Raw genomic sequence first — 57,671 nt, forward strand, 5'->3', positions numbered from 1 at the left:
ACCTCTCCTACCGCAACCACAATGTATTCATTACTTATTTTAAGGAAGATATGACGAATGGTTTCCGCCAGATGCTCCATACAGTACTGCATACGTACAAGCAGTATGACGCTTCACAGGTGGATCTTTCTCAATGGAATAACGGTCCCGACCTCGCCCATACGCCTTATGTGGAAAAAAAGACCAATGCAAACTACAGTCTTACCGAAAACGGAAGCACCACGATTAAAAACGGTATCGAATTCGGATATACGTCACCGCGTTTCAAAGCCATCAATACCAGGTTTACCCTGAGCGGAGCCTACTTTAAAACACAGTACAGGAACTCAATGCCTGTGACCGAAAGCCCTTCATTATCCATAGGTCCTGACGGATATCCTTACTATGGAATCTATCAGAACGATGAAGGATACGTCAATTCCAATATGAACTACAATCTTTTTGTCGATACCTACATTCCCAAAATGGACCTTACGATTTCCGCGTCGTTCCAGGGCAGCTTCTTCGACTACAGAAGAAAAGACCAGCGTATTGCCGAACCGATGTATTATTATGGGATCGACGGCATCCTGCATCCTTTTACTGACGCAGACAGAACCGACGCCTATAAGCAATGGCTCGTAAGGAATGTATCGGTAACGGATAATATGCCTACTGAACTCACCTTTACGTTTGCCGCCAACCTAAAAGTGACCAAAAGTATCTACAGGGACATTAAAACCTCGATGTTCGTCACCAGGATTTTTAATTACAGCGCCCCGTATTACTTTAATAACCTCCGGATAGATAGAAAAGCAGCCAACAGGCCGTATTTCGGAATGGAGCTTACCTATAATTTTTAATATCAATTACATACAACCCACATGAAAAAAACTGTTTTATTATTGAGTATTGCAGCCGCTCTGGCCACCGGATTTACGGTATCCTCCTGCTCCAGCGATGATGATTTCGGATCTTCTGTTTCTCAGACAGGTGTATTGACCATGAATTTCACCGGAGACCAGATTGCCACCTATCAGACTCTGGATATTTCTATCAAAGAAATCAATACCGGAACGATTACCCAGCTATCCATTAAAAACACCAATGCCCATTCTGTTGAGCTTCCTTTCGGATCTTATATGATTACGGTAAACGGATCTGTGGTAAAAACCGATACAGAAGAGGTAAATGTAGGAGCTTCTGCCAATACGGATATCAAGATGAATGTTACCAACATCACCATCCCTCTTCTGGTAAAACAGTTTGGCAATGATTTTATTATTGAGGAAGTATTCTTTACCGGCGTAAGGACACCGGATGACAAGAACTACAATTCCGGAAGGTATTTTAAAATTACCAACAATACAGACAAGGTGCTGGATGCAGCAAACCTGATCATTGGCCAGTCGAATTTCCTGACGACATCGAATGATAACCCTACCCCTTATGATGCCAATACCTATTTTCCTGTAAAAGGTGTGATGATCCTAACCAGCACAGCACCGAAACTTGTGGAACCTGGAGATTTCATCGTAGTTGCAGATAATGCAATCAATCACACACAGAATACCTCAACAGCTTACAACCTGAAGAATGCGGACTGGGAATTCCCTTCCAACAATCCTACGCTGGGACAGGTAGACAACCCAAGTGTACCGAATGCGGAAGTAATCTATTCTCAGATGGCCTACAATATGTTCTTCCTGCACAACAGAGGCTTTGAAAGCTACGTGATTGCCCGCTTTCCTGCAGGAGAGGATAAAAATACATTCCTGCAGAACCAGAAATACAATTATACATTCGTGAACAGCGCAGGAAATACGGTGGCAAAAAGTGTCTACAAAATTCCGAATTCCTGGATTATAGACGGGGTAAACAACAGCATCCCGACAGATTTCGTACAGACGCTTACTTCAGCGAGCATTGATGCCGGCTGGACTTCCGTAGGCTCCATGAACAACGATGCCACCCGTTACGGGAAATCAGTAAGGCGAAAAGTAATTGGTCAGACTTCCAAAGGTAAAAATATCTACAAAGATACCAACAACTCTACCCTGGATTTTGTTAAAGACTCACAACCGAGTCTCAAAAACGGTATTATCCATTAATTCCGACTGAAAATCATTAAACGATTCCTATGTTCAGTAATACCACTTCTTTCGTTGTACTTTTCATCCTGTCCTGCTCTTTGCTGAAAGCACAGGACAGCCTGGATTTTTTCAACCGGTACCGAAATCAGTATAGTGCAGAAAGAACTTTAAAATCCCGGCTGTACTCTAATCCGGCATCAATGTCGGATTACAGTGTTGCCTCTTTTTCCGAATTCGGGGCCGGATACCACAGTGAGCAGAAAGATATTTACCGTCAGCAGCTCGGTGCAGGAGAACGGGGCCTGGAAATTTATGCCCGTTCATTCCAGAAACTGAACAGCAGAAGAGCAGTCTGGGGTAAAGCCAGCTATGAAAGCCTGAAACAGCTGAAGCTGAAATGGAATGAAAACCTTGATTTCGACCGTATTGCTCCTTATGTTTTAGCAGATTCCGTAGGCGGAGACCTGAAACTTGAACGGTATTCCTTTGCGGGAGGCTATTCTGAAAAAATAAACCGCTTTACCCTTGGGATTGAAGCTAACTATACGGCACAGCTGGGGTACAGGTCCAGAGACCCGAGGATCAATAATTCCACGTCTGATCTTTGGGTAAACCTTGGGGTAAACTATAAAGCATTCAGGGAATATGAAATCGGTGTATTTACCCGGCTCAATAAGTACACACAGAACAGCTCCATATCATTTGTAAGCCTCCTCGGAAACCCTTATGTCTATCAGATGGTGGGTCTGGGATATTCCAATAATTTCTTTAACGGAGGAAAAAATGCAGTGGCTTTTGAAGAACTGGGATATCAGGTTGGTGTCCAGATTATGAATAAAGGCGGAAAGGACTTTTACCTTCATGCCATGGCGGGAAATGCTAAAAACACTAAAAATATCCAGATCAGTAATCCCTTTTATGAATCTTCGGAACTCAGTAACGAGCAGTTTATTTTTGAGGGAGCTAAATTCTTTGATCTGAATATGCATCACAGGTTTGGGGTTTTTGCCGGTTATACGGCTTCCGTAAAAACAGGCACGGAATTCGGATACTCTGTCAACACCCAGTTTACTGAACAGGTTTTCCAGCGGAAAGCCTACCGTAAAGAAGACTACAGTTCCACGGTAAAGTTGATGTATCAATACTCAAAAGACCATCTTACCCTGAATGCAACTCCCTTTTTCAGACGCCAGGAAATCAAGGAGAGAAGATTATATCCGGTATCCGGACAGAAATTCGTATACAACTATTTTGGGATCAGTGCAGATGTACAGCAAAGACTGAATGAAAACCAGGTATTGAGCTTTAGCCCTTATTTTATTAAGCGGATGGTTCACCGTTCCATCTCGGCTCTCTCTTCCACCGCCAATGCAGCCATCAATGACTGGATACAGCAGGACTATTCTTTTCAGGCAAGCGGCATTTCCACCTTCGGGGCATCATTAAGGTATGACGTCAAGCCGCAAAAGCTTCCCGCTTTTTTCATCACCACCCAGTATCAGTCCCAAAAGATGCTGCACAAAAACAACCATTTCATCAGCATCCATTTAGGAATAACATTTTAACATATGAAGCGAGGTATCTATTGGGTTTCAGGATTTTTCCTGGTCATATTATGGAGTTTTGCACCTAAAGTAAGCCGGGATCTTTCATCCATCCAGGACCCGACTGTGCAGGATATTGTAAACAGCTATAAGAAAGCTATTTCCGGATGGCCAAAACCTACCATTGACAAAGGTGTGGAATGGAAAGAATTTATGCCCATCCGGTCAGACTCCGCTTACTTTGCTACCCAAAATCAGCCGAATATACTGTTGGGTAAAATGTTGTTCTTTGATCCCAAACTGTCAAAATCCAACCAGATATCCTGCAGCAGCTGCCATGATCCTGAAATTGGTTGGTCAGACAAAAGAAGGGTTGCCCTGGGCAATGATCATTTACAGGGAGGCAGGAATACTTTATCGCTGTTTAATGTTTCGGAAAGGAAATCCTTTTTCTGGGACGGCAGGGCAAAATCGCTTGAAGAACAGGCTGCCGGGCCGTTGGGCGCGCATCACGAAATGGCCATGGATATCAAAACATTACCGGCAAAGATCCAGGCGATCAAAGGCTATGCCCCACTGTTCAAAAATGCATACGGCAGTGAGAAAGTAACCTATGAAAGAATTGTAAAAGCCATTGCCGATTTCCAGAAGACCATCAAAAGCCAGCCAAGCCGCTTCGACAGGTTCCTGGAAGGAAAATACAATGCGCTGCCCGATGAGGAAATCTACGGTATGCATATCTTCAGGACCAAAGCCCGCTGCATGAACTGCCATTACGGGCAATACCTCACCGATGAATCTTTCCACAACATCGGTTTAACCTATTATAAAAGGAAATATGAAGATCTGGGCCTTTATAACATCACTAAAAACCCTGAAGATGCAGGAAAATTCAAAACGCCCCAACTCAGGGATCTTATGCTGACTCAACCGTGGATGCATAACGGACTGTTTAATGAGCTTGAAGGGATCATCAATATCTACAACAGCGGCATGCACCAGATCGACCCTGCTCCGGAAGTGAAAAAGAATGATCCTCTTTATCCGGTGACAGATCCTCTTCTCAAACCACTCCATCTGACTCCGGATGAAAAGAAAGCTCTGGCCGCCTTCTTAAAATCCATGTCAGGAACCAGATACAAAATGAGAAGGCCGGAAATCCCCGTAGAATAGTTTTTAATTAAGGCACCACCAACTGTTCTGATTATTCAGTAACGAAACGGCTGTGATGTATTTCGATATACCGGCAAATTTTCCATCCCAGAAAAACACCGAAGGTATTGAGGATGATATCATCCACCTCAAAAATGCCCAGACGGGTAAAATACTGAAGGGCTTCCACGATAATAATAGCCGACAGGAAAGTAAATAGAAGGCTTTTAAGCGACCTGAGCCCGGGAAAAGACCATCCTAAAAATCCGAACGGGATAAACATAATGATATTTCCCAGGACAATCTTAACGATATATTCCTTCGGAAGCCCGGAATTCATAAACTGAACGGTTGAAATAACGGGTTCCAGCCTCAATGCAGGATCAGGATACCGAGCATCGATCCTTCCGAAGCCGAAAAGCATAAGGTACAACAGGAACAACGTATAGGGATAAATAATAAACTGATAAAATTTCTTTAACATCAACGGGCAGGAGTATTCGCTTCAAAAATAGTAAATTTGTATCTTAAATCAAGCTCATGAAATACGTTTTACTCACCCTTATTTCGGCAATGCTTCTGTCTGTCTCATGGCCGACGTATGGAGTTCCGTTCTTTATATTCTTCGCACTGGTGCCTCTCCTGATGATGGAGCACGGTGTTTCCAAATTTTCAGGGTACGACAGGAAAAGCTGGGTAGTTTTCGGACTGTCTTATCTGTGCTTTGTGATCTGGAATGTGGTAACTACAGGATGGCTGTACGGGTCTAAAAATCCGGATGGCAGCCATTCAATGATGGCGGTCCTGTTTCCGGTACTTGTTAATTCCTTCTTATACGCATTGGTTTTCCAGTGCTACCACTGGTATAAAAATGCCCAGGGGACTTATTGGGGCCTGGCTTTTTTCGTGGCTATCTGGATGAGCTTTGAAAAGTTCCACCTCAGCTGGGAACTTACCTGGCCTTGGCTGAACCTCGGCAATGCATTTTCAGAATATCCGAAACTTATCCAGTGGTATGACACCCTTGGAGCTACAGGCGGAAGTTTCTGGATCCTGATTGTGAATATCATGACTTTTTATACGGTGAGGATATGGGAAGCCGGAAGAAAAAGAAAAGGACTGATCACCAATACCCTTATAGTGACAGCCTTAATTGCAGTACCTATGATTATTTCCGTTATCAGATACAATACATTTGATCAGAAGCCCGTGGGACAGGTGAACGTACTGATGCTCCAACCCGATCTTGATCCGTACGCGGAAAAATATTCCAAAGACAGCCTGACCATAGAAAATGACCTTTTGAATCTGGCCGAAAAGAATTCTACCGGGAAAATAGATTATTACATTGCCCCGGAAACCGCTATTCCCGGCAGAGGTTCCATTTCAGAAACGGCATTTGACAAAAGCCTGATGCTGAATAATCTTAAAGACTTTCTTGTGAAGCACCCCGGTTCCGTATTCGCAACAGGAATTTCTTCCCACCGCTTTTATTCGAATACAGACTTGCTTCCAAAAGATGCGTATCAGCTGAATCCGAGGCTTTGGGTGGAAAGTTACAATTCCGCTGTCCAGGTAATCCCGGGCCGGAAAGTAGAGGTTTACCATAAAGGTAAGCTGGTTCCGGGCGTTGAGATTTTCCCGTATATGAATGTCCTGAAGCCGTTATTAGGCGATGCCATGCTTAACCTCGGCGGAACTGTCGCTTCACTGGGCACCGATAAAGAACGGGTTGCTTTTTCAAATCCTTACAATAAAGGCAAACTGGCTCCGATCATCTGCTATGAAAGCATCTATGGTGAATTTGTGGGAGATTATGTAAAAAAAGGAGCCAATTTCCTGGCTATCATGACCAATGATTCATGGTGGGGCGTTACGGAAGGCCACAAACAGCTTTTATCGTATGCAAGGTTAAGAGCCATTGAAACCAGAAGGGAAATTGCTAGGGCTGCTAACAGTGGGATATCCGCCCATATCAATGCCAAAGGAGACGTTACTGCCGATACTTTTTACGGCGACCAGACGGCTCTGTTTGCTAAGGTAAACCTATACGAAGGAGAAACCTTTTACGTAAGGTCCGGAGATTTTCTTTCAAGGCTGGGTATTTTTGCTTTAGGCTTTTTACTTTTTTATTATCTGATCAAGCGGTTTCAGAAAAAGTTCATGAAATAAACTAAAACAATTTTGCAATCAATATTTTAATATAAAGAAAAACCAGCCATTGCGCTGGTTTTCTCAGTTTAATTGAGTTTAAAAATCAAAACTCTAACCATTTACCCGAAAAAGTCTGAGACTGAAAGATCACAGGAACAAAAAAGAATGGACAGATGATTTTTTTATTTTGTTTTTGTTTAGATTGATTAAAATAAAGATAATATCAAATAAAATATTACTGATCAACTTAAGACCGATATTTGTCACCTGGTCTATTGTGACGGGCATCATAAGGTATTTTTGAAAAAAATACACTGTAAATCTGTATAATAATTATCAGAAAAAAATATTCAAAACTTGTCTAACTGAAAAAAACTTCGTAATTTTGCACTCTCAAATATTATAGTACAAATAAGAACATCGAGATATGTCAAGAATTTGCCAAATAACAGGAAAGCGTGCAATGGTTGGTAACAACGTTTCTCACGCTAATAACAAAACGAAGCGTCGTTTTGAAATTAACTTATTAGAGAAGAAATTTTACCTTCCGGAGCAAGATAAGCACGTAACACTGAAAGTATCAGCTCATGGATTGAGAGTGATTAACAAAATTGGAATCGAGGAAGCTATTGAAAGAGCTACTAGAAACGGATTGATTAAAAAGAACTAAATCATGGCAAAAAAAGGAAATAGAGTTCAAGTAATCCTTGAATGTACAGAGCACAAAGAGAGCGGAATGGCAGGAATGTCAAGATACATTTCTACAAAAAATAAAAAGAACACTACAGAGAGATTAGAGCTTAAAAAGTACAATCCGGTTCTTAAGAAATATACGCTTCACAAAGAAATCAAGTAATTTATAAATATAATTTACCATGGCAAAAAAAGTAGTAGCAACCCTACAGAGCGGTCAATCTAAGAAGATGACCAAAGTGGTGAAAATGGTGAAGTCTTCCAAATCCGGAGCTTACGTTTTCGAAGAAAAAGTAATGAATGCAGACGAAGTAGACGGTTATTTGAAGAAATAATCCCTGCTTTATTTACAATATAAAAACTACTCATCTTTTGGGTAGTTTTTTTGTTATCTTTGTTAAGACAACACGACATCTTATAAAATCAGAATTCGGATATGAGTTGGTTTAAAAACATTTTTAAGAAAGAAGAAAAAGAAACTTTAGACAAAGGCCTTGAAAAATCCAGCCAGGGTTTCTTTGAAAAAATGACTAAAGCGGTAGTTGGTAAAAGCAAGGTAGACGATGAAGTCCTGGACAACCTGGAGGAGATCCTTATTGCATCCGATGTAGGCGCATCCACTACCATCAAAATTATCCAGAGAATAGAAGAACGTGTTGCCAGAGACAAATATGTAAGCGTTAGTGAGCTTGATAAGATCCTTCGTGAAGAAATTTCAGGGCTTCTCCTTGAAAATCCTCATGCAGGAACCGGAAATATCGATACTTCAAAAAAACCCTACGTCATCATGGTTGTTGGGGTAAACGGCGTTGGTAAAACCACCACCATCGGAAAGCTGGCCCACCAGTTTACGACAGAAGGAAAAAAGGTTGTTCTGGGCGCTGCCGATACCTTCAGAGCAGCAGCAGTGGACCAATTGGTGATCTGGAGCCAGAGAGTGGGCGTACCGATCGTCAAACAGGAGATGGGGTCAGATCCAGCCTCTGTTGCTTTTGACACGGTACAGAGTGCGGTTGCACAGGATGCTGATGTAGTCATCATCGACACCGCCGGAAGACTCCATAATAAAGTCAACCTGATGAACGAGCTTTCCAAGATCAAACGGGTGATGCAGAAAGTTATTCCTGATGCTCCCCATGAAATCCTTCTGGTGCTTGACGGCTCTACCGGACAGAATGCTTTTGAGCAGGCCAAACAGTTTACCGCCGCTACAGAAGTGAACGCACTGGCGGTAACCAAACTAGACGGAACCGCCAAAGGAGGCGTAGTAATAGGCATTTCCGACCAGTTCCAGATCCCGGTAAAATACATAGGTGTAGGCGAGAAGATGCAGGACCTGCAATTGTTTAATGGTATAGAATTTGTTGACTCATTTTTCAAGAAAAGATAATACAATCTTCTTCTTGATCAACAACCAATTCAAATATTAACAATTAAAAAAATTTACGATTATGGGATTTTTAACATGGATTTTATTCGGCCTTATTGCAGGTGCAATTGCTAAAATGATTATGCCGGGCAACCAGGGAGGCGGATGGCTTTTGACCATTATTCTGGGAATCGTTGGAGCATTCGTAGGAGGAGCCATCGGAGTTTATGTACTTCACTGGGGTGATGTGGAAAGTTTCTGGAACCCAAGAAGCTGGATCCTGGCCATAGGAGGTGCGCTGATTGTCCTCTGGATTTACGGAATGGCTACACGGAGGAGTTAGAATGAAAAAATAAAAAATTAAAGCCCCGGATCTGATTTCAGATCCGGGGCTTTGTTTACAATATAATTTAGTTTAGTTGATTTTAATCTGATAAGGCATCTGCATCTTGATTTCAGATTGCAGTTTCTCTTCAGTAATCTGCTGCAGGATTTCATAATTGGCTTTTCCTATCTTGCTCTTGATAACCCTTGCTTCAATATCCTCTTTATTCAGGTCCTGGAAAATCTGTTCAAAGGTGCTCATCTTTTTAGGATAAGACGTTACATTGTAAGATTTAAGGCCTGCCTTCTGTGCAGCAAAACGTACAGCATCTTTCAGGGTACCCAGCTCATCTACCAGGCCGATCTGTTTGGCCCGTACTCCGCTCCATACTCTTCCGCCGCCTACCTGATCAATCTGCTCAAAAGTCTGTTTCCTGTTTTGGGTCACGAAATGAACGAATCTTTTATAAGTCCCTTCCACGCTTCGGGTAATCATATTGACCCCATAAGGAGTTACGCCATTTAAAGTCGAAAAATACTGTGAATTGGCATTGGTCGACACAATATCAGAACGTACCCCGTTTTTATTGGCCAGCTCTTTAAAATAAGGAATAACACCAAAAACACCAATGGAACCAGTGAGCGTATTAGGTTCCGAATAAATCTTATCTGCTGCCATCGCTATGTAATATCCGCCGGAAGCTGCATAATCTCCAAAGGAAACAATAAGCGGCTTCTTCTTTTTCAGTTGCTGGAGCTGGAAAAGGATTTCATCAGAGGCATTGGCACTCCCACCCGGAGAGTTGATCCTGAAAACGACAGCTTTCACTTTATCATTCTCCTGAAGATCCTTAATGTACTCAATGTATTTCTCAGAGTAGATTTCATTATATTCATCACCGCTGTTGATTGAGCCTGCAGCATAGAGTACGGCCACCTTATCACCGGATTTCTCGTCATCAGAATAGGAGTTAATATATTTCGCTAAAGAAATTTTATTCAGCTTATCATCCTCTTTCAGATTAAGCTTGGTTTTGATCATCTGGTCATACTCCCCTTTCTGGATCAGCTGATCTGCCAGTTTGTACTTGAGGCTCAGTTCCGGGATCATTCCATACAGGCTATCCACTACTGTTCTGAACTGCGTTGTATCCATCTTTCTTGAAACGGCTATTTTTGAAGAAGTATTTTTCCAGATGTCATTCAACAGTGTACTTAGCTGCTCCCTGTTTTCTGGCGAGATATCATTTCTTAAAAACGGCTCAACGGCAGATTTGAATTTTCCGTGACGGATAACCTCTATTCCGATACCGTATTTATCAGCGAAATCCTTAAAGAAAGCTACTTCTGTAGCCAATCCTTTCAACTCGATCATCCCGGCAGGATTCAGGTAATACTTATCGGCAACAGAACCTAAATAATAGGATGCCTGCGATACCGTATTTCCATAAGCATAGACAAATTTCCCACTTTTTTTGAAGTCCTCGATAGCACTTCTTAGGTCATCAATCTGTGTAATACCCGCATTCAGATTGTCTACTTCAATACTGATTCCTTTGATATTATCATCTGCTTTCGCTTTATCAATGGCTTCGAGCGCTTCGTAGATCAGAATATTCTGATTTTTTTTATCAACGTTGAATAGCCCGGTACGCTCTTCCGTAGGACTATCGATAATATTGGTTTTAAGATTAATGGTAAGTATAGAGTTCTTCTTTACTGTCACTGATTTGTCGCCACTCGTTGATCCGACCACCAGTATAATAATAAAAAAGAAAAAAAACACGACACATAATAGGACAATTGCCACTATATTTGCCAGCACATTCTTAAAGAAGCTTTTCATAAATATCAATCATTTTCCGATATGTCGCAGCATAAGGTCATTTTGTTACTGGGAAGTAACCTGGGAGACCAAAAAAAAAATTTAAATACCGCTCTCGATAAAATCAGAGAAGGGGAAAATGAAATATTAAATATAAGTGAATTCCTGACATCTGAACCTGTAGAATTTGCTAGTTCTAATATTTTTTGTAATATTGCAGTAGTAATATCTACCAGCCATTCGCCAATTCAACTGCTTGATTTTGTTAAAAGTATTGAATCGGAGATGGGCAGAACAACGGATTCAAGAGCATCCGGAGCGTATAGCGACAGGATTATTGACATTGATATCGTTAAGTTCAACGAGTTGAAATTTTCATCAGAAAGGCTTGAGATCCCTCATCAGAAAAACCTTTATGAAAGAGATTTTTCCAGGATATTATTAAAAGCATTTATCTAACACATAAAACATATTGTATGAAATTAGGTTTATTAATTTTGGCGGTCCTGCCAATAGCTGCTTATGCTCAGGACAGTATTGCAGTACATTCCACTGAATACCCTAATACTTTTTCGTCCGGCTCCGCCAACGTTCAACCATTTACCAACAGTGCCAGAAAATTCAATGACTGGTCTATATCCATCGGTGGTGGTGCAGCCTTTATGGCTCATGCAGATCTTGTTTCATTTTATGACAAGAAAATCAACTGGGGCTATAATGCTTATGCAAGTATTGACAAACAGATTACCCACACCTTCGGGTTAAGTCTTGCGTACCAGAGAGGGGAAACGAACCAGAGAGCTCAGTTAGGCGGTATACCGGGTCAACTGGCCGGTATAGCAGAAGCAAATACAAAATACAACCAATTGGTATTGCTTGGAGATATTAATTTTTCCAACCTTTTAAGAAGAGTTGATAATCACTCTCCTTACAGATGGGCTTTCCACGGGTATGGGGGTGTAGGTCTTATGAGCTACAAGACTTCTCTGCATGATAATAATGAATTCAGATGGAGCACAAATCCTCCGAGAATTCCGTTATTCATCAATCAGGATTTTGATTTTAACTCTACGTTCTTCCAATTCGGTTTCGGTCTTAAATATAATGTTTCCAAACTTATAGATATTGAAGCCAGGACCATGTATATCATGAGTGGGGATGATGAGTTTGACGGCGGCGGATGGGCTGGCCCGGCTGATTATGATGTCAATTCAAAAGTTTCAAAATACAATATGATTAAATCAAGCAGATCTGACAATATGTGGACAGTGAATCTTGGTCTTTCATTCAAACTTGGTAAACATGATACACATCTTGCTTGGCATGATCCTTTGCAGGAAGCGTATTACAGAGCTCAGGTTCTGGATGAAAAATCCACTGATCTTGTGGTTTGCGAAAAAGGAGATAATGATAATGACGGTGTTTGCGATGACTGGGACAGAGAGCTTAACACACCTGCCGGAGCACGGGTGGATGGTGCAGGAGTAGCTTTGGACATGGATCTTGACGGAGTAATAGACTTATATGATAAGTGTGTTACTGTACCCGGTCCTGTAGAAAATAACGGATGTCCTACGAATAAATAATTCTTATTTCAGTATTTGGCCCGGTTATTGTAAGTAACAGAGCATGTAAAATTGAGATTGAATTTTACTATTACTAGGATCAAATAATAAAATAATTAACTAAATAAAAAAATACACTATGAAATTAAGTTTAGCGATTGTTGCATTGGCAATGGCTGTACCAACAGCAAGCTTCGCGCAAGACTCAACAGCAGTTTCAAATGGACAGTACCCTAATACTTTTACATCTGGTTCTGCCAACGTTTCGCCATTTACTAATGAATCTAAAAGATTTAATGACTGGGCAATTTCCTTTGGTGCAGGTGTACCAATGATGCAAAGTGCTGATTTAACATCTTTCAAAAATGGTGATGGTAAAACTCTTTTCGGATATTCCGCATATGTTAGTATCGACAAAGCCATTACTCATGCTTTTGGTTTGAAGTTACAGTATGACAGAGGGGAAACAAGACAGGGATGGTTCTATACAAAAGATCCTGTACCAACTAACCTTCCTGCTTTTCAACAGGTTGCAGGTAGGACACAGTATGATGCGATCTCTATCTTGGGAGATGTAAACTTCTCTAACCTTTTAAGGAGAGTTGATAATCATTCTCCATACAGATGGGCACTACACGGGTATGCTGGTATTGGAACACTCGCTTATAGAGCTTATCAAAAAGACATCACAGGTCAGAGACTGGCTACAGAAGTAAAACCTTTTAAATTTAATTCTTTATTTGGTCAGGCAGGTGCTGGTCTTAAGTTTAAAGTAAACAGAAGATTAGATATCGAAGGTAGACTAATGTATGTGGTAACCGGGGATGATAATTTTGATGGTGGTGGTTATAACAATGTTAACAGCCGTTCAGAGAATACTTCAGATAACTTCTTTAATGCTACTTTAGGGCTTTCATTAAAGCTAGGGAAGCATGAATCTCACCTGATGTGGCATGACCCATTACAGGAAATCTATTACAAACTTGACGTTTTGGCTAATAAAAACCAGGATATTGAAGTTTGTAAGAAAGGAGATGCTGATAATGACGGAGTATGCGACGATTGGGACAGACAGCTTGATACTCCTGCAGGAGCAAGAGTTGACGGTGCTGGTGTAGCATTAGATACCGACTTAGATGGTGTAATCGACCTTTACGATAAGTGTGTAACAGTTCCGGGACCTGTTGAAAACAACGGATGCCCTACTACAGCTGCCAACAACGGTCCTGTTGTTGAAACTGAGACAAAACTTGAAGGAATTGAATTTGATCTGAACTCAGACAGAATCTTACCTTCAAATACTCCAATCCTGAATAACGCTGTAAACTACATCAATTCTTCAGCTGGAGCATACAATGTAATCGGAGCTACTGATACAAGAGCTTCACAAGCTTACAACCAAAAACTTTCTGAAAGAAGAGCCAGCAACGTAAAAGATTATCTAATCAAGAACGGAGTTGAATCTACTAAACTTAACGCTATAGGTAGAGGTAAAAAAGACCTTAAATATCCTGAGTGCGACCCAGCTACTAAATGTCCTGAATGGAAAAACAGAGCTAATAGAAGAGTTTATTTCGAAGCAAAATAATTTAAATTTGTTAATAAATTGAAGCCACGCCCCGCGTGGCTTTTTTTGTTGTGATACTTTCCTTATTTTTACCCTATGATTTCCCAGCAAGATTTTCAAAAATTAAAATCCGAAACCCTGAAGTATTTTTGGGGCCATGATGGCTTTAGGGATTCACAGGAAGAAATCATAGATTCAATCATCAATGAACAAGATACGCTGGTTCTTCTCCCCACAGGAGCCGGAAAATCACTTTGTTATCAGTTGCCTGCATTATTGAAAGAAGGTACATGCCTTGTCGTTTCACCACTGCTTGCGCTGATGAAAGATCAGGTAAGCCAGCTCAAATCCCGTGGCATAGAAGCGGAATACCTATCTTCGGAACTGGATGAATATGATGCTGAAGCCATTTATAACCGTTGCAAGGAAGGCCTAACCAAACTGCTGTATGTTTCACCGGAAAGATTGACCAATACTCAGTTTTTGCAGAATATAGACATAATAGACCTTTCATTCATTGCCGTAGACGAAGCCCACTGTATTTCAGAATGGGGGCAGGATTTCAGACCAAGTTATCAGAATATTAAAAACTTCAGGAAAAACAATCCGGATATTCCCTGTATTGCACTAACGGCCACAGCGACCCCGAAAGTTTTAGAAGAAATTAAGATCAAGCTGGAACTTAAAAACCCGAAGATATTCCAGAAAAGTTTCAGGCGGGAAAATATAAAGATTTTCACTGAAGAAGTTTCAGACAAGTTCCAGAGGATTTTTGACATTCTGAAATATACTCAGGAATCCGGAATTATCTATGTACGAACCAGAAAAGAAGCAGAACTGCTGACAGAATTCCTTCACAAAAACCAGATGACCCATGTTGATTTTTTTCATGCCGGTCTTACCGCAAAAGAAAAAAACAGCAAGCAGAGTGAATGGAATACCAGCAACCGGAATGTCCTGATCTCAACCAACGCTTTCGGAATGGGGATCGACAAAGATAACGTACGTTTTGTGATCCATTACTCTCCTTCGCCCTCTATTGAAAATTATTACCAGGAAATCGGGAGGTCCGGAAGGGACGGGAAAAACAGTTTTGCCTTCCTGTTATGGAATGAACAGGAACTATCTAACTTTGATCAGATCCTTAAAAATCAGATACCGGGAAAAGATGAATTTATCCGGATTGTTACCTACCTCTACTCTATCTTCCAGGTGGCAGAATATGAATTACCGGAAAAATCTTTCCAGCTGAATATCAGAGGTATTCAGAATTTCACCCGGCTTTCTTCGGCAAAGATCAAAAATGTACTGAATTTCCTGCATAACCAGGAGTTGATTTATCATAATGATCACAAAAGCCTTTCTTCACTGCAACTACTTATAAAACCGGAGGAAATTGAATTGTTGCCCAGAAAAGATGCCTATTTTGTCGAACTGATGCTCCGCACGGTATCCGGAATTACTACCCATAAAGTATTGTTCAGTGAACAGCAGGTCAGCAATAAGATCGGAGTGGGAATCCCACTGATTAAAGATCGGCTGAAGGAACTCCAGCAAAAAAATTATCTGGAATATGTGGACGGCGCTTTATCCAGTATAAAATTCCTTAAAGCGCGTGACGACAGGGCTGTAAAAGGTATATACTGGAATCTTTTCCAGCACATCCAGAAAAACAAGGTCCAGAAATGGGAAGAGGTGAAATTTTACCTGGGAAACAAAAAGCATTGTAAGATGAAACTGATTCTGGCCTATTTTGGAGAAAAAGACACAAAAAGCTGTGGACGGTGCTCAGTGTGTCAAAAAAACAAGCAATCGGTGTTTGGTAAAAACATTGGTGCTCAGATTGTCAATATTCTTTCAAAGCAACCCTGTACTATAGAAGAACTTTCAATCAGGCTGAACTTTCATCCGAAAGAAAACATTCTGGAAAACCTGATTTTCCTGCTTGACTCAGGTAAAATCAAAATGCTGAATTTCAGAACCTACACAATAGCCTGATAAAATTAATAATGGAATTGATCTTTCTCTTTCTTTCACCTATTTAAACCTTACTGTTTGAATCATAAATTTTATTATTTATAACCCAGAACTCATAATTTACAACTCACCACTGAAAATCTTATCTTTGCACCATGAAATCATTAAAAGTAGTTTTCCTGGGTACTCCGGAGTTTGCTAAAACTTCTCTGGAAGCCATTCATCAATCCCGTCATGAGGTAGTAGGCGTAGTCACTGTAGCAGATAAAGCGAGTGGGCGCGGCCAGAAGGTCAATCAGTCACCTGTGAAAATATTTGCTGTGGAACATAACATTCCTGTTTTTCAGCCTGAGAAACTGAGAAACCCGGAATTCCTGGAAGAGCTCAGAAAACTTAATGCCGATGTTTTTGTTGTGGTAGCATTCAGAATGATGCCTAAAGTGCTTTTTGAAATGCCGACAATGGGTACTTTTAACCTCCATGCCTCACTACTTCCTGATTACAGAGGAGCTGCCCCGATCAATTATGCAGTGATCAACGGAGAGCAAAAGACAGGGGCAACCACCTTCTTTATCAACGAGAAAATTGACGAGGGAAACATCCTGTTACAGGAAGAACTTGATATTTTACCTGATGAAAACGCAGGCAGCCTTCATGACAGGCTTATGGAAATGGGAGCCAAGCTGGTGGTTAAGACTCTGGACGGACTGGCAGATGACAGCATTCAGGAAAGACCTCAGCCACAGGTTGAACATCCGAAAAATGCCTATAAGATCTTCAAGGAAGACACCAAAATCCAATGGGATGCCCCATCCGGAACAGTCCACCAGTTTATTCTGGGTATGTCACCTTATCCTGCTGCATTTACGACGTTGAAAATCGGCGATGAGGAGAAGGGGCTTAAAATGTTCAGCGGAAAATATGAACTTGCAGATCATGGTAAAAAAGCCGGTACCCTGGATATTTCAAAAAACGGATTAAGTATTTATACACAGGATGGCATCTATTATCCGCAGGAACTTCAGCTTGAGGGAAAGAAAAGAATGGGAGTAAAAGATTTCCTGAACGGATTCAGAAGCTTTGAACATATAACAATGGCTTGAGAAATTCTCAAGCCATTGTTATATGTTATCAATAAGAAATTTGCTTTGTAAGTGATTGGTCAGTTTTAAAAATTAAACTGTAACACCGTTAGAATTAATATTCCGTACATACAAATGTTGCTTTAAAAGCCATATTTTAATTTTAAGCCAATTGATAAACGGAGCAAATTGACAATTCACTATGCACCATTAAAGCTGTACCATTTCAGTTACTTCCACATCGTATCCCCCTACCTGAGGCTTGATATTCGGATTTTGGGTAATGACCTTGAATTTATTGATCCCAAGATTTTTCAGAATCTGTGTCCCAATGCCATAATCCCTGTAATTATAAGCCAGAGTAGGATGCTGAACCTGCCCGTCCTGATAGTTCAGGAACTGCTGTAATTTCCTCAGTGTATTTTCTGAATTGGAAACGTTATTGATGAAAATAATGGCTCCCTTTCCTGCTTCATTAACCATACCTGTTACTTTTTCAAGCAAAGGCTTTTCTCCGTTATTCAGCCTTGTCAAAACATCAAAATAAGAATCAGAAGACTGAACGCGTACCAATACCGGTTCATCAACAGTCCATGTTCCTTTTGTAAGGGCAAAATGGATCTGATCATTGGAGGTTTCCCTGAATGCGAAGAAATCATACTCTCCGTAAGCCGTATTCACTTTTCTCTCTTCAATTCTTTCAATCAGGTTGCCTTTCTTAAGCTGATAATGGATCAGGTCTTCAATAGAGACGATTTTCATATTGTGTTTCTGGGCAAAAGCATAGAGATCCGGCAGCCTGGACATGCTTCCGTCTTCATTCATGATCTCACAGATGACACCGCCTTCTTTCAATCCGGCAAGACAGGTAAGGTCGATAGCAGCTTCCGTATGCCCGGCTCTTTTCAGGACGCCGCCTTTTCTTGCCCTGAGCGGGAAGATATGACCCGGACGCATGAAATCGGTCGGCTTGGATTTTTCATCCATCAGCGCCAAAATGGTTTTAGCCCTGTCACCGGCAGAAATCCCTGTAGATGTTCCATTACCCAGAAGGTCTACAGAAACAGTGAAGGCAGTCTCCTTCGGGTCACTGCTGCGGCTTACCATGACATCAAGCCCAAGCTCGTCACATCTTTTCTCCGGTAGTGGCATACAGATCAGCCCTCTTCCGTGAACAGCCATAAAATTGATCAACTCTGGAGTAGTGAGTTCGGCAGCACAAAGGAAGTCACCTTCATTTTCCCTGTCTTCATCATCTACTACAATGATTATTTTACCGTTTTTAAGATCTTCTATAGCCTCCGGAATCGTATTTAATTTGATATCTGACATTTTTACTTTTAATTTTCGCAAAGATACTTATAAAAAAAGGCATCTCCCAATTAATATAAACGGTTTATTATACGCCCAATACAGAGTTTTTTGCCTCACTGAAAATATGATAAGACTCAAGCCTTTTCTGATGGTCATAAATATGGGCATTCACCATCAGCTCATCTGCTTCAAACCTTTCCTGAAAGCTTCGGAGCTGGTCCTCAATTTCAGTTTGATTGCCAATGAGCGTATATTTCAGTTTCTGCAGGACCATGGATTTTTCCATCGGTGACCAGATATCATCCATATCTTCTACCGGCGGGGCAAATGGTTTTCTATCATTTCTGATGATATTGATAAATGCCTGATACAGTGTTGTAGAAATCGTACGCGCTTCTTCCGAAGTGGATGCGGCAACTCCGTTAACACAGGCAATTATATACGGTTGTTTCAACTGGCGCGACGGCTGGAAGTGCTGCCTGTAAATTTTAAATGCCATTTCCATCTGCTCCGGGGCAAAATGTCCGGCAAAAGCGTATGGCAGTCCGAGCTCAGCTGCAAGCCATGCACTGTCTGTACTGGAGCCCAAAATATACAATGGGATATCCAGGCCTTCCCCGGGAATAGCCCTGACCATTGCCCCTGAGTTCTCCTTCGAAAAGTAAGTCTGCAATTCAAGGATCTGTCTTGGAAATTGTTCATTGATCGTCATAGGATTTCTTCCCAGAGCCTGGGCTGTCAAACCGTCTGTTCCCGGAGCTCTCCCCAGTCCCAGGTCAATCCTTCCCGGAAAAAGAGATTCCAGAGTACCGAATTGTTCAGCAATAACCAGTGAACTGTGGTTCGGGAGCATAATGCCGCCGGAACCGACTCTTATTTTTTTTGTCCCGTTGGCAATAAAGCCAATGAGCACCGAAGTGGCAGAACTGGCAATGCTTTCCATATTATGGTGTTCGGCAAGCCAGAATCTTTTATAGTTAAGGTTTTCCGCATAGTTGGCCAGCGATAAACTGTCCTGAAAAGTATCATGGATGGTTTTTCCCTGTTTGACAGGGGCAAGGTCCAGCACGGATAATTCAAAATTTTTCATATTGCACTCAATTTTCTTTTAGAGAAAATATAATGCAAAGCTAAAGCTTATAATCTGCATTAGTTACTTTTTGTAATTGATAGGATTAATAGTGTGTTTTAGCGAAAAACTATTGACTGGTCAACAATAAAAATTAAGCGATTAACCCCTGTGTAGATCATTTAAATTTATATCTGCATGGGATAAAATTGTATATTTAATCTCATTCACTGAGATAACAATTAAGATCCATGAACCTTATCAAAGATTTTCAGGAACAGACCGTTGAAATATTGGATTTCCAGACCACCTATCTGGTTGTACAACTTAATAATGTATCCTCACGTTTTGATTTTAAAAATAAAAAGGAAGCATTTCTAAAATATAAGACCAAAGGCACATTCAGATATTATACCCATCATCCTTTGCTGATAAACCATAACGAGAGCTCCCACGAAGTTTTTATCAATTCAAAACCTGAAGATGCAGAAACATTTATTGCAGACCTTCGAACGTCTTTTCATGAAATTACCAAGGGCTGGAGAAACTTTGAAGATTATATTGAGTCTAAGTCAGAAATTTTTGATTCTGTATTTAATAAAAACATCAGGAAGGGATCCGGTAAGATTTTAACAGTGCCTTCATCACTTTTAGCTGAAACCGAAAGAATATGCCAAAAGCATCACATCAAGATGACAACCTTTGGAGGTAATAAAATAACTCAGAATGAACTCATTATGATTGATCATCAATTTGTAATTGCTGAGCAGTTTGTTCCTAGTTCAATGTAGACATCAATTATCCCTTCTTGCTCTTCTCTTTAAAATAATTGAAATGATTGATCAGAATTCTGATTTCATTGAATTCAAAGTGGCTGGGAAGCGCATTTTTCCATTCTGTCAAGGTTTCTTTCGGATCCGTTTTAAAGATTTCTTCAAAAGCTTTGATCTTATCCGAGGTAATTACTCTTGAAATATCCAGTAACCCCTGTTCTGCAAACTTCGCCAGATGCCCGATCACTGTTTCTTTCACCAATCCTCTTTCCAGCGCAATTTCCGAAATGGTTTTGCCTTCCTCGAATAGCTGGAACGTGAGTACCTGCGACGGGACCTTTGCGATTTTCATACTGACTTCCTTGTCATTTTTCTCATCCAGCAGCCGGGTTTCCAGCAGATGGATATCTTTCAGGCTGTTCAGGTATTCTTCAGTATCTTCAAGCCAGCTTTTAAAATCTTCATTATATTGTTTCAGGCCTTTTACCCCTTTTATTTCCGCGTAGAAGTCTTTCAGAGGGCTGAATATTTTATCTCGGGTTTCCGTAAAGAAAAAATTTACGGCACCTTTAGCCTTGCTTTCAATTTCTGCCCATTCTTCCTGCTGGCTGATGAAGCTGTCCACTTTTTTGAAAATAATCCTTTCCAGTTTCTCAAAAACCTTTCCAAGGGTTACGATTTCATGTTTGATCTGGGTATACAGCTGGCTGGCCTTTACATGGTCGATGCTTTTGGTCGCTACGGAACGTTTGTTCCATTCTTCGGCTTCCTGTAAGAACCAGAGGCAGTCTAAGGTACGCAGTACTTTCCGGATGCTGTAATCGTATTTTTCTTTATTCAGGATCGACTCTACATGGTCATTGGCATGGGTTTCTCCCTGAAACTGCAGAATCCTGTTGTCCTTAAAAATAACTTCAGGTGTAATTTCAGATTTCAATACAATACCTTCCAGCGTCCTGCAACGGGATAACGCCACATATACCTGGCCGGCCGTAAAGCTTTTTCCAGCATCTATGATGACCCTGTCAAATGTAAGCCCCTGGCTTTTATGAATGGTTACCGCCCAGGCGAGCTTAACCGGGAACTGCTCAAAGCTTCCCAGAACTTCTTCCTTGATGCTTTTGTCCGTATCTAGGAAATATTTTTTCTGCTCCCAGACTTCCCTCTTCACGGTAATTTCGCGTTCACTACCTTCCAGGATGACTTTAATCTCATTGTCGTCCAGTGAGGCAATTTCTCCCAGCTTACCGTTGAAGTACCTTTTATCCGGAGAAACATCGTTGCGGATGAACATGATCTGTGCACCGGGCTTCAGCTCCAGGAACTGGTCATTCGGAAACTGGTTCTCCTTAAATTCACCAAACAGCTTGGCTTCATAAGTAGTAGCATCCACTTTGATCTCCGCCAGTTTTTCCTGGTTGATTTCGTCCGCCATTTTATTATGTGAACAAAGGTATACGTATGAATCTTCCCCTGCTTTGAAACCGGGGTCGTATCTCTGGTTCAAGAGACTGAAATCGATATTGGCCACATCACCGTCCCGGATGGCATTTAGGATATCCAGGAACTGTTCATCGGACTGCCGGTACACTTTGGTGAGTTCGATGGTGATCAGTGGAATATCCTTGATGGCATGGCTGTCAAAAAAGAAAGGGGACTTGTAATATTGCCTCAAAAGATGCTCATCGCGTACTACGGGCGGCAACTGGTACAGGTCGCCGATAAACAGCATCTGTACGCCGCCGAACCGTTGGGTGTTCCTCCTGATGAACCGCAATGAAAAATCCATCATATCCAGTACGTCGGCACGCAGCATCGATACCTCATCAATGATGATCACTTCCACTTCCCTCAGCAGCTTCAGCTTATCTTTCCGGTATTTGAAATGCGGCATAAGGTCTGCAATATTATTGGCCATGCTACCGTCTATACGGTCTGTAGTGGGCAGAAATGTCCTCAGTGGAAGACCGAACATGGAGTGGATGGTGACTCCGCCTGCATTAATGGCTGCAATGCCTGTCGGGGCCACTACAATATGCTTTTTCCGCGTCTTTTTTACAAAATCATTGAGGAAAGTGGTTTTCCCTGTTCCTGCTTTTCCTGTAAGAAAGACACTTCTGTTGGTATGCTCTATTAAGTCGAAAAAATAATTGTTCATTGCCTGCCAAATTTACGGAAATGAATTGGATTTTTGGTCTTGGCATATGTTTTGAAAATTACCATGTGGATAAAAAAATAAACATGAAGAACCCATCAGCCTATCTAAAAACATTGATTCTGTGCGCTGCACTGGCTTTGACGTCTTGTACGGCAACGAAGAATACAGATGCCAATCTGCCTAAAGATATCGCAGAACGTCCTGCGGATGAAAGCAGCCAGAAATATGACCAGGCCCAACTGGATAAACTTAAAGCCTATATTCAGAATGAGATCAATAAGGTGGAATGTACCGGAAGTAATGACTGGACTTTTAGCCCGATAGGAGCCAAAGCATGCGGCGGTCCTCAGTCTTATATCGCTTATCCTAAAAAAATGGAATCTGAAATCTTACCGAAGATCAACGACTATACGGAAAAAGTAAAAGCATTCAACGAAAAATACAAACTGATGTCAGACTGCATGATGATACTGCCCCCTAAAGCGGTAAAATGCGTTGACGGCAAACCTGAATTTGTGCCTTCAACATAATCCGCTATAATCCTATAAACACACGAATTCTTATAGTAAAACAGGCTGTTCCCAATGGAAACAGCCTGTTTTACTTGTATAATGACCGAATATCCCATATGGAAAATGGTCTCACCCTTATCAATTCTATCCTTATATCTCACATATAAAGTCTGATATCTGATATCTAGCACCTGAAGTCTGATTATCACTCCTTATACCACGAAGAATACTTCACATAATTATCAGCAATCCTGTTCACTTCCCCTTCCAGCAATGCTGCAGAGATATCTTTGATTTTCCTGGCCGGAACGCCGCCCCAGACTTCTCCGGATTTAATATGGGTACCCTGGGTGACTACCGAACCGGCTCCCACAATGGAGTTTTCTTCTACCAGGCACTCATCCATTACGATGGCACCCATCCCTATTAGTACGTTATCCTTTATGGTACATCCGTGCACAATGGCATTATGGCCGATGGAAACATTGTTCCCGATATTCAGCGGGTGCTTTTCATAGGTGCAGTGCAGCATGGCATTGTCCTGCACATTGACTTTATCTCCCATCCTGATATAATGTACATCACCCCGTATAACGGCATTGTACCAGATGCTGCATTCTTTGCCCATGGTCACATTTCCGATAACGGTTGCTGTTTCTGCCAGAAAAGTATCTTCCCCGATCTGAGGAATTTTGCCTAAAAGTTCTCTTATAATTGCCATAGTTCAGTTGAAGTTTAATAATGAGCAGATTATGAAACCGGATTTCGTATGTGTGCATTTCAAATGGCAGCGATAGCAAAAATCTAATTTCGAATCTCTGACTCCTAAGTTCTAATTGCGTATTTTTGTATTCAAATTTAACGAAAAAATGCGTACAATAATTATAGAGCCAACCGAAAACCCGAAAGTGATGAAATTCGTTACGGATTACACGTTGATCCCGGGGTCTTTAGAGCTGGACAGAAATTCAGATATATTGGAAATCCCCCTTGCCCAGGAACTGTTCAATTATCCTTTTGTAGAAAGGATTTTTATTACCGCCAATTTTGTGGCTGTAGCCAAACAGGATACGATAGAATGGGAACATGTGGTGGAAAGCCTTAAAAACGTGATTGAGGACGAATTGCTGGCCAATCCGAGAATATACCTCCAGAAGAAAAAGGAAATGTACCAGATCTATGCGGAGATGACGCCTAATCCTAATGTAATGAAGTTTGTCTCTAACAAACTTCTTTTGGACGGTTTTGCTGAAGTAAAATCCAGGCAAGAAGCTGAAGGTGTTCCTTTAGCCCAGGCGATTTACAAAGAATTTGATTTTGTTTCCGAGGTTTTTATTTCCGATAATTTCGTGGCCGTGACGAGAAACAATTCTGTGGAATGGCATGAGGTGATGATGGCTGTCCGTGCCCTGATTGCCGAATACCTTCAGAATGGTGGTGAAATCTCCCGTCTGGAACCTCAGAAACATGAAAACCCGGTAGAAAAAATTATCAACAGGGATTACACTGATGATGAGCAGAAAATATCCGACATCCTGAATGAATATGTTGCTCCCGCAGTAGAAAATGACGGCGGAAAAATCTCCCTGATGGAATATGACCAGGACAGCAAAACAGCAAGGATGCTTTTACAGGGTGCGTGCTCAGGATGCCCGAGTTCTACGGCTACCCTGAAAAACGGTATTGAAAACATCCTGAAACAGTTTGTACCTGATCTGGTAGAAAGAGTGGAAGCAGTTAACGGATAAATATCTGCCCATGTCTTCCGGAACTAAAATCCTTATTATAATTGGAAGTGCTTCTGAAAATTCCAGCAACCAGAGACTGATGGATCAGATACTAGAAAAAACAGGCCATGTAAATTTTCTGATGTATGATAACCTGTCTATCCTTCCTCATTTTGATACAGCATTAACGGATGATCATACTCCGGCAGAAGTCCTGAAAATCAGAGAAGATATCAGGAATTCAGCAGGGGTCATCTTTTCCACACCGGAATATATTTTCAGTATCCCGGGAAGATTAAAAAACGTATTGGAATGGTGTGTATCTACAACGGTTTTTTCAGAAAAACCGGTTGCTGTGATCACTGCTTCTGCCAATGGAGAAAAAGGCCATGAAGAGCTGTTATTGATTTTAAAGACCCTGGGTGCTGTAGCAGATGATAAACATCAGGCATTAATAAAAGGAATAAAAGGCAAATTTGACCACAATGGATTACTGGAAAGTAATACCTTTGCCAAAGTATCAAAATTAGTAACAGACTTCATAACTTCTGTTTCATAATTAAAAATTAAAATGTTGAATAAGAAAGGAATTTTACTGGTCAACCTCGGTTCACCGAAATCCACAGCCGTTGATGACGTAAGGGAATATCTTGATGAATTTCTCATGGATGAAAAGGTGATTGATTACCGTTGGATCTTCCGTGCTTTTCTGGTAAGGGGTATTATCCTGAATACAAGGCCGGCAAAATCTGCTGCTGCCTACAAGACCGTCTGGACAGATCAGGGTTCCCCGTTGATCGTTATTACAGAAAAAATTCAGAAAAAACTGCAGGAACGGTATGATATCCCAGTGGAAATCGGGATGAGGTATGCCCAGCCAAGCATTGAGTCCGGAATCCGCAAGCTTGTGGACCAGGGAGTTTCGGAAATTGTTCTTTTCCCATTATATCCGCAGTATGCAATGAGTACTACGGAAACGGTCATTGAAAAAGCGGAAGAAGTAAGGAAAAAGAATTTTCCGGAGGTGAAAATCAGCTATATACAGCCGTTTTATAACAGAGAGATCTATATCAGCTGTTTGGCAGAAAGTATCCGCGAGAAATTGCCTGAACATTTTGATGCATTACAGTTTTCTTATCACGGAGTTCCAGAAAGGCATATTTATAAGACCGACCCTACCAAGACCTGCAATCTTAACGACTGCTGTTCAAGGGAAAGCAATCCGAGCCACCAGTTCTGCTACCGCCATCAGTGTTATAAAACTACGAATGACGTCATTCAAAAACTTGGGCTGCCGAAAGAAAAAACCATCGTCTCTTTCCAGTCGAGGCTGGGCAAAGACAAATGGATTGAGCCATATACGGATGAAACCCTGGAAACCATTCCTAAAAAAGGAGTGAAAACCTTAGCCGTAGTATGTCCTGCTTTTGTATCCGACTGCCTGGAAACCCTTGAAGAGATTTCCGTTGAGGGTAAAGAACAGTTCATGCATGCGGGCGGAGAAAATTTCCATTATATCCCATGCCTTAATGATGAAGACCGGTGGATTGATGTCATTCAAACCCTATGCGATGAAAAGCTGAATGAATTTTATCTGGTATAAATTCATGACTTCATAATAATAAAAAGGCCACTGGAAAATTTCCTGTGGCCTTTTTTTGGTTTTAATATTATTTCTTAATTAAATTCCCTGCTTTCTGTCCGTTTACGGTAACGATATATATTCCGGGAAGCATATTACCCGGAAGCTGGATTTCCAGCCTGTTCATACCATCCGTTGTTTTAACCTTTTCGGAAATTTCCCTTTTTCCTGTTAAGCTCATCAGTTCAACTATGCCACTTCCTTCCTTACCTTCAAATGACACGGTAAATCTATCCGTGGCAGGATTTGGGCTTATAGTGTAAAGCAGCGCATCCGGAGCTGCCATTTTTCCGGCAGCTGAGGTTCCGCCGCCTACACCTACGGCATTCCAGGCATTGGTAACCTGGGTAACTTCAGTCCCTCCTGCGCCATAGAGATCGGCTGCTGCCTGAAGAGAATAGGTTCTGGCATTCATATATGTGGAAGAAGAAGTAAGATAGGTGGTCAGCGTCCGGTACGCTATAGCAGCCGCTTTGTCCAGTCCGATTCCCGTAACATTGTAGGCAAACCCTTTATCATTTGTTCCGCTTCCTCCGGTTACCAATAAATAATACCAGAAATTAAGTACCCCGGAATTGGTATGAACCCCACAGTAATCATTCGATTGGGTAGGATTTGAGCACCCTGACGTAGTTGTCGCTTTCCAATATTTCCCAAGGTAAGTATCGGGTTGGCCGTATGCATTTGGATCAGCCATATCCCGTATCACATAACTGAAATCTTCTCCCAGTTTCCAACTCGCCTGCGTGGGTCTTGCCCAAAGCTCTATTGAATTCCCGAAAATATCCGAGAAACCTTCATTCAATGCTCCGGATTCTCTCTGGTATGCCAGGTTGGCTGTTTTGGAAGTCATTCCGTGAGCGATTTCATGGCCACAAACATCCAGAGCCGTCAACGGTTTTCCGCCGTTTGTAGAAGAACTTCCGTCACCATATGTCATTCTGGAACCATCCCAGAATGCATTAAAATAATTGGTAGAATAATGTACATAGGACTTTATAGCAAAATGATTGTTATCGATACTTTTCCTTCCGAATTTCGTGTATAGGTAGTCCACGGTCATTTCTGCCCCCCAATGTGCATCAGTAGCATACTGATCCTTATTACTGTTGACGTTATTCCAGCTGTTGTCCGTGTCCGTGAAGTCTACTGCAGAAGAATAGTTGGTTCCTCTTTTCAAATCAAAAGTCTGTACTGCTGTCCCCCCGTTTCTTCCGGTTTCTCTTAAACGGTAGCTTCCGTTGTAAGAATCGGTCATGATGCTTCTGGTTCCGCTATACGCCGTGACAGCCGTTCCCGGAGTATTTACGTCATGGATGATCGCATCAATGCCTAATATTTTTCCATCTTTTGCATCTACAAAAACATATTGCCGGCTTACTGGCTTTTCAGCATAAATGTCAAATTTATAAGCCAGCCTCAGATCATTCATTTTCTCATCGGCAGGATCTGAATAGTAAACGATTTCCCCTTTTGGAGCAAAGCTTGCATTTGTATCATCCGATTCTCTCCTGATGAAATCTTCTTCTTCCTTATTCTGCCATTTGTAGGATTCGGCACCTACAAAGGCCAGAGCATTCTGCAAAGCGATGCTTTCGGAAATTTTAGCACTTTTCTCCAGGTTTTTGGGCATCTTAACAATCCATTTTCCGGATTCTCCCACAATTTTGCCATCTTTGGTCTGTACAGCCATCATTCCGTATTCTACAGGAATATCATTAAGGGTCTGCTGGAACCGGTGGGTTTCATATCCCAGCTGGTCTTTTTCAAATCCCAGCTTCCGGCCCTGAGCTGCAGTAAGCCTCTGAGAAGATTCATCAAATAGTACAGGATTTCCCTGGAAAGCGGGCCGGTCTTTTTCAAACCGCATAAATTCCGCATGAAGGCCATCTTTAGAAGGAACCAGTTTTGACGGAATAGTCTGAGCAAAAACAAATGAAGATACTGCAACACTTGACGCTAAAATAAATTTAATTCTCATAATAGTTGATTTAGTTTTAAAATTAATTAACAAAATAGTCAAACTAAATTAGCAATATAATTATTAAAAAATCAAACAATTACACAAATAAATAAAAATATGATAATTATAACATTCCGTTTAAATGTATTTTAAAAATAAAAAATGATATGATTATTATTTTTACATTAAAATATTAGACATAAAATATCTTTTTTAACATATTAATTTTTCGATATGCTTTGCATTATGATTCAGAATTATTCTCAAATATAAATTGACAAATATTTTTCAGATACTTTTTTTGATAAAATCAGTAATAACCCCATTATTTTTCACTATTTAGATTGAAATAAACATCAATTCCTAAAAACAACCCCATAATTTTAGACTAAAATTTTAAAAATTAAATATTTTTCCTACCTTTACCCCATCAAACTACATAGTCTATCATAAAATATCAGGAAATGATGAATGCAACTGCTGAAATACTCAAAAAGAAAATTGAAAGTTTCCATCCTGACCTATTGGAGACCCTAGCTAAAGTAGTGGAAAAGCTTGAAAACAGAAACCGGCCGACCATTCTGCCTTTTCACCGGGATGAAATTTTATACAGGATTCAATTCCATAATGAGCATCCTCATACTAAGCTGGATTTTTACGAAAATATTTCTGAACTTGAAAAGCTGTATGCCTGAATGAAAGTACTGCTTTCTTCCATTGCAAAAAATGACATAAGACTCCTTATGCGGGTTTTTAATGCGGAAAATAAACATCAGGGATCAGATTTTCTGGAGGAATTGAAAGAGTCGATCAGCTGCCTTGTTCAGAATGCGGCCAGTCATATCCAGGATTATCAGGAAATTTCCACGGTCAGCATGCAAAGATTTCCGGTAACAATCCATTACCTTGTGGAGGATGAAAACCACATGCTGATAACCGCTGTCTTTAAAACATAGAGCTTGGAGAACCTACACTTCCTTAGCCGGATCAGAATACTAATTTCAATTCGAGGCATCAGACATCAGTCAAGCTTAGTTAAACTCCGCACCCTCAGACACTTTACTCTAAAACCCCTAACAACCTACCTCACCGGCGTCCTGAACTCTCCATACCCCATCAGGCCGTCATAGTTCCTGCCGAAAGGAGTGTAATATAAAAATGCCTGGTAAAGATTCTCCGTCTGCCAGAAATTACCGTTTACTTCTCCAAAGTTCAAAGGTCCGTTTGCTTCTTTGGTAGCCAGTATATAATTATAGAAACCTTGTTTAAGATATATCCTGGCAACATATTTTTTAGTCGCGGCATCATACTGCATCATATTTTCTTTGCCGGGCTTAAAATTATTGAACCCACCCAGTACATAAATTTCTTTATCTACAGGATCTGAATCCAGGGAAAAATATACCCACGCATAATCTGCTTCCCGCTCGGCATTCCTCTCAATCCCGAGATCATTCCTCCTGTAATACCAGGCTCCGTTTACATCAGGCTGATACTGGTAGTTCAGCGGAAATGCCCATACCGGATGAAGGTAAGTCTGATTGACACCGTCTTTAATTTCTGTAGCACGGACCATATCCGCTGCCATGTCTATATTTTTATTATCGAAATAATAGAATTCATTATTCCCCGGGAAAACAAGGTTCATCTGCTGGAAGAGCAGCTTATTCCCTAACGTTGAACTGGGCCTCAGGTTTCCGATCATCATATTCGGATTGTTGTTCTGCATGACATTCAGACTTATGGAATTCACATTGGAATTCAGGTCTCCACCCTGCGATACAGCCTGTACTTCTACCCTCTGGTTGACATCCGGATTTCTGGCATCTGCAATACGCGAAACATTGACCCCTAATACTGCATTGTTTTCAACTACATAGAACCTCCTTGTGAATAATGGCCTGTCGGCAGAATCCTTATAGACCACCAGCTCAAAATTCCCTGAAATCTTAGGCTGCATTTTATCATTGGGCATGGTAAGCGTATAATGCGTATAAGACTGCAGAGTGTTGAAGGAATACTGGAACTTATCCAGGAGCCCGTTTAAGCTCCCGTTAGCAAATTCTGTAAAGAAAAGATTATCTTCATTCCAGTTGCGGTCATAATGTTTAAGCGTATACCGGTAAATTTCACTGGCATTGGTAAGATCATCGAAGCTCAGCACCAATTGCTGTCCGAGTTTTACAACCGGGGTTTCATCATTCGTCTGCGGATTGAAAAGCTGTATGCTCTGAATATTCTGCCCGAAGACCAGTCCGCCGAAAGAAAGTAAAAGTAATCGCAAAGTTTTCATTATGACGAAGATAACGAAAAATCGGCATTTCCTTAATAATATCGTATTTTTATCAAAAATTTTAGATCATGTTTCAGATTCAGGGCTTCGTATTTAATTTCGCAAGTGAAAACACCTATATCCTTTATAATGAACAGCAGAATGCATGGCTGATTGATCCGGGCAACAGCAACGAACAGGAAACCAGAGCCATAGAGAATTTCATCAGTGAAAAAGGATTAAAGATCCGGAAAATTCTGCTAACCCACGCTCACATTGACCATGTAATGGGACTGCAATGGGCTTTTGACACGTTCAAAGTTCCCGTGGTCATACATCAGGAAGATAAGGAAGTGCTTGACATGTTCCAGATCAGCGGGATGAGGTTCGGGATGAGTCTTAATCACATCCAAACAGATCTTGAATACATTAACGAAGGCGATGAACTTGACCTCGATGGTGAAACATTTGCTGTTTACCATGTTCCCGGCCATTCGCCCGGAAGTATCGTTTACCACCATAAAAATCAGAAATTCATGATTTCCGGTGATGTTCTTTTTGAAGGCAGCATCGGAAGGACTGACCTGTATAAAGGAAATTATGAACAACTGATCAGCGGGATCAAAAACAAACTTTTCATCCTCGATGATGAAACGCAGGTGTTCTCAGGACACGGAAATCCCACGACCATCGGTTTTGAAAAGCAGCACAATCCGTTTTTAAAATAATATAAACGCCGTGAGATAAAACACCAGGTTTATCATATACATAGTCATCAAAACGCTGTATAGCCTAACCCATCGCGATCGACATAAAACGAAACCGCCGGAAATTTCCGGCGGTTTCGTTTTATAAATTATTTTATTTTAGAAATCCAAAGTAATGGAAGCTCTTACCGCAGCCCCCATAATCGGCCTGGCCATGCGTATATCTCCTGCTCCGGTTAACGGCGATCTCGGATCGCCTTCTGTAATCCCGATTGTGTTGAAGATATTGGTTCCGTCCACCGCAAAGCGGATCTTACCTAACCGATAGGATGTTCCCGCCCCTACTTCAGTAAAAGAAGGAAGCGTATTTTTATCCGAGTTGGCTTCATCCTGGAAGCGTTTTCCGTAATAATTCATACTTACATAGGCCCTCCAGGATTTGGTAATATTCACAGCAGGAGCAATATTGAAATAGAACTTCGGCATTCTCCGCACTGTATTCCCGTCATAATTAAAGGCCGTTCCATCTGCATTTTTTCCTGTAAAATGTTTGTATTTAGGATTCTGAACAGTCCCGTTGAATGTTACTTCAAGTACATTATTGAACAACCTTGCATACCCTTCCAGCTCCACTCCTATATTGGTGGTATTGGCAAATTTATTTTCAGACGTCCCGTCCGAGAATACATCGGTAAATGATAAATTCTTGAGGGTAGAATAAAATGGAATCACAGCAACATCAAAAGTCCTGGAATAATATTTATATCCTACTTCCACCTGATTGGTCGTAACCGGTTTGATTGCAGATAAGCTGTTCATATTGTTATAGTAAGCTTCTTCATTCGGAGACCTGAATCCGTTTGAAAATCTTGCATAAACGGCATTTTCCGTATTGATTTTATAGTTCAGCGCCGTAGTAAAGGAAACCTTGTTCACATCGTAATTCCAGTAGGTATATTTATTTCCTAATACGGACATATTATCATCCGCTGTGGTAGTAGCAAAGCTATGCGTCCCGTCGGTAGTCAGGCCGGAGTTATTCAGGTTACCCGTTGTTGTATTGACACCATAGCCTTTATAAAAATCGCGGCTGTAGCGGATTCCTCCATTAAAACTTAAATCTTCGGTGATGTTATAGTCCAGATTCAGGTACAGGTCATTCAGGCTTCCCTGTATCTGGGAATCCCTGAGCAGGAATGACATATTGGCTACGCCGTTGTAGGTTTTGGAATATCCTGTACTGTTCGGATTTAATGAGGTATCGACGAGATTCAGGAGTTCAGGCCTGTCGGAAGCTGTAGTTAAGATGTTGCTCCAGTTCCAGTATTGGTGAGATCTCCAGTTTGACTTGTAGAAACCTGCCGTCACGTTTCCCTGGTCAAATTTGTAGTTAAACTGTACATCGTTCACAAAATTATTCATCTGCTTGTCTATGGCCCAGAATCCCAGTTTCTGCACATAGGTCGGGTTTACAACCGTACCGTTGCTCACCAGGGAATACTGAAAGGTATTTCCGCTGATCCCATTCGCCAGTGCATAATCAGCGGCACCCTGCGGCCCGCCTGCCGGGAAAATCCCGGTGTAATTCATATTGATATTGGTATACCTCGTTTTATTGATGACAGAGAAATTATTGCCGATATCATATTTAAATTCCGCTCCCAGAACATCCACTTTCGGATGGATCCCGTCTTCCAGGTTCCTGCTGAAAAAGCCGCCCCCTGCCTGAGGTATGTTCAGCTGGCTGATATTCCTGTAGCTGTAGGTTCCATAATTGGCATCAAAACCAGGAAACTCTTTCAGGTCATTCCCATTCTGCGTCAGAGGAATCGGAAGGAAGAATGTATTCCGGTCATCCAGTTTTTTATAGTAGATCTTCACATATCCTTTATCGAAAACATATTTCAGGTTCATCCTGATCTGGCCTCCGTTATTGGCCTTAAACCCTGTTTTCCGGATCCCGTCATCGGTCCTGTAAAAACCTCCGACATTAAAGAATAACCTGTCTTTTACCAAGGCTCCGCCCACATTAATATCCGTACGCATCAGCCCATAGGTGCTGGTTTCCAGCTTTGCAGTTCCCCTGAAGTCGTTGCTGCCCTCCTTCGTAATGAAATTGATCAGTCCACCCGGAGAATTATTGGCAAAAATAGATCCCGAACCTCCTCTTAAAGCCTCCAGCCTGCTCACTGAATTATCCACCCGGAAAAAGTTATCGGCATTGGCAAACTGTAAAGCGCCGTCTTCAAAAACCGGAAGCCCGTCTTCCTGTACCTGTACAAATTCATAGGCCCCGGCAGAAGGGATCCCCCTTGCGAAAAGGTTATTTCCTACTTCCCCTCCTGAAGTCTCCACAGCAAAACCAGGAACCCTTTGCAGCAGGGCAGCCGCACTGATCGGATTTTGCTTCTGGATTTCCTTTGCCGTAAAAGTAGAAATCGCCGTACTGGATTCTATTTTCTTTTTGGGATTTGAATTTCCCGTAATCACCACCTGTTCAATGGATGCGGATCTTGTGGAGTCTTTCGGAACTTCCTGCGCATAAGCATTATTAAAATAAAGCGTAGCCGTTCCTGCAAGCAAGAGGATTGATTTTTTTCTCATAGCTATATTATTTGGTTGATTCTTGATTAACTGTTTTTTAATTTGAGGTATACGCCGTTGGTCCATCCAAAACCGTCCTGGTTAGGATATTCCCCTCCTCCGGCAATGCTTTCCGTATCCAGGGCATTGTACTTTTCCATTAGTTTCCCCGTATTCCGGTAAATCCTTTCTACATTTCCACACCAGTGATCCCTGATTTGTTCAGCCAGTTCGTGAAACCCGTAGTTCTTCATCGATTTAAAGCCCAGCCACTGATACGGTGCCCAGGCATTCGGAAGATCCCACTGCTGTCCGCTGTTTTTGGTAGTCGTTACCAGCCCGCCTGGGTAAAGGAATTCCTGACTGATCTTTTCTGCAACCAATTTCGCCTGTTCCGCATCGGCCAGCCCAAGAAATAAAGGATAAAGCATAGCAATGTGAACCGATGAGGTTACCGCATTTTTTTCCGTGTGATAATCTTTATAAGTCCCGGAATCCGTGTCCCAGAAATAGGTATTGATCAGTTTTCTACGTAAAGCAGCCTTTTCATTGAATTGTTCTTCTTTTTCAGTCAATTGCTGAAGTGCTGAAGATTTGGCCAGCGTTTTTTCCAGGTGCCATAAAAGACAGTTCAGGTCTATTTCTGCCAGATTCAGTGTTTCAATCGTTTGAATATGTTCCCTGTCAGCAAACCACCGGCTGGAAAAGTCCCAGCCTGACTCACAGGCACTCCTGATATTCCTGTAGAATTCCGTCCCCGCATTTTCACTGTCCCTTATATCAATCAGATAACTTTCAGGACGCGGTTCGTTTTCCGCATCATAATACCTGTTGAGGATATCGCCTGAATCCGTTTTCACCACCCGCTTTATCGCTGAGCCATTTTCCAGCTGTGCTTCACCGTTCATCCAGAAGGCATATTCTTTTTCCAGCGTCCCGTAATATGTACTATATATGGATTCATCACCCATGGTTTCAAAAAGCAGATCCAGCATCAGCGAAAAATAAGGCGGCTGAGAGCGGGTCAGGAAATGCGTCCTGCTTCCGTTCGGCACAAAACCGTAGGTATGAATCAGGTAAGCACAGTTTTCAATAATATGCTCCATCATTTCTACCCGTCCCGAAACCTGCAGGCCGAGCATTATGAAATAGCTGTCCCAGTAAAAAAACTCATTAAAGCGTCCTCCGGGAACAATATAAGGTTTGGGAAGCCTGAGTAAAGTCCCTTTTTCTTCATACGAGGTTCTGGTGAGTTCATCCCAGAGCCTTTCGATATGATCTTCAATAAGCAGATGATCCTCTTTCTGAAGGGAAACTTTTGCTCCAAGGAATTCAAAGTTTGAAAGGACAAATTTTTTCAGGTCAAAATCTTTCAGCTGCTTTTCCGTCCGGTATTTCTCATTGATTTCGGTAACCGGAAACAACGGAACGGCATCGGTCATCATTTTCTGGTCTTCAAAAATCTCAGATCTCTGAACATCATCAAAAAGGTCTTGAATTTCGTGTATATAGAGCGGTTGATTCATTGTTAATTTTTAGGTTGTATTTTTAATCTATTCATGATCACAGCAGAAATTATAAGCAGAGACAGCGGAATCAATGACAAATAGAAAGCCTGTTGCCCGCTGAATTCCTGGAATACAAATCCGGTAATCACGGATCCTATTGTCCCTCCTATGGCGGAAAAGACCACGATCAGGCCGGACATTGAACTATGGAGGTATTTAGGAATGGAAGCCAGGATCACCGAGTTGATGCTCGGATAGATAGGCGCCAGCAAACCGCCCATCAGAGGAAACAGGTATACGACTACAGGCGCGTTCAGCCAGGTGGTTCCGGCGCCGATATGAATATTATGCGTTAAAGGCAACACCAGCAGGATACTTACAGCAAAACCCATCACACAGAAAGAAACAACATAGATCCAGCTGAACTTCCTTGAGAAAAATCCTGACAGAAACCTTCCCAACGCAAAAGCTCCCGCGAGAACCGCTCCTGCCTGGATGCTCATAGAAGTCGGCATCTTTAAAATCTCTTTGTAAAAAGTTGGTGTCCAGGTCTGGAAACTTTGCTCTACCAGAACAAAAAGAAAGGCGCACAGCAGGAAAAAAAGTACTTTTTTATATCTGAACAAACTTATGCTGTTTCGTACATCTCCGATAAGATCGGTTTTTTCACTTTTGGCTTCATGCTCATCCAGTTTTGAGAGCAACAGGAATATAAAAGACAAAGCGGAAAGCCCTCCCAGAACCCAGTACACATTCAGCCAATGGGTTGACCCGGGATTATGATCGTCTGTAAACAGGCTGAACATTACATTGCCCATTAATACGCCGATCATAAAAAACCCTTCCAGATAGCCCATGAAACTGGAATGTTCCTTATCTGTAGAAGTTACCAATCCGATGGAAGTAAAAACTGAAATTTTGATTAAAGCGAAGGATACGCCCACAATAGCAAATAAAAGCTTAAAAAACCAGAATGCATTAGCGAAAGGCATAATGAAGCACATGCACGTAACCATCAGCAGCGCAGCCAGCATAGAATTCTTAATTCCTATTTTTGGCAGGAAAGAGGCCAGGATGAAAGAGCAGATGGCAATCGGCAGGTCTTTAAAACCTTCGAGGACACTCGCATGGGACTTGGAAATACCAAAGTTCTGCTGCACCTGCAAGATCACCGTTCCCACCGAATTCAGAAGGATGGCAAAGACAAAATAATTTAAAAACAAAACGGCTTTGATGTTGAAATTTTTCATTCACGTACTTTCTTGCCGGCTAAGATAGAAGCATTTGACTTAACGTTAATTTAACACAGTAAATCAATATTTGAACGATATTAATATAATTATTATTTTAGACCCTTAAATGATATTAAAATAATGAAAGTTGCTTTTGAAAGAATAATCCCTGATGAAAAGAACTCTTTCCGTACCCTGCACAATACAGTACCCATTTCAGGGTTCAGGTGGGAATACCATTACCACCCTGAAATCGAACTGGTCTGCGTAGTAGCCGGAAGCGGGACACGGCATGTAGGATACCACAAGAGCAATTATACGGACGGAGACCTGGTATTAATCGGCTCCAATATACCACATTCCGGATTCGGACTGAATTCTATTGATCCGCATGAGGAAATTGTACTCCAGTTCAAAGAAGAAATCCTCCGGTTCCCACCGCAGGAAGTAGAGGCCAGGTCCATTAAAGATCTTCTGGAACGGTCCCAATACGGAATTCTTTTTCACCGGAAGATCAAAAAGTCGATGCTTCCCAGGCTGAAACTGATGGTAGAAACAGAAGGTTACAAAAGGTATCTCATGCTGCTGGAAATCCTGTTTGAACTTTCCCAGTGCACGGATTACGATCTTTTGAACAAAGAAATCATGCCCTACACTATTATTGCCAAAAACAAAACCCGCCTGGAAAATATATTCACCTTTGTAGAACATCATTATGACCGGGAAATCAATATTGACGAGGTTGCCAGGCTGGCGAACCTTACCCTGCCCGCTTTCTGCAATTTTTTCAAAAAAGCCACGCAGATCACCTTTACGGAATTCGTAAACCGGTACCGGATCAATAAAGCCTGCCTGATGATGGCCCAGGATAAAACCATTTCAGAATGCAGCTACAGCTGCGGTTTTAATAATGTCACTTATTTCAACAGGATGTTTAAAAAGTATACTGAAAAAACACCCTCAGAATTCATGAAAAACTTTTCGCATAACAAAGTAAACGTTGATCTGAATCCTGAAAGAGAAGCAAAAGCCAGAGTTGGTTTCTGAATAAATTACTCTGTGGATAATTGTGGATAACTCTGAATAAGGCCACAGGCCATTTCCATGTAAAAACACACAAAAACACAGTAACAAATCATTGAATATCAAAATATTACATTAATTTAATCCATCAGTATTTTTTTAAATATTTATCCACAATCCGGTGTGGATAAGGGTGTGGATAAGTGTTGGCAACGTGCCGGTAAATTATGGATTAAAAAAGGCTGCCCGATTTTCCGGGCAGCCTGTAAGCTTAGAAATGAAACCTGTTATTTCCACTTGATATTACATCCCATGCTTGGCCTTTGGATTTCTTCCTGCGGTTCTCCGGACAGCAGGTTTTCAAAAGCGATGATCAGGTCTTCGCCGGTTACTTCTTTATGATTCCCCGGTCTGGAATCATCCATCTGTCCTCTGTAGATCAGGTCCAGCTTTTCATCGAAGAAGTAAAAATCCGGAGTACAGGCAGCATCGTATGCTTTCGCTACAGCCTGGCTTTCGTCATATAAGTACGGGAAATCAAATCTTCTTTCGATCTGGAATTCGATCATCTTTTCAGGGGAATCAGCAGGATATTTTTCTGCATCATTCGCGTTGATAGCGATGAATTCTATTCCTTTTTCCTGATAATCTTCGTACAGTTCATTCAGCTTGTCAATCACATGAAGGACGAACGGACAATGGTTGCACATGAAGATAATCAGTGTCCCTTTCTCTCCTTTCAGCTCATCAAGAGACTGTAATTCATTGGTTGCAGATGGGTTGGGAAGTTCGAAAAAAGGTGCTTTGGTACCTAATTCCACCATATTTGAGGGCGTATCCATATCTTAATTTATTTATCAGCAAAGATAAAAATTTCTTTCAGTAATTGCATTTGTAGAAGGTTTTAACATATTGCGAACTGTTAAAATTTAAAATTTATTTGGAGGCTGTATTAAAAAGTTAGTAGTTTTGCTAACACTGTTAGTAAATCATTATGGGCTTACACGAACGCCGTCAACGGGAAAAAGAATCTATACGCGCCAATATTCTGGATGCGGCTTTTTCTTTGGCTAAAACCGAAGGCTGGGGCGCTCTGTCGATCAGGAAGATTGCTGACGCTATTGAGTACAGTGCACCTGTAGTCTATGATTATTTTGAAAATAAGGAAGCCATTTTATTCGACATTTCTCTGAAAGGGTTTAATTTATTGCATAAAGAACTGATCAAAGCTAAAGATCGGTTCGAAACCCCGGAAGAGCAGCTGACTGCCGTTGTGGATGCCTACTGGAATTTTGCTTTTAAAAACAAGGAATATTACCAGCTGATGTTTGGTGTTGGGATGCAGTGCTGCGGCAAAGGCCAGATGAAACAGGAGGTTTCTTCTTTCCAGGATATGCTTTATGACTGTACTTTTGAAATCATACAGAAAAAAGGCTCCAATCCTGAAAGTGCCTGTAACTCTTCCCACGCCCTGTTTTCAGCAGTACACGGATTGATTTCCATTATGATGATGCGTAATGGAGATATTCCATCCACCATGAATAAGACAACCCTTGATGAAACCGTTTCAGCTTTCATAAAGTCATTGTAATTTTTTTTTGAATTTTAAATTAACACCGTTAGGAATATTAACATACAATTTAAATACTGATTATATATCGATATTATTTATTTACTGTCCATTATGAAGCATTCAATCACATAACTATTTCCTCTATTATTTTTTTAGTTATTACTTAACACCGTTAGGTAAATTAACATTCAATTAATAAGACACACTATTATAATCCATAACATACATTAAAAACCCTGAACTTATTATGAAACAATCTGTAAAAACCAGGATCATTCTTCTCTTATCCGGTATTATTCTTTTGCAGAGCTGCACGAAAGCAGCAGAGAACACTGCCGCCGCACCACCTCCACCCGAATTACCGGTATATACTGTTATTACTTCACCTGCTACCGTTTACCAGGAATTTCCTACTGCGCTGGAGGGCAAAAACAATGTTGAAATCAGATCTCAGGTAGACGGTTACCTTGATAAAATCTATGTGGAAGAAGGTGCCTATGTCAGAGCCGGACAGCCTCTGTTTAAAATAGACTCACGGGCGTACGGTGAACAGATGCATATGGCACAGGCTAACCTGCAGGTTGCCAATGCCAATATCCAGAAGGCTAAAGTAGAGGTCGACCGCCTGGAGCCGTTGGTTGCTGCCAAAGTGGTTTCCGATGTCCAGCTGAGAACTGCCAAAGCCAATTATGCTGCTGCCGTTGCCGCGGCTTCCCAGGCCAAAGCATCGGTTGGCGGTGCAAGGATCAACGTAGGGTTTACTACCATTACCGCTCCGGTTAGCGGATACATCGGGAGAATACAGTACAAAAAGGGAAGCCTGATTTCCAGGAATGATGCTCATCCTCTAACGCTCCTTTCGGACATCAGTGAAATCTATGCTTATTTCTCACTGAGCGAACTGGATTTCATCGGTTTCCAGAAAACTTATGCAGGAGCAACTCTTGAGGAAAAGCTTAAAAACATGCCGATGGTAGACCTGATTATTGCCGATAACAGCCTATATCCTCAGCGAGGTGTGATGAAAATTGTTGACGGACAGTTTGATAGATCTACCGGAGCCATCAGCGTACGGGCAGTTTTTCCTAATCCAAACGGGGTTCTCAGGACTGGAAATACCGGAAGAATTCGGATGCCTCAGCTGTTTTCCAACGCTGTAGTGATCCCTCAGGAATCCACGTTCGAAATCCAGGACAAAACCTATGTATACGTAGTAGGAAAAGACGGGAAAGTGAATGGAACACCTGTAAAAATATCAGGAAAAACAGAAAGCTATTATTTCATTTCAGAAGGGCTGGCCAAAGGGGACAAAATTGTATTCACCGGCATCGGCAACCTGAAGGACGGCGTTTTGATCAAGCAAAAACCAGTTTCTTCTGACAGCCTGCTGAAGGCTAAACCTTTGTAGGCCTTTTCTAAGCTTCAACAACATTAAAAAATTAAACCATCCCATGTTAAAACAATTTATAGAAAGACCGGTACTTTCAACCGTCATCTCCATTATCCTGCTGCTGCTGGGGGCGCTGTCGGTATTCAATCTTCCGATTACCCTTTTTCCGGATATTGCCCCGCCCAGCGTTCAGGTAACTGCATTTTACCCCGGCGCCAATGCGGAAGTTGTGGCCCGTTCAGTGGCAACGCCCATTGAAGAAGCCGTAAACGGTGTGGAAAACATGACGTACATGACTTCCAACTCCAGCAATGACGGTACGATGACGCTCAGCGTATTCTTTAAGCAGGGTTCAGATGCAGACAATGCTGCCGTTAATGTACAGAACCGGGTATCGAAAGCCATGAGCCAGCTTCCGCAGGAAGTGGTGCAGGCCGGAATTTCTACCCAGAAAGTGCAGAACAGCATGATTATGTTTATGGGTTTAACCAGTGATGACCCTAAACAGTATGATGAGCTTTTCCTTCAGAATTATATGAAGATCAACATCATTCCCCAGATCCAGCGTATCCCGGGTGTAGCCCAGGCACAGGTATTCGGGACGAGGGATTACTCTATGAGGATCTGGTTGAAGCCGGACCGATTGGCTGCCAACAACCTGTCACCTCAGGAAGTTCTGGCCGCAGTGAGGGACCACAACCTGGAAGCCGCACCGGGCCGCCTCGGGCAGGGAAGCAAGGAAACTTATGAATACATCCTTAAATACAAGGGGAAACTGAATAAAAACGAAGACTACGAAAATATCACGATTAAAGCGAATAATGACGGATCTTCCCTGAGGCTGAAAGATGTGGCAAGAGTGGAATTCGGTTCCTATACTTATACTGCGGCCAACAGAGTGGATGGGAAACCGGTGTCCGGTTTTGCTATTCTGCAGACGGCAGGATCCAACGCTAATGATATCCTGACTGAAATTGAAAAGCAGGTAGACCAGTTTTCTACCACACTGCCTAAGGGAGTAAAGCCGATCATCATGTATAATTCCAAAGATTTCCTGGATGCATCCATCCATCAGGTTGTGGAAACGCTGGTGATTGCATTCATCCTGGTATTTATTGTGGTGTATATTTTCCTTCAGGATTTCAGGTCCACTTTAATCCCCGCCATTGCGGTTCCGGTAGCTATTATCGGTACTTTCTTCTTCCTCCAGCTGTTTGGTTTCAGCATCAATATGCTGACCCTGTTTGCTTTGGTTCTGGCGATCGGCATTGTGGTAGATGATGCCATTGTCGTGGTAGAGGCCGTCCATTCTAAAATGGAACACACCAGAATGCCGGTAGACCAGGCGACTACGCATTCGATGAGCGAAATTTCCGGAGCCATTATTTCGATCACCCTCGTGATGTGTGCCGTATTTATTCCCGTAGGATTCATGCAGGGCCCGGCAGGAGTCTTTTATCGTCAGTTTGCATTTACCCTGGTTATTGCAATTATGATTTCAGCGGTGAACGCTTTAACGTTAAGTCCTGCTTTATGCGCCCTGATTCTGAACGATCCTGAGCACGGCAGTGAAGGCCACGGAAACAAAAAAGGCTTCGGAGCCAGGTTTTTCAGGGCATTCAATACCAGCTTCAATAAGATGACCAACAAATACATCTACAGCCTTAAATTCCTGATCAAAAATAAATGGGTTGCTGTAGGAGGCCTTGCGCTCATTACTTTAGCAAGCGTATTCCTGATCAGGAAGGCACCTTCAGGGTTTATTCCCACCGAAGACCAGGGATTTGTCCTGTATGCCGTAAATACGCCTCCCGGAAGTTCACTGGAAAGGACGCATAGGGCTACGGAACAGATCGACGCAATTGTAAAAGGGGAAAAGGCAACCAATCACCTCTGGGTTGCCGACGGCCTCAACTTTATCAGCAATGCCAATGCTTCACCATATTCAGCAGGTTTCATTAAACTTAAAGATTATGAAGACCGCGGCGAAATGAAAGATCCGGACCAGATTGCGGCTGCGCTGACCGGTAAGGTAAGCCAGGTAAAAGACGCCAGCGCCTTCTTCTTCAACTTCCCTACGGTTCAGGGCTTCGGGAATGTTTCCGGCTTTGAGTTCATGCTTCAGGATAAAACAAACGGGTCTTTTGAGCAGCTGGGCAAAACTACGCAGGCTTTCATCGGTGAACTGATGAAACGTCCGGAAATCGCATTTGCCTTTACGACATATGCCGCCGGGAACCCTCAGTACACCATTGATGTGGATGCGGATAAAGCCAACCAGCTGGGCGTTTCGGTAACGGAACTGATGCAGACGATGCAGATCTATTACGGAAGCAGCTTTGTATCGGATTTTAACCGTTTCGGAAAATATTACCGGGTCATGGCTCAGGCAGATATTCCCTACCGTACGGATGCCAATTCCCTGGAAGGCATCTATGTGAAGAACAACATGGGTGAAATGGTACCGGTAAAAACCCTGGTAACCCTGCAAAGGACCTTTGGCCCGGAAACCGTTACCAGAAACAATCTGTTTAACGCAGTGACGATCAACGGAACCCCAAAACCCGGCTACAGTACCGGGGATGCCATCAAAGCTGTGGAAGAAGTAGCACAGCAGTCCCTGCCGAGAGGCTACGGTTATGAATGGACCGGTATTACGCGTGAAGAAATCAAGACCGGAGGACAGACTGCATTTGTATTCCTGCTGAGCATCCTGTTCGTGTATTTCCTGCTGGCGGCGCAGTACGAAAGCTATATCCTGCCGTTTGCTGTGATCCTTACCGTTCCTACGGGAATCTTCGGAGTCTTTGCTTTTACGGGCTTAGCCGGGATTGATAATAATATTTATGTTCAGGTCGGACTGATCATGCTGGTCGGATTACTGGCTAAGAATGCCATCCTGATCGTGGAATTTGCCGTCCAGAGGAGAAAGGCGGGAAAAACATTGATTGAATCTGCGTTACAGGCATCCAGGCTCCGTCTGAGACCGATCCTGATGACCTCATTCGCTTTTATTATCGGTATGCTTCCGCTGGTATGGACGCAGGGAGCCGCCGCGAAGGGGAATCACTCCATCGGCATCAGTACAGTAGGCGGAATGTTTACCGGAGTAGTCCTGGGGATTTTTATCATTCCTGTAATGTATGTGATCTTCCAGTACCTGCACGAAAAAATGCCGAGCAGAAAAAAGAAAAAGCTTCAACGACAGAAACTGCTGGCTGCAGCTAACTGAGACTGTTTATGACAGGCAGGAAACGATTTGTAAAAATAGTAAGCCGTCAATCATCATCAGGATATTTCGGGATAAAACCATACTAAACTATGTAACATTATGAAAAAAGTAAAAAATATCATTATAACATTTGCAGTGGCATTGGGATCTGTTTCATGTGTGTCTAAACTGGCTTTTAAAGAGCCGGAGACCCATCTTCCCGAACAGTTCCAGTATACGGCTACAGCGGATACCGCAAGTATTGCGAACCTTCAATGGAGAGAGTTTTTCAGTGATCCGGTCCTCCAGAAACTTATTGAAAAGGGCATCCAACATAACTACGACCTGCAGATTGCCTTACAGCAGGTCGCTTCTTCACAGGAGCGGCTGATGCAGGCCAGATACCTTCAGTATCCGGATATCGGATTCGGTGTTGCTGCACAGATTTCAAAGCCTTCAAAGAACAGCATGAACGGCCAGAGCCTGAACCTGTTCCTGGGCCAGAACCATGTGGAAGATTACAACGCCGCTTTCAACCTTTCCTGGGAAGCGGACATATGGGGGAAAATCAAAAACCAGCAGGAAGTATCCAGAATGCAGTACCTTCAGACCTATGAAGCGACCAAGGCTATCCAGACCCAGGTGGTTGCGGCCATTGCACAAGGTTATTACAACCTGCTGATGCTGGACAAACAGTTACAGATTGCACAATCCAATCTGGAACTGAGCCGGAATACGCTTTCCATCACAGAAAAAATGTGGCAGAGCGGTGATACGACTTCTCTGGGCGTCCAGCAGGCTACTGCCCAGAAACAGTCTACAGAGTTTCTAATTGCCCAGCTCGAGCAGAATATTGCCATTCAGGAGAACGCACTGAGCATCCTGGTAGGTGAAAATCCGGGAAAAGTTAACAGGACGCTTGAAATGTCCGATACTTCCCTGCCCCAGCATATTTCTGCTGGGTTGCCTGCTGCAATGGTGAGCCGCCGTCCGGATGTACGCCGTCAGGAACTGGCTGTGCTGGAATCCAATGCCATGGTAGGCATTGCCCAGGCCAATATGTATCCTGCACTGAGGATTACTGCAAACGGTGGCGTCAATTCATTTAAATTTGACAACTGGTTCCAGATGCCGGCATCCCTGTTCGGTTCGGTTTTGGGAGGGCTTACCCAGCCTATTTTCCAGAAGAGGCAGTTGAAAACAGACCTGAATGTCGCTAAAATCCAGAGAGAGAGAAATGTACTGGCCTTCCGGCAGTCGGTTTTAAATGCGGTAGGTGAAGTTTCTGATGCCCTGGTATCCAATGAAAGCCTGAAGATCCAGGAACAGAAAGCATCGGAACAGGTGACTACCCTCAAAGATGGGATCAAAAGCGCCGAAATGCTTTATAAAGGAGGAATGGCCAATTACCTTGAAGTCATTACCGCACAGGGAAATTCCCTGCAGGCTGAATTGAATCTGGCATCCGTAAAAAGACAGCGCCTGAGCAGCATTGTCGATCTGTACCGGGCCCTAGGCGGCGGATGGAAATAATGAACGCATCAAAAACTATTGATTATATTGTTAGAAAGTGTGGCCTTCCGGGGCCGCATTTTTTATAAACTTATAGAATAAAAAATGTAGAAGATTTAAGGAAACTTAATTTCTTCTCGTGGGATAAAAAACCCTTTAATACAATTTAAGTTTCTAATACAAATTTGGATATGATTTTTAGTTTGTATACCAGCTCCTTCGTATGCAGGACCACCTTCAGTAAAAATACCTCTTGAAGTATCGAATCTTCTTATCTTACTAAAGCCTTTTTTATCTTCATCACTTTTAATTCCATCTTCTATTTTTTGATGCAGATATTCAATTACAGCACAATCTAATTCCCTCAAAAGTAAATCTTTATGCTCATCTTTCTTCACGTCCTTATTTTTTGGAAGTTTTTTTCCTGCAAATTCTATATCCTCCTTAAATAATTCATAGTATATACAAAGGATATCTATAAATTTAGAATCTGTGAAATCAAGACAATAATCTAATTGGTAAACTACGCCAAGTATGGAAGGTTTAGTAATCTCTCCACGACTAAATTTGTCTTCTGACCACTTTAGAGCTCTTTCGTAATTATTTTCCCAAACGTAAAACCCATGACCAAGCCAATCAAACTTTTCTTGACTTTTTTTGACTTTATTTGGAGACATAACTAACTCATCACGAATAGATTCATCACATCCATGGAATCCGATCATTAGATTAGGTCTACTATTGTAAATCAACTTAAAAAGTTATTTCTCTGTAATAAACCTCTGAAGATTGCCATATGCTCTAGTAAAATCCTCATTTTTGTTAAGTATTTTTGCAGATTGTAAGGATATCATAACCTTAGCCCTATCTTTTTTCTTAGTCTTAATATTTTTAGCGAGTGCTTTCAATAATTTTATTTGATCAGTTTCCATATGTATTTTTTGAAATTTTAATTGCTATATACAAAGTAACATATTCTAAAAATAAAAAACAATACAATAATAATCAAATCGTTATATATCTTATAGAACTTTCTTAATCCCTTCAATTAGCCAATCAAAATCACTTGGTCCATATCCTAATGGCAGGTAATAAATATCATCCGCTTTGCGGTACCAGGTCAGCTGGCGTTTTGCGTACCTCCGGCTGTTTTTTTTGATCTCGGAAACGGCAAAATCCAGCTCCCATTCCTCGTTAAAATATTTAAAGAGCTCAGAATAGCCCACAGTATTCAGTGCGGTCAGATGTTTGAAATCTTCCAGCCTCTTGGCTTCTTCCAGGAGGCCGTTTTCCATCATGATGTCCACTCTTTTATTGATCCTTTCATATAAAGCTTCCCGGGGAGCCTCAATTCCGATACGGATTACGTTAAAGTCCCTTGAGGCCTGAGAAGCGGAGATGAGATCAGAATATTTCGTCTGGGTCTGCCAGATAACGTCTATAGCACGCAGGAGCCTCCTGTGGTTATGGATGTCCACCACTTCAAAATAGGCAGGGTCCAGGTCTTTCAGTATCTCCTGAAGTTTTTCGATACCCTCATTTTCAAGAATGACCCGCAGTTTTTCCTGGTTTTCCTCATCAGCTTCCGGAAGGTCATTCAATCCTTCCAGTACAGCTTTTTCATACATCATGCTGCCACCGACCAGGATAACGGTATCGTGAGAGAGAAAAAGTTCCTGGAGTTTCTGTAAAGCGTCGTGTTCGTACTGCCCGATAGAATAATAATCCTGAATGGAAAGATTGCCTATAAAGTGATGCACCGCCTCTGACAGTTCCTGCTCAGAAGGAGATGCCGTACCGATTTTCATTTCCCTAAAAAACTGCCTGGAGTCGCAGGAAATGATTTCAGTCCCGAAATGTTTTGCCAGGTCAATTGCCAGCCTCGTCTTACCAATTCCCGTGGGGCCTACTACAGAAATCAAATTTTTCATCCGTTCACGTTCATTATTATATCTGCCAGATAGAATCTGTACAGATTTCACCGTGCTAATTTAAATGTTTATCTTTGTACAACAATAGAAAAGTATGATTTTATCCATGACCGGCTTTGGTAGAGCCGAAGGTGTTTTTGAAGGAAAAAAAATCTCCGTAGATATCAAATCCCTGAACAGCAAAAGCTTCGACCTGAATATTAAAGTTCCGTTACGCTATAAGGAAAAAGAGTTTGAAATCAGGAAAATCCTTAACGACCGTATCATCCGCGGAAAGGTAGACTGCTACGTTACCGTAGAGAACCTTCAGGAAACCACGGACGTAAAAATCAATAAAAACCTTATTGACTCTTACATTGCGGAACTGCGCACTGTTGCTTCTGACGGACCCGATTTCGAATACCTGAAAATGGCCGTACGTTTTCCCGATGCCATCACCTCAAGACCTGACGAACTTACTGAAGGGGAATGGGAAAATCTGGCCGGTATCGTTCATGGTGCAGTCAATAAGTTTGAAGAATTCCGGAAAGCGGAAGGCAAAATCCTGCATGAGGAACTGGAAAGGAACTTACAGAATATCGACCGGTACCTTTCTGAGGTGGTTCCTTTTGAAGAAGAGCGTATTAACAGCGTAAAAGAGCGGTACCAGAAGTCGCTTAAAGAATTCGAGAATGTGGACGAGACCCGTTTTTACCAGGAAATGGCTTACTTTACGGAAAAACTGGACATTTCCGAAGAAAAGGTACGTCTTGCGCAGCACCTTAAATACTATCAGGAAGTAATGGACAACGAAGACTTTAACGGTAAGAAGCTGGGCTTCATTTCACAGGAAATCGGCAGGGAGATCAACACCTTGGGTTCCAAAGCCAATCATGCAGCCATCCAGAAACTCGTGGTGATGATGAAAGACGATCTTGAAAAAATTAAGGAGCAGACCCTGAATGTTTTATAAAATAAATATCAGGTCAAAAGTGAAAGTTCACATACATTAATTATCAATTTTCTCTTATCATTCATGAATAAGGTCATTATATTTTCAGCCCCTTCCGGAAGCGGTAAAACCACATTGGTCAAACATGCCCTGGAAACCATTTCAGAACTCCAGTTTTCCATATCATGCACTACACGCAAGCCCAGAGGAAGCGAGGTACATGCAGTAGATTATCATTTTCTTTCGCCGGATGAATTCAGGCAGAAGATTGCAGAAGATGCTTTTGTGGAATATGAAGAGGTATACACAGACAAGTATTACGGAACGTTGAAATCTGAAGTGGAAAAGATATGGAACATGGGAAAAGTAGTTATTTTTGATGTAGATGTAAAGGGCGGGGTTTCCCTGAAAAAATATTTTGGAGAACAGGCATTGTCCATATTCATCAAACCTCCGAGCATTGAAGAGCTTGAAAGACGGCTGATCTCCAGGGATACGGATGATGCGGAGACCATAAGGATCAGGATCGAAAAATCCGAAGAGGAAATGTCCTACGCCGATCAGTTTGACACAATTGTGGTCAACGATGATCTGGAAAAAGCAAAAAAAGAAACAGAACTTTTAATAAGGAATTTTATAGCATCATCAGAGGCTGGGCTTTAAAGAATCCGAGAGGTGAAATTTAACAGGATAAATCACCACTTTTCAATTCAAATCACTACCTTCTGATTAACAAAACATTAAGTGGATATGAGTACCGAAACATTAGAAAAAGCTAAATCTGCCATTCCGGTAAAGGGATTTTTAGATATAAAAGATTTTGTCATTCCGGAAGGAGACGAACTGGTAAAAGCTATTCTGGAACTTAAAAAGGAAAAGAATGCCGTGATCCTCGCTCATTATTATCAGCCCGGAGACATCCAGGATATCGCCGACTTTCTCGGTGATTCCCTGCAACTTGCCCGACAGGCAAAAGATACGGATGCCGATATGATCGTCTTCTGCGGAGTTCATTTCATGGCTGAAGCTGCTAAAATCCTAAATCCTACCAAAAAAGTAGTGCTTCCGGATACCATGGCAGGATGTTCGCTGGCCGACGGATGTTCGGGAGAAGGATTAAGGAAAATGCGTGAGCAGTATCCTGATGCACTGGTAGCCACCTACATCAACTGTAATGCGGAAACCAAGGCTGAAAGCGATATTATTGTGACCAGCTCCAACGCAGAAACCGTTATTGAAGCCCTGCCTAAGGACCGCCCGATCATTTTTGCACCCGATAAAAACCTTGGAAGATACCTTTCCCAGAAAACCGGCCGCGATATGATCCTTTGGGACGGCAGCTGCATTGTTCACGAAGCATTTTCAATGGAAAGGATTGCAAAACAGTTAGCAGACAACCCCGACGCAAAACTGATTGCCCACCCGGAAAGTGAAGAAGCCGTATTAAAGCTGGCGCATTTCATCGGTTCTACCTCTGCCCTGCTGAATTATGTGGAAAAAGAAGACTGCCAGGAATTCATTATTGCTACGGAAGAAGGCATCCTTCATGAAATGAAAAAGCGGGCACCACATAAAACACTGATTCCTGCACTGGTTTTTGATGAAAGCTGCAACTGCTCAGAATGTTTCTATATGAAACGCAATACGATGCAGAAGCTTTATCTGTGCATGAAATATGAGCTTCCGGAAATCATTATAGATGAAGAACTCAGATTAAAAGCCCTGAAACCGATTGAAGCCATGCTCGATCTTTCAAAAAGCATCAAATAAATAATTGTAAAGCACTGTTTCCTCAGTGCTTTCTTTTTTACTCCTATTGCTCTACGCAGTTTATATCAGCAAAGCATGATACATTCACAAGGATTTCCATTGCGGTTTCAAAATAATTTGTAGATTTGCATAAGCAAGTATGAATTTTTCAAGAAACATAACTGATATTTCTGCTCCGGATTTCCTTATCCCGGAAGTATCTCTTGTTTCCATTATTGCTACAACAACGATTACTACCCCATAACGGGGTACATTTTCACATATCATCCACAGGCATGTACTCTTTTTTCTGAAGAGTAAAATTTCATTTTTCTATCATTTAAATCACACATCATGAAAGTTTTAAAATTTGGCGGAACTTCAGTCGCCAATGCTGAAAATATCGTAAAAGTCGGACATATCATAAAAAAAGAATCCCTCAAAAACCAAATCGTCGTTGTTGTTTCTGCACTTCACGGAGTAACGGATCAACTGATACAGGCAGCAGAATCCGCTTCCCAAAATGATGCAAATTACCTGAACATCATTAAAGGACTGGAAGAAAGGCATCTGAAACTTGTAAAAGAACTGATCCCGGTGCTCGAACAGAGTTCATGGCTGAGTTTTGTAAAAAAACAGTTCAATACCATTGAAGACCTCTGCAACGGAATCTATGCTTTAGGTGAATTTACCGGAAGGATCAAAGATAAAATCACTTCATACGGGGAATTTCTTTCCTCCAACATTATCGCTGCCCGGCTCCAATCGGAAGGATTGGATGTGACCTGGATGAATGCTGCCGGATGCATTATCACCAACAGCAATTTTACCCATGCAAAAGTAGATTTTGATGCCACGGAACAAAACCTGAAAGAATTCTTTCATACACATCCGCATCAGGTTGTCATTGCTCCCGGGTTTGTAGCCCGTGACGGAAAAGGCAATCCCACCACTTTAGGAAGAGGTGGTTCAGATTATACAGCCTCTATCATTGCTTCTGCCGCAAATGCGGAGGAACTTCAGATCTGGACCGATGTCAGCGGAATGATGACTGCTGATCCCAGGCTGGTTTCCACGGCAAAACCTATTTCCCGGATTTCATATGCGGAAGCAATGGAACTTTCCCATTTTGGGGCAAAAGTATTGTATCCGCCTACGCTCCAGCCGGTCATGGCGAAAAACATCAGCCTCAGGATTAAAAATACTTTTGAACCCGAAGCAGCCGGGACGCTGGTCTGCCATCATACAGAAAAAGCTGATGATGAAAAGCAGGAATTTGCCGTGGGTATTTCAAACATGAGCCGGATTGCACTGTTAACACTTGAAGGCAGCGGAATGATCGGAATTCCTGGAATTTCAGCAAGGCTGTTTAAGTGCTTAAGCAATGAAAACATCAATGTCATCCTTATCACCCAGAGTTCATCAGAGCATTCCATCACGGTTGCAATCAGTGAAAAAGATATAGATAATGCACAATATGCGGTCCATGCCTCATTTAAAGATGACCTTCAGCTTAAAAGGGTGGAACCGTTAATGATCGAGACCGGACTTGCCATCGTGGCACTGGTAGGAGAAAACATGAAAAGCAAAAGTGGCGTGAGTGCAAAAATGTTCGGCTGCCTGGGTAATAATGGAATCAACATCAGGGCTATCGCACAGGGCTCTTCAGAGAAAAACATCAGTATTGTTATTGCGGAAGCAGATGTTAAAAAAGCCTTGAATGTCATGCATGAAGAATTTTTTGAATCTATTATTAAACAAGTTCATCTGTATCTCTGCGGAACAGGAAATGTCGGGAAAAAACTGATCCGGCAGATGTATGCCCAGAATGAGTATCTGAAGGAAAACCTGCTCATGAACCTGAGGATTGCCGGAGTCTGCAACAGCCGCAAAATGCTCTTCTCGGAAAAAGGAATTTCCGAACATGAATTATCCCTGATGCATGAAAGCGGACAGGAAGCTTCTGCCGGAAAATTTGCTGCCGAAATAATTTCCCGTAACCTTAGGAATTCTGTATTCGTTGATGTTACGGCCAGTCCAGAAGTTCCGGAGATCTATGAAGAACTCCTGAAAAAAAGTGTGAATATTATAGCATGCAACAAAATTGCCGCATCCTCTTCCCTTGAGCATTACAGACATTTGAAATTAACGGCGAGAAACCACAGCTGCAAGTTCTTTTTTGAAACCAATGTGGGAGCAGGGCTTCCGGTTATCGGTACCATCAATGACCTGATGAGGAGCGGAGACCAGATTCTTTCAATCCAGGCGGTCTTAAGCGGCACACTGAATTTTGTTTTTAATCATTATGATGGCACGCGGACATTTTCTGAGATTGTAGCACAGGCACAGGCAGAAGGCTATACAGAACCGGACCCGCGCCTGGACCTGGCTGGAACCGATGTAGCCAGGAAGATACTGATCCTGGCAAGGGAAGCGGGATATGCATTAGAGTTTGATGATATTGAAAACGAAAGCTTCCTTCCCGAAGAATGCATGCATGGTAATGTAGAAGATTTTTACAGCGCACTGTCCAAACATGAGGACCACTTTAAAATGTTGCTATACAATGCTAAAAACAATAAGAAAATCTTAAAATATGTTGCTGAGTTCAGTAACGGAAAAGCTAAAGTAGGACTACAGCACATTGCGCCTGAAAGCGATCTTTTCCATCTGTACGGAAAGGATAACATTGTCATCTTTAAAACCCTCAGGTATTCTGACCAGCCATTGGTGGTCAAAGGTGCAGGAGCAGGAGCAGATGTTACGGCCAGCGGTGTATTTGCAGATGTTGTACGTTCCGTTTAACACAAGAGAATATGGAAAAAGTAAGATTAAAAGTTCCTGCCACCATTGCCAACCTGGTATGCGGATTTGATATCCTGGGAATGGCGATTGATGAGCCCGCGGATGACATGGAAATAAGACGGCTGGAAACCCCCGAAATTATCATCAGGCACACGGATGCATTCGGATTACCGGAAGAGCCGGCTGAAAATGTTGCAGGCATCGTCCTGCTTAAAATCATGGAACATCTGAAACTGAAGTACGGCTTCGAAGTAATCATCCATAAAAAGATAAAACCGGGAAGCGGGCTCGGCTCCAGCGCGGCAAGCGCCGCCGGAGCCGTGGTCGGGGCCAATCTGTTGCTGGGAAATATCCTGACGAAGGAAGAAATGGTATACTACGCGATGTTTGGAGAGAAACTGGCTTCGGGAGCCCGCCATGCCGACAATATCGCTCCCTGCATATATGGAGGGATCACTTTGGTAAAATCTTCTGACCCGGTGGATATTATTCTGCTGAATGCACCCGATTTATGGGTAACTGCCGTTCATCCGCAGGTTGAAGTAAAGACTTCCGATGCCCGGGAAATTCTAAAGAAAACCATCCCCCTGAAGGATGCCATACAGCAATGGGGAAATATTGCCGGACTGGTAGCCGGAATTCAGAATTATGATCATGCCCTGATCAGAAGAAGCCTGAATGATGTGATCATAGAGCCTGTAAGAAGCATCCTGATCCCGAAGTTTGACGAGATCAAGCAGAAAAGTTTACATGCCGGAGCTCTGGGCGGGGGAATTTCCGGTTCCGGGCCTTCCGTCTTCATGTTTTCAGAAGAAGAAAAAGTTTCCCATACTATTGCTGAGATCATGAAATCTGCTTACGACAGTATAAGCATTGAAAGCCTGGTGTATGTTTCCAGAGTAAATCCATCCGGGATCCGGATCATTAAAGATTAAAAATAACATTATGAAGTACTATAATTTAAAAGATAAAAAGGAGGTTGTCAACTTTAAAACGGCTCTGATCAGAAGTCAGGGCAGAGAAAAAGGCTTATTCTTCCCTGAGCATATCCCAAAGTTCAATCCGGAATTTATGGAAAGCCTGGATCAGTTTTCAGATGCGGAAATTGCCTTCCAGTGCATGAAAGATTTTACGGGAGAAGAAATCCCTTCTGACGTCCTCCGGCAAATTATTGCGGAAACCATCAATTTTGAGATTCCATTAAAGCCAATCAATGACCGGATGTATGTCCTGGAACTTTTCCACGGTCCTACCCTGGCATTTAAAGATGTGGGAGCACGGTTTATGAGCCGTTGCCTCTCCTATTTCCTGAACGGTAAAAATAAGAAAGTGACTGTATTGGTGGCTACTTCCGGAGATACGGGAGGGGCGGTAGCAAATGGCTTTCTAAAGACCTCGGGTATTGAAGTGGTCATTTTATATCCGAAAAACAGGGTCAGTGATGTCCAGGAACAACAACTGACTGCGCTTGGCGAAAATATTCATGCTTTGGAAGTTAACGGCAGTTTCGATGACTGCCAGTCCATGGTAAAACAGGCTTTCGCAGATGAAGAAATTAATGCACAGCTATTGCTGACTTCTGCCAATTCCATCAATGTGGCCAGATGGCTTCCTCAGCAGATCTATTATCTTCTGGCATTAAAACAGTGGCGGAAAACCGAAACAACAGATCCGGTGATCAGCGTTCCGAGCGGAAATTTCGGAAACCTCTGTGCAGGATTACTGGCTCACTTCAGGGGAATGCCGGCAGAACAATTTATTGCAGCCTGCAATGAAAATGATATCATTCCAAAGTATTTAAAAACTCAGGAACTGAAATTCAAAGATACCGTAGCCACTCTTTCCAATGCCATGGATGTAAGCCATCCGAGTAATTTTGTACGGATCCTGGAACTCTTTCACCATCGGTTTGACAATATAAAGAAAAAGATCATCGGAAGTTCTGTCAATGATGAAAAGACGCTGCAAACGATTAAGGAGGTATATCAGAAATATCAATATGTACTTGAACCTCACAGTGCCATAGCTTATACCGCGCTTAAAGAATACCTGGCAGAAAACCCGGGTAAAAAAGGTCTGATTTTGGCAACCGCCCATCCTGTGAAATTCTCAGGTACAGTAGAAAAGGCAGTACATACAAAAATACCTTTGCCTGAGAGCCTGGCCGAACTGATGAAAAAAGAAAAGAAAAGCTTTGAGATAGAACCAGAATTTAAAGCATTGAAAAAGTTTTTGCTGGGCAGAAGATGAAAACATAATCTCAAAAATTAATGGTCTTTGAAATCTTTTAAACTGATCAATCTTACTTATAAAAAGAGTTAGTATCACAACTCAATGATGTGGGTTGAGAATTGCCTGTATGAAACCATTTTCCGACAGGAGGTCGAGAAGAATCATAAAAAAAAAGTCCGTTTACACTAGTTGTGAAACGGACTTTTTTCATTTTTTACTGCTCAAAACAGTCTGCACTTACCAGGACTTTGGACTTGCAGCATTGAGGCAATGCATTAAAATCGGCACAAGATTTAGGAAATCCAGGTCCGTATGGTCCTTCAGGACACGCAAAGTTGCAATTAGCACCTCCATTAATGCTTTTCAGATTCGCTCTGTTTAATTTTTTCAGATTTTTCATATTGATTTATTTTTTATTTTGCTTTATAAATATAGTATTTTTGTGATTCACAAGCATACCTATGAGCAGAATATTTCTTGAAGATGTCAAAATATACGCCTACCACGGTGTTCTTCCGGAGGAAAACAGTGTTGGGACGTATTATATTATCAATGCAGAACTCCACACAGACCTGTGGAAAGCTTCGGAATCCGATGACCTGAATGATACGGTAAGCTATGCAGAAATCAACAGCATCATCCATGATGAGATGGCTATCCCTTCCAAACTTCTTGAACATGTCGCCGGCAGGATTATCGACAGGATTCATGAAAGGTTTTCCCAGATCGACTATATTAAAATAAAAATCACCAAGACCAGCCCGCCGATGCAGGGAGAAATGAAGGGAGCATCCATAGAGCTTGATAAGATGTTCAAACCGTAAATAAAAATGAGGATCTGTTTTAAAAATTCAGGATTTACGTTTACAGTACTTGCATTTCTGTTTGCTTTTCTATCTGTATCCGGACAAACGGGTCCGGACCGGCAGTTGGATACCTACCAATTCCCGAAGATTAAATCCGGGATTACCATGCCTGTCACCATTCCGCTTGCCGGCATCAGCAATATGATCAACGCCTCGGTAAAGGACCTGATCTATGAAGATGATTCCTACACCGATAATCAGAATGACCAGTTTAAAGTAAAAGTTTGGAAAACCCGCCCGATACGGCTGGTAGGAGGAACAAACAATAATATCCTCATTGAAGTCCCATTAAAAATATGGGCTGAAAAAGGCATCGGGACCCTGGGAATATATACCTATCAGAATACGACTTTTGAGACAGTCATGTCTTTCAATATGAGCCTGCAGTTCAGAAACAACTGGACACTCGATACAAAAACACAGCCTAACGGTTTCCGCTGGGTTGTGAAACCGGTGCTGGACTATGGAAGAATCAAGATCCCGATCACTTCATTAGTAGAAAAAAGCCTTAAGGAACAGCAGGAAAAATTCTGTGAAACCATCGATAAGCAGGTTGCCGGCCAGCTGAATTTCCAGCAGTACGTCATGATGGCATGGAACGCTTTTTCACAGCCGTTCAACATTTCTGAGGAGTACCATACCTGGCTTAAAATAAGTCCCGTACATGTTACCACTACTCCACTGCAGTTTTTTGCCAATCAGATCAATACCAATATCGGAGTAACAGTTTATTCTGAAACCTTCACCGGGGAAAAACCTCAGTCAGCACCGTTGATCAGAACAGTGCCGGATTTTAATTCCGCCCCGTCACTGGCTGACCGATTCCTGCTCCAGACCACTGCCAATATCCCTTATGCTTCTGCAACGGAAATGGCCCGCAACTTATTTCTGAATAAGGAATTTGATATCAGGGGATCATCCGTAAAAATCAAAAACATACAGGTGTACAATGCAGAAGACAGGGTGATGATAGAAGCGGAAACAGAAGGGTATATCAAAGGAAAAGTATTCATTTCCGGAATTCCGGTTTATGATCCGGGTAAACATAAAATCATTTTAACCGGGACAAAATTCAATCTCAGAACATCCAATATCCTCCAGAAAACAGCAACCCTGCTGTTCAAAGGGCAGATCATAAAAACCATTGAAAACGAATACGGAATTCCTACCCAGGAAATGGAAACTACTGCCAGGAAAAGTATTGAACAGGCTTTTAACACAGAATACTACAAAGGAATAAAGATGTCCGGGAAAGTCATGAACCTGCGGCCGGGAATTATCCTGCTGAGCCCTTCAGGCATGACCGCTGTCATTGATATCAGTGCCTCCTTACAATTAACCATTAACGGAATATAAAATAGTCAACTATAACCATGAGAAAATATTTACTGATTGTCGACCGGAATAAAGCGTCGTTAGGAACACGTTTTATCAACAACCTTATTGATACGATTGTAATCATGATCATCCATGTGATCTTAACCTTTATTTCCGGCTTTCTGTATGGCTTTACCTCCATATGGTTCTTTTACTTCTATAACAATGGCGGCTTTTTATGGGATACCTTCATTGGTGCGGTGGTAGCCTTCATTTATTTTTTCCTTTGGGAATATAACACCCAGGGTATGACACCCGGAAAATATGTAACCGGAACAAGAGTAATC

Annotated in this window: 53 protein-coding genes (2 of these 53 only partly in view); 37 read left to right on the forward strand and 16 right to left on the reverse strand. The window is 42.0% G+C overall.

Features of this window, described 5'->3' with window-relative positions; translation table 11 throughout:
- The 4 genes in view from CGB83_RS08650 to CGB83_RS08665 are tightly spaced (at most 29 nt apart) and all read left to right on the forward strand, a layout consistent with a single transcriptional unit that may run on beyond the window.
- Window positions 1-842, forward strand: partial view of a TonB-dependent receptor gene (locus CGB83_RS08650; protein ID WP_100075435.1) — the 3' portion only. 1,918 nt of this gene lie to the left of the window's left edge; the window shows 842 of its 2,760 coding nt (coding positions 1,919-2,760); its start codon lies off the left edge, out of view; it ends in the stop codon at window positions 840-842.
- Window positions 843-863: 21 nt separating this feature from the next.
- The gene (locus CGB83_RS08655) at window positions 864-2,090 is read left to right on the forward strand and encodes a DUF4876 domain-containing protein (RefSeq protein WP_100075436.1); all 1,227 of its coding nucleotides are present in this window, start codon (window positions 864-866) and stop codon (window positions 2,088-2,090) included.
- 29 nt (window positions 2,091-2,119) lie between these two features.
- Window positions 2,120-3,637, forward strand: a complete 1,518-nt coding sequence (locus tag CGB83_RS08660; RefSeq protein ID WP_100075437.1) for a DUF6850 family outer membrane beta-barrel protein — start codon at window positions 2,120-2,122, stop codon at window positions 3,635-3,637.
- A gap of 3 nt (window positions 3,638-3,640) precedes the next feature.
- A complete protein-coding gene (locus CGB83_RS08665) occupies window positions 3,641-4,789 on the forward strand; it encodes a cytochrome-c peroxidase (RefSeq protein ID WP_100075438.1) in 1,149 nt (382 codons plus the stop codon).
- 31 nt (window positions 4,790-4,820) lie between these two features.
- Here the strand turns inward: CGB83_RS08665 and CGB83_RS08670 are convergent, their stop codons facing one another.
- The gene (locus tag CGB83_RS08670) at window positions 4,821-5,252 is read right to left on the reverse strand and encodes a VanZ family protein (protein ID WP_100075439.1); all 432 of its coding nucleotides are present in this window, start codon (window positions 5,250-5,252) and stop codon (window positions 4,821-4,823) included.
- Between the two features lie 56 nt (window positions 5,253-5,308).
- On the opposite strand from CGB83_RS08670, the gene lnt reads away from it, so the two are divergent.
- The 6 genes from lnt to CGB83_RS08700 all read left to right on the forward strand — a co-directional run bounded on the left by lnt (window position 5,309) and on the right by CGB83_RS08700 (window position 9,327).
- Window positions 5,309-6,940 carry an apolipoprotein N-acyltransferase gene (lnt, locus tag CGB83_RS08675; protein ID WP_100075440.1) on the forward strand — a complete coding sequence of 544 codons (1,632 nt, stop codon included), beginning with the start codon at window positions 5,309-5,311 and terminating at the stop codon, window positions 6,938-6,940.
- A 409-nt stretch (window positions 6,941-7,349) separates the two neighbouring features.
- Window positions 7,350-7,592 (forward strand): 50S ribosomal protein L28, encoded by a 243-nt coding sequence (gene rpmB, locus CGB83_RS08680; protein WP_002976757.1) that lies wholly within the window; start codon window positions 7,350-7,352, stop codon window positions 7,590-7,592.
- Between the two features lie 3 nt (window positions 7,593-7,595).
- Window positions 7,596-7,778: a 50S ribosomal protein L33 gene (rpmG, locus tag CGB83_RS08685; RefSeq protein WP_034683820.1), complete on the forward strand. Its 183-nt coding sequence runs from the start codon at window positions 7,596-7,598 to the stop codon at window positions 7,776-7,778.
- Window positions 7,779-7,797: 19 nt separating this feature from the next.
- A complete protein-coding gene (locus tag CGB83_RS08690) occupies window positions 7,798-7,950 on the forward strand; it encodes a DUF4295 domain-containing protein (RefSeq protein ID WP_002976755.1) in 153 nt (50 codons plus the stop codon).
- 101 nt (window positions 7,951-8,051) lie between these two features.
- Window positions 8,052-9,005 carry a signal recognition particle-docking protein FtsY gene (gene ftsY / locus CGB83_RS08695; protein WP_100075441.1) on the forward strand — a complete coding sequence of 318 codons (954 nt, stop codon included), beginning with the start codon at window positions 8,052-8,054 and terminating at the stop codon, window positions 9,003-9,005.
- Between the two features lie 61 nt (window positions 9,006-9,066).
- Window positions 9,067-9,327 carry a GlsB/YeaQ/YmgE family stress response membrane protein gene (locus CGB83_RS08700; RefSeq protein WP_100075442.1) on the forward strand — a complete coding sequence of 87 codons (261 nt, stop codon included), beginning with the start codon at window positions 9,067-9,069 and terminating at the stop codon, window positions 9,325-9,327.
- Window positions 9,328-9,399: 72 nt separating this feature from the next.
- Here the strand turns inward: CGB83_RS08700 and sppA are convergent, their stop codons facing one another.
- Complete coding sequence (gene sppA, locus CGB83_RS08705; protein WP_100075443.1) at window positions 9,400-11,154, reverse strand: signal peptide peptidase SppA; 1,755 nt, start codon at window positions 11,152-11,154, stop codon at window positions 9,400-9,402.
- A 21-nt stretch (window positions 11,155-11,175) separates the two neighbouring features.
- Here sppA and folK point away from each other — a divergent pair, with 21 nt between their 5' ends.
- The 5 genes from folK (at window position 11,176) to fmt (ending at window position 17,345) form a co-directional block, all read left to right on the forward strand.
- Window positions 11,176-11,592, forward strand: a complete 417-nt coding sequence (gene folK / locus CGB83_RS08710) for a 2-amino-4-hydroxy-6-hydroxymethyldihydropteridine diphosphokinase (RefSeq protein ID WP_100075444.1) — start codon at window positions 11,176-11,178, stop codon at window positions 11,590-11,592.
- Between the two features lie 17 nt (window positions 11,593-11,609).
- Entirely contained in the window at window positions 11,610-12,719 is a 1,110-nt protein-coding gene (locus CGB83_RS08715; RefSeq protein ID WP_100075445.1) for an outer membrane beta-barrel protein, read from the forward strand.
- A gap of 118 nt (window positions 12,720-12,837) precedes the next feature.
- The gene (locus CGB83_RS08720) at window positions 12,838-14,286 is read left to right on the forward strand and encodes an OmpA family protein (protein ID WP_100075446.1); all 1,449 of its coding nucleotides are present in this window, start codon (window positions 12,838-12,840) and stop codon (window positions 14,284-14,286) included.
- Between the two features lie 75 nt (window positions 14,287-14,361).
- Entirely contained in the window at window positions 14,362-16,263 is a 1,902-nt protein-coding gene (locus tag CGB83_RS08725) for a RecQ family ATP-dependent DNA helicase (protein WP_100075447.1), read from the forward strand.
- Between the two features lie 134 nt (window positions 16,264-16,397).
- Window positions 16,398-17,345 (forward strand): methionyl-tRNA formyltransferase, encoded by a 948-nt coding sequence (fmt, locus tag CGB83_RS08730; protein ID WP_100075448.1) that lies wholly within the window; start codon window positions 16,398-16,400, stop codon window positions 17,343-17,345.
- Between the two features lie 189 nt (window positions 17,346-17,534).
- Here the strand turns inward: fmt and ribB are convergent, their stop codons facing one another.
- A complete protein-coding gene (ribB, locus tag CGB83_RS08735) occupies window positions 17,535-18,656 on the reverse strand; it encodes a 3,4-dihydroxy-2-butanone-4-phosphate synthase (RefSeq protein ID WP_100075449.1) in 1,122 nt (373 codons plus the stop codon).
- A gap of 67 nt (window positions 18,657-18,723) precedes the next feature.
- Window positions 18,724-19,728 (reverse strand): LLM class flavin-dependent oxidoreductase, encoded by a 1,005-nt coding sequence (locus CGB83_RS08740; protein WP_100075450.1) that lies wholly within the window; start codon window positions 19,726-19,728, stop codon window positions 18,724-18,726.
- A gap of 230 nt (window positions 19,729-19,958) precedes the next feature.
- On the opposite strand from CGB83_RS08740, the gene CGB83_RS08745 reads away from it, so the two are divergent.
- Window positions 19,959-20,498, forward strand: coding sequence for a hypothetical protein (locus CGB83_RS08745; protein WP_100075451.1), 540 nt, complete (start codon window positions 19,959-19,961; stop codon window positions 20,496-20,498).
- Between the two features lie 7 nt (window positions 20,499-20,505).
- Here CGB83_RS08745 and CGB83_RS08750 read toward each other — a convergent pair whose 3' ends face one another.
- The gene (locus CGB83_RS08750) at window positions 20,506-22,638 is read right to left on the reverse strand and encodes a helix-turn-helix domain-containing protein (RefSeq protein ID WP_100075452.1); all 2,133 of its coding nucleotides are present in this window, start codon (window positions 22,636-22,638) and stop codon (window positions 20,506-20,508) included.
- Between the two features lie 83 nt (window positions 22,639-22,721).
- Between CGB83_RS08750 and CGB83_RS08755 the strand changes: the two genes are divergently transcribed.
- Window positions 22,722-23,168, forward strand: a complete 447-nt coding sequence (locus CGB83_RS08755) for a hypothetical protein (RefSeq protein WP_100077549.1) — start codon at window positions 22,722-22,724, stop codon at window positions 23,166-23,168.
- A gap of 187 nt (window positions 23,169-23,355) precedes the next feature.
- On the opposite strand, the gene CGB83_RS08760 is transcribed toward CGB83_RS08755, so the two are convergent.
- Window positions 23,356-23,871 (reverse strand): gamma carbonic anhydrase family protein, encoded by a 516-nt coding sequence (locus CGB83_RS08760; protein WP_100075453.1) that lies wholly within the window; start codon window positions 23,869-23,871, stop codon window positions 23,356-23,358.
- A 148-nt stretch (window positions 23,872-24,019) separates the two neighbouring features.
- On the opposite strand from CGB83_RS08760, the gene CGB83_RS08765 reads away from it, so the two are divergent.
- From CGB83_RS08765 to hemH, 3 genes are read left to right on the forward strand one after another with little or no spacing between them, the layout of a single operon-like run.
- Entirely contained in the window at window positions 24,020-24,898 is an 879-nt protein-coding gene (locus CGB83_RS08765; RefSeq protein ID WP_100075454.1) for a NifU family protein, read from the forward strand.
- A gap of 10 nt (window positions 24,899-24,908) precedes the next feature.
- Window positions 24,909-25,436, forward strand: a complete 528-nt coding sequence (locus CGB83_RS08770) for an NADPH-dependent FMN reductase (RefSeq protein ID WP_100075455.1) — start codon at window positions 24,909-24,911, stop codon at window positions 25,434-25,436.
- A gap of 15 nt (window positions 25,437-25,451) precedes the next feature.
- On the forward strand, window positions 25,452-26,480 hold the full coding sequence (hemH, locus tag CGB83_RS08775) for a ferrochelatase (protein ID WP_100077550.1): 1,029 nt from the start codon (window positions 25,452-25,454) through the stop codon (window positions 26,478-26,480).
- Between the two features lie 67 nt (window positions 26,481-26,547).
- Here the strand turns inward: hemH and CGB83_RS08780 are convergent, their stop codons facing one another.
- Entirely contained in the window at window positions 26,548-28,500 is a 1,953-nt protein-coding gene (locus CGB83_RS08780) for a M4 family metallopeptidase (RefSeq protein WP_100075456.1), read from the reverse strand.
- A gap of 446 nt (window positions 28,501-28,946) precedes the next feature.
- Between CGB83_RS08780 and CGB83_RS08785 the strand changes: the two genes are divergently transcribed.
- On the forward strand, window positions 28,947-29,177 hold the full coding sequence (locus tag CGB83_RS08785) for a hypothetical protein (protein ID WP_100075457.1): 231 nt from the start codon (window positions 28,947-28,949) through the stop codon (window positions 29,175-29,177).
- The gene (locus CGB83_RS08790; protein WP_100075458.1) at window positions 29,178-29,438 is read left to right on the forward strand and encodes a hypothetical protein; all 261 of its coding nucleotides are present in this window, start codon (window positions 29,178-29,180) and stop codon (window positions 29,436-29,438) included.
- 125 nt (window positions 29,439-29,563) lie between these two features.
- Here the strand turns inward: CGB83_RS08790 and CGB83_RS08795 are convergent, their stop codons facing one another.
- Complete coding sequence (locus tag CGB83_RS08795; RefSeq protein WP_100075459.1) at window positions 29,564-30,775, reverse strand: type IX secretion system plug protein; 1,212 nt, start codon at window positions 30,773-30,775, stop codon at window positions 29,564-29,566.
- Between the two features lie 68 nt (window positions 30,776-30,843).
- Here CGB83_RS08795 and CGB83_RS08800 point away from each other — a divergent pair, with 68 nt between their 5' ends.
- Window positions 30,844-31,482, forward strand: coding sequence for an MBL fold metallo-hydrolase (locus tag CGB83_RS08800; protein WP_100075460.1), 639 nt, complete (start codon window positions 30,844-30,846; stop codon window positions 31,480-31,482).
- A gap of 138 nt (window positions 31,483-31,620) precedes the next feature.
- Here CGB83_RS08800 and CGB83_RS08805 read toward each other — a convergent pair whose 3' ends face one another.
- From CGB83_RS08805 to CGB83_RS08815, 3 genes are read right to left on the reverse strand one after another with little or no spacing between them, the layout of a single operon-like run.
- Window positions 31,621-34,065 carry a TonB-dependent receptor gene (locus CGB83_RS08805; RefSeq protein ID WP_100075461.1) on the reverse strand — a complete coding sequence of 815 codons (2,445 nt, stop codon included), beginning with the start codon at window positions 34,063-34,065 and terminating at the stop codon, window positions 31,621-31,623.
- 26 nt (window positions 34,066-34,091) lie between these two features.
- Window positions 34,092-35,570 (reverse strand): trehalase family glycosidase, encoded by a 1,479-nt coding sequence (locus tag CGB83_RS08810; RefSeq protein WP_100075462.1) that lies wholly within the window; start codon window positions 35,568-35,570, stop codon window positions 34,092-34,094.
- 2 nt (window positions 35,571-35,572) lie between these two features.
- Window positions 35,573-36,802, reverse strand: coding sequence for an MFS transporter (locus CGB83_RS08815; protein WP_100075463.1), 1,230 nt, complete (start codon window positions 36,800-36,802; stop codon window positions 35,573-35,575).
- Window positions 36,803-36,925: 123 nt separating this feature from the next.
- Here CGB83_RS08815 and CGB83_RS08820 point away from each other — a divergent pair, with 123 nt between their 5' ends.
- The gene (locus CGB83_RS08820) at window positions 36,926-37,831 is read left to right on the forward strand and encodes an AraC family transcriptional regulator (RefSeq protein WP_100075464.1); all 906 of its coding nucleotides are present in this window, start codon (window positions 36,926-36,928) and stop codon (window positions 37,829-37,831) included.
- Window positions 37,832-38,094: 263 nt separating this feature from the next.
- On the opposite strand, the gene CGB83_RS08825 is transcribed toward CGB83_RS08820, so the two are convergent.
- Window positions 38,095-38,649, reverse strand: a complete 555-nt coding sequence (locus CGB83_RS08825; RefSeq protein ID WP_100075465.1) for a thioredoxin family protein — start codon at window positions 38,647-38,649, stop codon at window positions 38,095-38,097.
- 152 nt (window positions 38,650-38,801) lie between these two features.
- Between CGB83_RS08825 and CGB83_RS08830 the strand changes: the two genes are divergently transcribed.
- The 4 genes from CGB83_RS08830 to CGB83_RS08845 all read left to right on the forward strand — a co-directional run bounded on the left by CGB83_RS08830 (window position 38,802) and on the right by CGB83_RS08845 (window position 45,514).
- Complete coding sequence (locus CGB83_RS08830; protein ID WP_100075466.1) at window positions 38,802-39,398, forward strand: TetR/AcrR family transcriptional regulator; 597 nt, start codon at window positions 38,802-38,804, stop codon at window positions 39,396-39,398.
- Window positions 39,399-39,627: 229 nt separating this feature from the next.
- On the forward strand, window positions 39,628-40,788 hold the full coding sequence (locus CGB83_RS08835; RefSeq protein ID WP_100075467.1) for an efflux RND transporter periplasmic adaptor subunit: 1,161 nt from the start codon (window positions 39,628-39,630) through the stop codon (window positions 40,786-40,788).
- A gap of 43 nt (window positions 40,789-40,831) precedes the next feature.
- On the forward strand, window positions 40,832-44,002 hold the full coding sequence (locus CGB83_RS08840; protein WP_100075468.1) for an efflux RND transporter permease subunit: 3,171 nt from the start codon (window positions 40,832-40,834) through the stop codon (window positions 44,000-44,002).
- A 99-nt stretch (window positions 44,003-44,101) separates the two neighbouring features.
- Window positions 44,102-45,514 (forward strand): efflux transporter outer membrane subunit, encoded by a 1,413-nt coding sequence (locus tag CGB83_RS08845; RefSeq protein WP_100075469.1) that lies wholly within the window; start codon window positions 44,102-44,104, stop codon window positions 45,512-45,514.
- Between the two features lie 95 nt (window positions 45,515-45,609).
- Here the strand turns inward: CGB83_RS08845 and CGB83_RS08850 are convergent, their stop codons facing one another.
- The 3 genes from CGB83_RS08850 to miaA form a co-directional block, all read right to left on the reverse strand.
- A complete protein-coding gene (locus CGB83_RS08850) occupies window positions 45,610-46,218 on the reverse strand; it encodes a hypothetical protein (RefSeq protein ID WP_228420144.1) in 609 nt (202 codons plus the stop codon).
- A gap of 36 nt (window positions 46,219-46,254) precedes the next feature.
- Window positions 46,255-46,425, reverse strand: coding sequence for a hypothetical protein (locus tag CGB83_RS20145; RefSeq protein WP_157761378.1), 171 nt, complete (start codon window positions 46,423-46,425; stop codon window positions 46,255-46,257).
- 90 nt (window positions 46,426-46,515) lie between these two features.
- Entirely contained in the window at window positions 46,516-47,424 is a 909-nt protein-coding gene (gene miaA / locus CGB83_RS08855; protein WP_100075470.1) for a tRNA (adenosine(37)-N6)-dimethylallyltransferase MiaA, read from the reverse strand.
- Window positions 47,425-47,518: 94 nt separating this feature from the next.
- Here miaA and CGB83_RS08860 point away from each other — a divergent pair, with 94 nt between their 5' ends.
- The 6 genes from CGB83_RS08860 (at window position 47,519) to thrC (ending at window position 55,159) form a co-directional block, all read left to right on the forward strand.
- Entirely contained in the window at window positions 47,519-48,376 is an 858-nt protein-coding gene (locus CGB83_RS08860) for a YicC/YloC family endoribonuclease (protein ID WP_100075471.1), read from the forward strand.
- A 63-nt stretch (window positions 48,377-48,439) separates the two neighbouring features.
- A complete protein-coding gene (gene gmk / locus CGB83_RS08865; RefSeq protein WP_100075472.1) occupies window positions 48,440-49,018 on the forward strand; it encodes a guanylate kinase in 579 nt (192 codons plus the stop codon).
- Window positions 49,019-49,105: 87 nt separating this feature from the next.
- Window positions 49,106-50,125 carry a quinolinate synthase NadA gene (gene nadA / locus CGB83_RS08870; RefSeq protein WP_100075473.1) on the forward strand — a complete coding sequence of 340 codons (1,020 nt, stop codon included), beginning with the start codon at window positions 49,106-49,108 and terminating at the stop codon, window positions 50,123-50,125.
- Window positions 50,126-50,458: 333 nt separating this feature from the next.
- A complete protein-coding gene (thrA, locus tag CGB83_RS08880; RefSeq protein ID WP_100075475.1) occupies window positions 50,459-52,909 on the forward strand; it encodes a bifunctional aspartate kinase/homoserine dehydrogenase I in 2,451 nt (816 codons plus the stop codon).
- Window positions 52,910-52,920: 11 nt separating this feature from the next.
- Window positions 52,921-53,844: a homoserine kinase gene (locus CGB83_RS08885; RefSeq protein ID WP_100075476.1), complete on the forward strand. Its 924-nt coding sequence runs from the start codon at window positions 52,921-52,923 to the stop codon at window positions 53,842-53,844.
- A 10-nt stretch (window positions 53,845-53,854) separates the two neighbouring features.
- Window positions 53,855-55,159, forward strand: coding sequence for a threonine synthase (gene thrC, locus CGB83_RS08890; protein ID WP_100075477.1), 1,305 nt, complete (start codon window positions 53,855-53,857; stop codon window positions 55,157-55,159).
- Between the two features lie 196 nt (window positions 55,160-55,355).
- On the opposite strand, the gene CGB83_RS08895 is transcribed toward thrC, so the two are convergent.
- Window positions 55,356-55,541, reverse strand: coding sequence for a bacteriocin-like protein (locus CGB83_RS08895; RefSeq protein WP_100075478.1), 186 nt, complete (start codon window positions 55,539-55,541; stop codon window positions 55,356-55,358).
- A gap of 61 nt (window positions 55,542-55,602) precedes the next feature.
- Here CGB83_RS08895 and folB point away from each other — a divergent pair, with 61 nt between their 5' ends.
- The 3 genes in view from folB to CGB83_RS08910 are tightly spaced (at most 17 nt apart) and all read left to right on the forward strand, a layout consistent with a single transcriptional unit that may run on beyond the window.
- Window positions 55,603-55,965: a dihydroneopterin aldolase gene (folB, locus tag CGB83_RS08900; RefSeq protein WP_100075479.1), complete on the forward strand. Its 363-nt coding sequence runs from the start codon at window positions 55,603-55,605 to the stop codon at window positions 55,963-55,965.
- 6 nt (window positions 55,966-55,971) lie between these two features.
- A complete protein-coding gene (locus CGB83_RS08905) occupies window positions 55,972-57,363 on the forward strand; it encodes a DUF4403 family protein (protein ID WP_100075480.1) in 1,392 nt (463 codons plus the stop codon).
- Window positions 57,364-57,380: 17 nt separating this feature from the next.
- Window positions 57,381-57,671, forward strand: partial view of an RDD family protein gene (locus tag CGB83_RS08910; protein ID WP_100075481.1) — the 5' portion only. Its footprint extends 207 nt past the window's final position; the window shows 291 of its 498 coding nt (coding positions 1-291); its start codon is at window positions 57,381-57,383; the stop codon falls past the right edge of the window.

Source organism: Chryseobacterium camelliae (genome assembly GCF_002770595.1).
Classification (GTDB): Bacteria; Bacteroidota; Bacteroidia; order Flavobacteriales; family Weeksellaceae; genus Chryseobacterium; species Chryseobacterium camelliae.

Bases quoted from the DNA above. Each gene is read 5' to 3' on its own strand.
- CGB83_RS08655 (WP_100075436.1), top strand. From the start codon at position 864: ATGAAAAAAACTGTTTTATTATTGAGTATTGCAGCCGCTCTGGCCACC.
- CGB83_RS08660 (WP_100075437.1), top strand. From the start codon at position 2,120: ATGTTCAGTAATACCACTTCTTTCGTTGTACTTTTCATCCTGTCCTGC.
- CGB83_RS08665 (WP_100075438.1), top strand. From the start codon at position 3,641: ATGAAGCGAGGTATCTATTGGGTTTCAGGATTTTTCCTGGTCATATTA.
- CGB83_RS08670 (WP_100075439.1), bottom strand. From the start codon at position 5,252: ATGTTAAAGAAATTTTATCAGTTTATTATTTATCCCTATACGTTGTTC.
- lnt (WP_100075440.1), top strand. From the start codon at position 5,309: ATGAAATACGTTTTACTCACCCTTATTTCGGCAATGCTTCTGTCTGTC.
- rpmB (WP_002976757.1), top strand. From the start codon at position 7,350: ATGTCAAGAATTTGCCAAATAACAGGAAAGCGTGCAATGGTTGGTAAC.
- rpmG (WP_034683820.1), top strand. From the start codon at position 7,596: ATGGCAAAAAAAGGAAATAGAGTTCAAGTAATCCTTGAATGTACAGAG.
- CGB83_RS08690 (WP_002976755.1), top strand. From the start codon at position 7,798: ATGGCAAAAAAAGTAGTAGCAACCCTACAGAGCGGTCAATCTAAGAAG.
- ftsY (WP_100075441.1), top strand. From the start codon at position 8,052: ATGAGTTGGTTTAAAAACATTTTTAAGAAAGAAGAAAAAGAAACTTTA.
- CGB83_RS08700 (WP_100075442.1), top strand. From the start codon at position 9,067: ATGGGATTTTTAACATGGATTTTATTCGGCCTTATTGCAGGTGCAATT.
- sppA (WP_100075443.1), bottom strand. From the start codon at position 11,154: ATGAAAAGCTTCTTTAAGAATGTGCTGGCAAATATAGTGGCAATTGTC.
- folK (WP_100075444.1), top strand. From the start codon at position 11,176: ATGTCGCAGCATAAGGTCATTTTGTTACTGGGAAGTAACCTGGGAGAC.
- CGB83_RS08715 (WP_100075445.1), top strand. From the start codon at position 11,610: ATGAAATTAGGTTTATTAATTTTGGCGGTCCTGCCAATAGCTGCTTAT.
- CGB83_RS08720 (WP_100075446.1), top strand. From the start codon at position 12,838: ATGAAATTAAGTTTAGCGATTGTTGCATTGGCAATGGCTGTACCAACA.
- CGB83_RS08725 (WP_100075447.1), top strand. From the start codon at position 14,362: ATGATTTCCCAGCAAGATTTTCAAAAATTAAAATCCGAAACCCTGAAG.
- fmt (WP_100075448.1), top strand. From the start codon at position 16,398: ATGAAATCATTAAAAGTAGTTTTCCTGGGTACTCCGGAGTTTGCTAAA.
- ribB (WP_100075449.1), bottom strand. From the start codon at position 18,656: ATGTCAGATATCAAATTAAATACGATTCCGGAGGCTATAGAAGATCTT.
- CGB83_RS08740 (WP_100075450.1), bottom strand. From the start codon at position 19,728: ATGAAAAATTTTGAATTATCCGTGCTGGACCTTGCCCCTGTCAAACAG.
- CGB83_RS08745 (WP_100075451.1), top strand. From the start codon at position 19,959: ATGAACCTTATCAAAGATTTTCAGGAACAGACCGTTGAAATATTGGAT.
- CGB83_RS08750 (WP_100075452.1), bottom strand. From the start codon at position 22,638: ATGAACAATTATTTTTTCGACTTAATAGAGCATACCAACAGAAGTGTC.
- CGB83_RS08755 (WP_100077549.1), top strand. From the start codon at position 22,722: ATGAAGAACCCATCAGCCTATCTAAAAACATTGATTCTGTGCGCTGCA.
- CGB83_RS08760 (WP_100075453.1), bottom strand. From the start codon at position 23,871: ATGGCAATTATAAGAGAACTTTTAGGCAAAATTCCTCAGATCGGGGAA.
- CGB83_RS08765 (WP_100075454.1), top strand. From the start codon at position 24,020: ATGCGTACAATAATTATAGAGCCAACCGAAAACCCGAAAGTGATGAAA.
- CGB83_RS08770 (WP_100075455.1), top strand. From the start codon at position 24,909: ATGTCTTCCGGAACTAAAATCCTTATTATAATTGGAAGTGCTTCTGAA.
- CGB83_RS08780 (WP_100075456.1), bottom strand. From the start codon at position 28,500: ATGAGAATTAAATTTATTTTAGCGTCAAGTGTTGCAGTATCTTCATTT.
- CGB83_RS08785 (WP_100075457.1), top strand. From the start codon at position 28,947: ATGATGAATGCAACTGCTGAAATACTCAAAAAGAAAATTGAAAGTTTC.
- CGB83_RS08790 (WP_100075458.1), top strand. From the start codon at position 29,178: ATGAAAGTACTGCTTTCTTCCATTGCAAAAAATGACATAAGACTCCTT.
- CGB83_RS08795 (WP_100075459.1), bottom strand. From the start codon at position 30,775: ATGAAAACTTTGCGATTACTTTTACTTTCTTTCGGCGGACTGGTCTTC.
- CGB83_RS08800 (WP_100075460.1), top strand. From the start codon at position 30,844: ATGTTTCAGATTCAGGGCTTCGTATTTAATTTCGCAAGTGAAAACACC.
- CGB83_RS08805 (WP_100075461.1), bottom strand. From the start codon at position 34,065: ATGAGAAAAAAATCAATCCTCTTGCTTGCAGGAACGGCTACGCTTTAT.
- CGB83_RS08810 (WP_100075462.1), bottom strand. From the start codon at position 35,570: ATGAATCAACCGCTCTATATACACGAAATTCAAGACCTTTTTGATGAT.
- CGB83_RS08815 (WP_100075463.1), bottom strand. From the start codon at position 36,802: ATGAAAAATTTCAACATCAAAGCCGTTTTGTTTTTAAATTATTTTGTC.
- CGB83_RS08820 (WP_100075464.1), top strand. From the start codon at position 36,926: ATGAAAGTTGCTTTTGAAAGAATAATCCCTGATGAAAAGAACTCTTTC.
- CGB83_RS08825 (WP_100075465.1), bottom strand. From the start codon at position 38,649: ATGGATACGCCCTCAAATATGGTGGAATTAGGTACCAAAGCACCTTTT.
- CGB83_RS08830 (WP_100075466.1), top strand. From the start codon at position 38,802: ATGGGCTTACACGAACGCCGTCAACGGGAAAAAGAATCTATACGCGCC.
- CGB83_RS08835 (WP_100075467.1), top strand. From the start codon at position 39,628: ATGAAACAATCTGTAAAAACCAGGATCATTCTTCTCTTATCCGGTATT.
- CGB83_RS08840 (WP_100075468.1), top strand. From the start codon at position 40,832: ATGTTAAAACAATTTATAGAAAGACCGGTACTTTCAACCGTCATCTCC.
- CGB83_RS08845 (WP_100075469.1), top strand. From the start codon at position 44,102: ATGAAAAAAGTAAAAAATATCATTATAACATTTGCAGTGGCATTGGGA.
- CGB83_RS08850 (WP_228420144.1), bottom strand. From the start codon at position 46,218: ATGATCGGATTCCATGGATGTGATGAATCTATTCGTGATGAGTTAGTT.
- CGB83_RS20145 (WP_157761378.1), bottom strand. From the start codon at position 46,425: ATGGAAACTGATCAAATAAAATTATTGAAAGCACTCGCTAAAAATATT.
- miaA (WP_100075470.1), bottom strand. From the start codon at position 47,424: ATGAAAAATTTGATTTCTGTAGTAGGCCCCACGGGAATTGGTAAGACG.
- CGB83_RS08860 (WP_100075471.1), top strand. From the start codon at position 47,519: ATGATTTTATCCATGACCGGCTTTGGTAGAGCCGAAGGTGTTTTTGAA.
- gmk (WP_100075472.1), top strand. From the start codon at position 48,440: ATGAATAAGGTCATTATATTTTCAGCCCCTTCCGGAAGCGGTAAAACC.
- nadA (WP_100075473.1), top strand. From the start codon at position 49,106: ATGAGTACCGAAACATTAGAAAAAGCTAAATCTGCCATTCCGGTAAAG.
- thrA (WP_100075475.1), top strand. From the start codon at position 50,459: ATGAAAGTTTTAAAATTTGGCGGAACTTCAGTCGCCAATGCTGAAAAT.
- CGB83_RS08885 (WP_100075476.1), top strand. From the start codon at position 52,921: ATGGAAAAAGTAAGATTAAAAGTTCCTGCCACCATTGCCAACCTGGTA.
- thrC (WP_100075477.1), top strand. From the start codon at position 53,855: ATGAAGTACTATAATTTAAAAGATAAAAAGGAGGTTGTCAACTTTAAA.
- CGB83_RS08895 (WP_100075478.1), bottom strand. From the start codon at position 55,541: ATGAAAAATCTGAAAAAATTAAACAGAGCGAATCTGAAAAGCATTAAT.
- folB (WP_100075479.1), top strand. From the start codon at position 55,603: ATGAGCAGAATATTTCTTGAAGATGTCAAAATATACGCCTACCACGGT.
- CGB83_RS08905 (WP_100075480.1), top strand. From the start codon at position 55,972: ATGAGGATCTGTTTTAAAAATTCAGGATTTACGTTTACAGTACTTGCA.